Source organism: Orrella daihaiensis (assembly GCF_022811525.1).
Lineage (GTDB): Bacteria > Pseudomonadota > Gammaproteobacteria > Burkholderiales > Burkholderiaceae_B > Algicoccus > Algicoccus daihaiensis.
Window position 1 is genome coordinate 1,608,533 of sequence record NZ_CP063982.1, and the last position, 56,658, is coordinate 1,665,190.

57 protein-coding genes and 1 tRNA gene (2 of these 58 only partly in view) are annotated in these 56,658 nt (G+C 52.2%); 14 read left to right on the forward strand and 44 right to left on the reverse strand.

What is annotated here, in order from left to right; all coding sequences use genetic code 11:
* From lpxB to rpsB, 14 genes are all read right to left on the reverse strand, one after another.
* Positions 1–923: the 5' portion of a lipid-A-disaccharide synthase gene (gene lpxB / locus DHf2319_RS07365; RefSeq protein ID WP_243477522.1), read on the reverse strand. The gene continues 256 nt to the left of window position 1, outside the view; 923 of the gene's 1,179 nt are visible here — the first part of the coding sequence; the start codon lies at positions 921–923; its stop codon lies off the left edge, out of view.
* On the reverse strand, positions 920–1,714 hold the full coding sequence (lpxA, locus tag DHf2319_RS07370; protein ID WP_243477523.1) for an acyl-ACP--UDP-N-acetylglucosamine O-acyltransferase: 795 nt from the start codon (positions 1,712–1,714) through the stop codon (positions 920–922). The genes lpxB and lpxA overlap by 4 nt, the downstream gene beginning before the upstream one ends.
* The gene (gene fabZ, locus DHf2319_RS07375; protein ID WP_243477524.1) at positions 1,715–2,167 is read right to left on the reverse strand and encodes a 3-hydroxyacyl-ACP dehydratase FabZ; all 453 of its coding nucleotides are present in this window, start codon (positions 2,165–2,167) and stop codon (positions 1,715–1,717) included.
* A gap of 47 nt (positions 2,168–2,214) precedes the next feature.
* Positions 2,215–3,312 carry a UDP-3-O-(3-hydroxymyristoyl)glucosamine N-acyltransferase gene (gene lpxD, locus DHf2319_RS07380; protein ID WP_243477525.1) on the reverse strand — a complete coding sequence of 366 codons (1,098 nt, stop codon included), beginning with the start codon at positions 3,310–3,312 and terminating at the stop codon, positions 2,215–2,217.
* A 20-nt stretch (positions 3,313–3,332) separates the two neighbouring features.
* Positions 3,333–3,947 carry an OmpH/Skp family outer membrane protein gene (locus tag DHf2319_RS07385; protein WP_369810168.1) on the reverse strand — a complete coding sequence of 205 codons (615 nt, stop codon included), beginning with the start codon at positions 3,945–3,947 and terminating at the stop codon, positions 3,333–3,335.
* A 78-nt stretch (positions 3,948–4,025) separates the two neighbouring features.
* Positions 4,026–6,368, reverse strand: a complete 2,343-nt coding sequence (bamA, locus tag DHf2319_RS07390; protein ID WP_243477526.1) for an outer membrane protein assembly factor BamA — start codon at positions 6,366–6,368, stop codon at positions 4,026–4,028.
* Between the two features lie 73 nt (positions 6,369–6,441).
* The gene (gene rseP, locus DHf2319_RS07395; RefSeq protein WP_243477527.1) at positions 6,442–7,770 is read right to left on the reverse strand and encodes an RIP metalloprotease RseP; all 1,329 of its coding nucleotides are present in this window, start codon (positions 7,768–7,770) and stop codon (positions 6,442–6,444) included.
* Between the two features lie 11 nt (positions 7,771–7,781).
* Positions 7,782–8,993, reverse strand: a complete 1,212-nt coding sequence (gene ispC, locus DHf2319_RS07400; protein WP_243477528.1) for a 1-deoxy-D-xylulose-5-phosphate reductoisomerase — start codon at positions 8,991–8,993, stop codon at positions 7,782–7,784.
* The gene (locus DHf2319_RS07405) at positions 8,990–9,835 is read right to left on the reverse strand and encodes a phosphatidate cytidylyltransferase (RefSeq protein ID WP_243477529.1); all 846 of its coding nucleotides are present in this window, start codon (positions 9,833–9,835) and stop codon (positions 8,990–8,992) included. Before DHf2319_RS07405 ends, ispC begins: the two co-directional genes overlap by 4 nt.
* 2 nt (positions 9,836–9,837) lie before the next feature.
* On the reverse strand, positions 9,838–10,611 hold the full coding sequence (gene uppS, locus DHf2319_RS07410) for a polyprenyl diphosphate synthase (protein ID WP_243477530.1): 774 nt from the start codon (positions 10,609–10,611) through the stop codon (positions 9,838–9,840).
* Between the two features lie 45 nt (positions 10,612–10,656).
* On the reverse strand, positions 10,657–11,217 hold the full coding sequence (gene frr, locus DHf2319_RS07415; protein ID WP_243477531.1) for a ribosome recycling factor: 561 nt from the start codon (positions 11,215–11,217) through the stop codon (positions 10,657–10,659).
* Positions 11,218–11,236: 19 nt separating this feature from the next.
* Positions 11,237–11,953: a UMP kinase gene (gene pyrH / locus DHf2319_RS07420; protein ID WP_243477532.1), complete on the reverse strand. Its 717-nt coding sequence runs from the start codon at positions 11,951–11,953 to the stop codon at positions 11,237–11,239.
* A 194-nt stretch (positions 11,954–12,147) separates the two neighbouring features.
* Positions 12,148–13,026, reverse strand: a complete 879-nt coding sequence (gene tsf, locus DHf2319_RS07425; RefSeq protein ID WP_243477533.1) for a translation elongation factor Ts — start codon at positions 13,024–13,026, stop codon at positions 12,148–12,150.
* Positions 13,027–13,215: 189 nt separating this feature from the next.
* Positions 13,216–13,968 (reverse strand): 30S ribosomal protein S2, encoded by a 753-nt coding sequence (gene rpsB, locus DHf2319_RS07430; RefSeq protein ID WP_243477534.1) that lies wholly within the window; start codon positions 13,966–13,968, stop codon positions 13,216–13,218.
* A 241-nt stretch (positions 13,969–14,209) separates the two neighbouring features.
* On the opposite strand from rpsB, the gene map reads away from it, so the two are divergent.
* From map to DHf2319_RS07445, 3 genes are read left to right on the forward strand one after another with little or no spacing between them, the layout of a single operon-like run.
* Complete coding sequence (map, locus tag DHf2319_RS07435) at positions 14,210–15,010, forward strand: type I methionyl aminopeptidase (protein ID WP_243477535.1); 801 nt, start codon at positions 14,210–14,212, stop codon at positions 15,008–15,010.
* Between the two features lie 7 nt (positions 15,011–15,017).
* Complete coding sequence (locus tag DHf2319_RS07440; RefSeq protein ID WP_243477536.1) at positions 15,018–17,609, forward strand: [protein-PII] uridylyltransferase; 2,592 nt, start codon at positions 15,018–15,020, stop codon at positions 17,607–17,609.
* The gene (locus tag DHf2319_RS07445) at positions 17,599–18,105 is read left to right on the forward strand and encodes a disulfide bond formation protein B (RefSeq protein ID WP_243477537.1); all 507 of its coding nucleotides are present in this window, start codon (positions 17,599–17,601) and stop codon (positions 18,103–18,105) included. The genes DHf2319_RS07440 and DHf2319_RS07445 overlap by 11 nt, the downstream gene beginning before the upstream one ends.
* A gap of 60 nt (positions 18,106–18,165) precedes the next feature.
* Here the strand turns inward: DHf2319_RS07445 and purF are convergent, their stop codons facing one another.
* From purF to folC, 4 genes are read right to left on the reverse strand one after another with little or no spacing between them, the layout of a single operon-like run.
* Positions 18,166–19,677, reverse strand: a complete 1,512-nt coding sequence (gene purF / locus DHf2319_RS07450; protein ID WP_243477538.1) for an amidophosphoribosyltransferase — start codon at positions 19,675–19,677, stop codon at positions 18,166–18,168.
* A gap of 43 nt (positions 19,678–19,720) precedes the next feature.
* A complete protein-coding gene (locus DHf2319_RS07455; protein ID WP_243477539.1) occupies positions 19,721–20,212 on the reverse strand; it encodes a CvpA family protein in 492 nt (163 codons plus the stop codon).
* Positions 20,209–21,039 (reverse strand): SPOR domain-containing protein, encoded by an 831-nt coding sequence (locus tag DHf2319_RS07460; RefSeq protein ID WP_243477540.1) that lies wholly within the window; start codon positions 21,037–21,039, stop codon positions 20,209–20,211. Before DHf2319_RS07460 ends, DHf2319_RS07455 begins: the two co-directional genes overlap by 4 nt.
* A gap of 58 nt (positions 21,040–21,097) precedes the next feature.
* A complete protein-coding gene (gene folC, locus DHf2319_RS07465) occupies positions 21,098–22,321 on the reverse strand; it encodes a bifunctional tetrahydrofolate synthase/dihydrofolate synthase (RefSeq protein ID WP_243480051.1) in 1,224 nt (407 codons plus the stop codon).
* Positions 22,322–22,554: 233 nt separating this feature from the next.
* Here folC and DHf2319_RS07470 point away from each other — a divergent pair, with 233 nt between their 5' ends.
* Positions 22,555–23,454 (forward strand): DMT family transporter, encoded by a 900-nt coding sequence (locus DHf2319_RS07470; protein ID WP_243477541.1) that lies wholly within the window; start codon positions 22,555–22,557, stop codon positions 23,452–23,454.
* A gap of 9 nt (positions 23,455–23,463) precedes the next feature.
* A complete protein-coding gene (locus DHf2319_RS07475; RefSeq protein ID WP_243477542.1) occupies positions 23,464–24,285 on the forward strand; it encodes an NRDE family protein in 822 nt (273 codons plus the stop codon).
* Here DHf2319_RS07475 and pdeM read toward each other — a convergent pair.
* From pdeM to DHf2319_RS07495, 4 genes are read right to left on the reverse strand one after another with little or no spacing between them, the layout of a single operon-like run.
* The gene (pdeM, locus tag DHf2319_RS07480) at positions 24,252–24,926 is read right to left on the reverse strand and encodes a ligase-associated DNA damage response endonuclease PdeM (RefSeq protein WP_243477543.1); all 675 of its coding nucleotides are present in this window, start codon (positions 24,924–24,926) and stop codon (positions 24,252–24,254) included. The genes DHf2319_RS07475 and pdeM overlap by 34 nt on opposite strands.
* Positions 24,919–27,363, reverse strand: coding sequence for a ligase-associated DNA damage response DEXH box helicase (locus DHf2319_RS07485; RefSeq protein ID WP_243477544.1), 2,445 nt, complete (start codon positions 27,361–27,363; stop codon positions 24,919–24,921). Before DHf2319_RS07485 ends, pdeM begins: the two co-directional genes overlap by 8 nt.
* Positions 27,360–28,997 (reverse strand): ATP-dependent DNA ligase, encoded by a 1,638-nt coding sequence (locus DHf2319_RS07490; RefSeq protein ID WP_243477545.1) that lies wholly within the window; start codon positions 28,995–28,997, stop codon positions 27,360–27,362. The genes DHf2319_RS07485 and DHf2319_RS07490 overlap by 4 nt, the downstream gene beginning before the upstream one ends.
* 18 nt (positions 28,998–29,015) lie before the next feature.
* Positions 29,016–30,017 (reverse strand): ligase-associated DNA damage response exonuclease, encoded by a 1,002-nt coding sequence (locus DHf2319_RS07495; RefSeq protein WP_243477546.1) that lies wholly within the window; start codon positions 30,015–30,017, stop codon positions 29,016–29,018.
* 180 nt (positions 30,018–30,197) lie between these two features.
* On the opposite strand from DHf2319_RS07495, the gene imuA reads away from it, so the two are divergent.
* Genes imuA through DHf2319_RS07510 form a run of 3 tightly spaced genes read left to right on the forward strand, consistent with a single transcriptional unit; the run spans position 30,198 to position 35,288 of the window.
* Positions 30,198–30,908, forward strand: coding sequence for a translesion DNA synthesis-associated protein ImuA (gene imuA / locus DHf2319_RS07500; protein WP_243477547.1), 711 nt, complete (start codon positions 30,198–30,200; stop codon positions 30,906–30,908).
* On the forward strand, positions 30,877–32,160 hold the full coding sequence (locus DHf2319_RS07505; protein ID WP_243477548.1) for a DNA polymerase Y subunit UmuC family protein: 1,284 nt from the start codon (positions 30,877–30,879) through the stop codon (positions 32,158–32,160). The genes imuA and DHf2319_RS07505 overlap by 32 nt, the downstream gene beginning before the upstream one ends.
* Positions 32,160–35,288: an error-prone DNA polymerase gene (locus DHf2319_RS07510; protein ID WP_243477549.1), complete on the forward strand. Its 3,129-nt coding sequence runs from the start codon at positions 32,160–32,162 to the stop codon at positions 35,286–35,288. Before DHf2319_RS07505 ends, DHf2319_RS07510 begins: the two co-directional genes overlap by 1 nt.
* A gap of 21 nt (positions 35,289–35,309) precedes the next feature.
* Here the strand turns inward: DHf2319_RS07510 and DHf2319_RS07515 are convergent, their stop codons facing one another.
* The 3 genes from DHf2319_RS07515 to DHf2319_RS07525 form a co-directional block, all read right to left on the reverse strand.
* Positions 35,310–35,765 carry a GatB/YqeY domain-containing protein gene (locus tag DHf2319_RS07515; protein WP_243477550.1) on the reverse strand — a complete coding sequence of 152 codons (456 nt, stop codon included), beginning with the start codon at positions 35,763–35,765 and terminating at the stop codon, positions 35,310–35,312.
* Between the two features lies 1 nt (position 35,766).
* Positions 35,767–36,183 (reverse strand): PaaI family thioesterase, encoded by a 417-nt coding sequence (locus DHf2319_RS07520; RefSeq protein ID WP_243477551.1) that lies wholly within the window; start codon positions 36,181–36,183, stop codon positions 35,767–35,769.
* Positions 36,184–36,264: 81 nt separating this feature from the next.
* A complete protein-coding gene (locus DHf2319_RS07525) occupies positions 36,265–36,717 on the reverse strand; it encodes a BPTD_2524 family lipoprotein (RefSeq protein ID WP_243477552.1) in 453 nt (150 codons plus the stop codon).
* 105 nt (positions 36,718–36,822) lie between these two features.
* On the opposite strand from DHf2319_RS07525, the gene DHf2319_RS07530 reads away from it, so the two are divergent.
* Positions 36,823–37,209: a DUF423 domain-containing protein gene (locus DHf2319_RS07530; protein ID WP_243477553.1), complete on the forward strand. Its 387-nt coding sequence runs from the start codon at positions 36,823–36,825 to the stop codon at positions 37,207–37,209.
* 10 nt (positions 37,210–37,219) lie between these two features.
* On the opposite strand, the gene DHf2319_RS07535 is transcribed toward DHf2319_RS07530, so the two are convergent.
* Positions 37,220–38,443 carry a CaiB/BaiF CoA transferase family protein gene (locus DHf2319_RS07535; RefSeq protein ID WP_243477554.1) on the reverse strand — a complete coding sequence of 408 codons (1,224 nt, stop codon included), beginning with the start codon at positions 38,441–38,443 and terminating at the stop codon, positions 37,220–37,222.
* Positions 38,444–38,657: 214 nt separating this feature from the next.
* Here DHf2319_RS07535 and DHf2319_RS07540 point away from each other — a divergent pair, with 214 nt between their 5' ends.
* Positions 38,658–39,827, forward strand: coding sequence for a thiolase family protein (locus DHf2319_RS07540; RefSeq protein WP_243477555.1), 1,170 nt, complete (start codon positions 38,658–38,660; stop codon positions 39,825–39,827).
* 2 nt (positions 39,828–39,829) lie between these two features.
* The gene (locus DHf2319_RS07545; protein WP_243477556.1) at positions 39,830–40,234 is read left to right on the forward strand and encodes a Zn-ribbon domain-containing OB-fold protein; all 405 of its coding nucleotides are present in this window, start codon (positions 39,830–39,832) and stop codon (positions 40,232–40,234) included.
* 68 nt (positions 40,235–40,302) lie between these two features.
* Here the strand turns inward: DHf2319_RS07545 and DHf2319_RS07550 are convergent, their stop codons facing one another.
* Genes DHf2319_RS07550 through DHf2319_RS07565 form a run of 4 tightly spaced genes read right to left on the reverse strand, consistent with a single transcriptional unit; the run spans position 40,303 to position 43,146 of the window.
* Positions 40,303–40,716: a nitrile hydratase accessory protein gene (locus tag DHf2319_RS07550; RefSeq protein WP_243477557.1), complete on the reverse strand. Its 414-nt coding sequence runs from the start codon at positions 40,714–40,716 to the stop codon at positions 40,303–40,305.
* On the reverse strand, positions 40,703–41,371 hold the full coding sequence (gene nthB, locus DHf2319_RS07555; RefSeq protein ID WP_243477558.1) for a nitrile hydratase subunit beta: 669 nt from the start codon (positions 41,369–41,371) through the stop codon (positions 40,703–40,705). The genes DHf2319_RS07550 and nthB overlap by 14 nt, the downstream gene beginning before the upstream one ends.
* Complete coding sequence (nthA, locus tag DHf2319_RS07560) at positions 41,364–42,017, reverse strand: nitrile hydratase subunit alpha (protein WP_243477559.1); 654 nt, start codon at positions 42,015–42,017, stop codon at positions 41,364–41,366. Before nthA ends, nthB begins: the two co-directional genes overlap by 8 nt.
* A gap of 22 nt (positions 42,018–42,039) precedes the next feature.
* Entirely contained in the window at positions 42,040–43,146 is a 1,107-nt protein-coding gene (locus tag DHf2319_RS07565) for a DSD1 family PLP-dependent enzyme (protein WP_243477560.1), read from the reverse strand.
* Positions 43,147–43,275: 129 nt separating this feature from the next.
* Between DHf2319_RS07565 and DHf2319_RS07570 the strand changes: the two genes are divergently transcribed.
* Positions 43,276–43,995 (forward strand): haloacid dehalogenase type II, encoded by a 720-nt coding sequence (locus DHf2319_RS07570; protein WP_243477561.1) that lies wholly within the window; start codon positions 43,276–43,278, stop codon positions 43,993–43,995.
* Positions 43,996–44,040: 45 nt separating this feature from the next.
* Here DHf2319_RS07570 and DHf2319_RS07575 read toward each other — a convergent pair.
* The 8 genes from DHf2319_RS07575 to DHf2319_RS07610 form a co-directional block, all read right to left on the reverse strand.
* Positions 44,041–44,117: transfer RNA gene (locus DHf2319_RS07575), tRNA-Pro, on the reverse strand.
* A gap of 36 nt (positions 44,118–44,153) precedes the next feature.
* A complete protein-coding gene (locus tag DHf2319_RS07580; protein WP_243477562.1) occupies positions 44,154–44,531 on the reverse strand; it encodes a MerR family transcriptional regulator in 378 nt (125 codons plus the stop codon).
* A 30-nt stretch (positions 44,532–44,561) separates the two neighbouring features.
* Positions 44,562–44,897, reverse strand: a complete 336-nt coding sequence (locus DHf2319_RS07585; protein ID WP_243477563.1) for an integration host factor subunit alpha — start codon at positions 44,895–44,897, stop codon at positions 44,562–44,564.
* A gap of 9 nt (positions 44,898–44,906) precedes the next feature.
* Positions 44,907–47,324 (reverse strand): phenylalanine--tRNA ligase subunit beta, encoded by a 2,418-nt coding sequence (gene pheT, locus DHf2319_RS07590; RefSeq protein ID WP_243477564.1) that lies wholly within the window; start codon positions 47,322–47,324, stop codon positions 44,907–44,909.
* A gap of 50 nt (positions 47,325–47,374) precedes the next feature.
* Entirely contained in the window at positions 47,375–48,397 is a 1,023-nt protein-coding gene (gene pheS / locus DHf2319_RS07595; RefSeq protein WP_243477565.1) for a phenylalanine--tRNA ligase subunit alpha, read from the reverse strand.
* Between the two features lie 124 nt (positions 48,398–48,521).
* Positions 48,522–48,881, reverse strand: coding sequence for a 50S ribosomal protein L20 (gene rplT / locus DHf2319_RS07600; protein ID WP_243477566.1), 360 nt, complete (start codon positions 48,879–48,881; stop codon positions 48,522–48,524).
* A gap of 12 nt (positions 48,882–48,893) precedes the next feature.
* Positions 48,894–49,091: a 50S ribosomal protein L35 gene (gene rpmI / locus DHf2319_RS07605; protein WP_243477567.1), complete on the reverse strand. Its 198-nt coding sequence runs from the start codon at positions 49,089–49,091 to the stop codon at positions 48,894–48,896.
* 188 nt (positions 49,092–49,279) lie between these two features.
* Positions 49,280–49,537 carry an accessory factor UbiK family protein gene (locus DHf2319_RS07610; protein WP_243477568.1) on the reverse strand — a complete coding sequence of 86 codons (258 nt, stop codon included), beginning with the start codon at positions 49,535–49,537 and terminating at the stop codon, positions 49,280–49,282.
* 302 nt (positions 49,538–49,839) lie between these two features.
* On the opposite strand from DHf2319_RS07610, the gene DHf2319_RS07615 reads away from it, so the two are divergent.
* Together DHf2319_RS07615 and DHf2319_RS07620 are read left to right on the forward strand one after the other, a co-directional pair.
* Entirely contained in the window at positions 49,840–50,178 is a 339-nt protein-coding gene (locus DHf2319_RS07615) for a P-II family nitrogen regulator (RefSeq protein WP_243477569.1), read from the forward strand.
* Between the two features lie 17 nt (positions 50,179–50,195).
* Positions 50,196–51,440 carry an ammonium transporter gene (locus DHf2319_RS07620; protein ID WP_243477570.1) on the forward strand — a complete coding sequence of 415 codons (1,245 nt, stop codon included), beginning with the start codon at positions 50,196–50,198 and terminating at the stop codon, positions 51,438–51,440.
* Positions 51,441–51,569: 129 nt separating this feature from the next.
* Here the strand turns inward: DHf2319_RS07620 and ptsP are convergent, their stop codons facing one another.
* The 6 genes from ptsP to thrS all read right to left on the reverse strand — a co-directional run.
* Positions 51,570–53,258 carry a phosphoenolpyruvate--protein phosphotransferase gene (ptsP, locus tag DHf2319_RS07625; RefSeq protein WP_243480052.1) on the reverse strand — a complete coding sequence of 563 codons (1,689 nt, stop codon included), beginning with the start codon at positions 53,256–53,258 and terminating at the stop codon, positions 51,570–51,572.
* A 58-nt stretch (positions 53,259–53,316) separates the two neighbouring features.
* Positions 53,317–53,586 (reverse strand): HPr family phosphocarrier protein, encoded by a 270-nt coding sequence (locus DHf2319_RS07630; RefSeq protein ID WP_243477571.1) that lies wholly within the window; start codon positions 53,584–53,586, stop codon positions 53,317–53,319.
* Positions 53,587–53,651: 65 nt separating this feature from the next.
* Positions 53,652–54,062 carry a PTS sugar transporter subunit IIA gene (locus DHf2319_RS07635; protein ID WP_243477572.1) on the reverse strand — a complete coding sequence of 137 codons (411 nt, stop codon included), beginning with the start codon at positions 54,060–54,062 and terminating at the stop codon, positions 53,652–53,654.
* Positions 54,055–55,014, reverse strand: a complete 960-nt coding sequence (gene gshB / locus DHf2319_RS07640) for a glutathione synthase (protein ID WP_243480053.1) — start codon at positions 55,012–55,014, stop codon at positions 54,055–54,057. Before gshB ends, DHf2319_RS07635 begins: the two co-directional genes overlap by 8 nt.
* The gene (gene infC, locus DHf2319_RS07645; RefSeq protein ID WP_243480054.1) at positions 55,014–55,565 is read right to left on the reverse strand and encodes a translation initiation factor IF-3; all 552 of its coding nucleotides are present in this window, start codon (positions 55,563–55,565) and stop codon (positions 55,014–55,016) included. Before infC ends, gshB begins: the two co-directional genes overlap by 1 nt.
* An 18-nt stretch (positions 55,566–55,583) precedes the next feature.
* A protein-coding gene (gene thrS, locus DHf2319_RS07650; RefSeq protein ID WP_243480055.1) for a threonine--tRNA ligase crosses the window boundary here: on the reverse strand, positions 55,584–56,658 show its 3' portion. It continues 866 nt past the right edge of the window; 1,075 of the gene's 1,941 nt are visible here — the last part of the coding sequence; its start codon lies off the right edge, out of view; the stop codon is at positions 55,584–55,586.

Consider the following 56,658-nt stretch of genomic DNA (forward strand, 5'->3'; position numbering starts at 1 on the left):
TTCCACGCCATGATTCTACGCATCCACGGACTTAAAACGTAGCTAATCACCATGGGTCGCTTAAATAGAGCACATTCAAGCGTCGCTGTGCCACTGGTGACCAAGGCCATATTGCATGCTGCCATGGCTCGCCATGATGCTGGCCATTGCTCTGACGAGCTGGTCTCGATCACCTGTAAATTGGCCAATTTGAAATTGGCTGCCATTTGCTCGAATTGAGCCTTGCGAGCTTGATTGACCATTGGCACCACAAATATCAATCCTGGCGCACGCTGTTGCAACCGTTCAGCAGCAGCCAGAAACTTTGGTGTCATGAGTTCGATTTCCGATCGACGGCTACCCGGTAAGATTGCAATCACCGTAGCATCCGGATCGATTCCAAGTGCCTCACGCGTGGCCTGACGATCAGGTTCCAATGCAATCTTGTCGGCCAGCGGATGCCCGACATAGGTAGCGGGTATGCCTTCACGCTCATAGATCTCGAGCTCAAACGGAAACAGCACCAACATGTGTGAGACGGCTTGTCGGATGCGATGAATTCTCTCATAGCGCCACGCCCAAATCGATGGACTAACAAAGTGCACCGTTGGGATGCCGCGTTTTTTTAAATTATGTTCAAGACGCAAGTTAAAGTCTGGCGCATCCACACCCACAAATACCTCGGGCGGGTTAGCAAGCCAGCGCCTTTGGACATCTTTAAAGATGGCGTAAATTCTTGGTAAATTTTTTAATGCATCCACATAGCCGAAGACGGACAACATATCCATTGGATGCCAGATTTGCATGCCTGAAGCCTGTAGCGCTGGACCACCAATACCGCTTGCGACCAACTGTGGACGCGCCTCTTTCATACCAGTGAGTACTTGGGCAGCAATCAGATCGCCTGAAGGCTCGCCAGCGACCAAGCCAATGCAATCCGTCATGGACGGATAATGCCCCGTGTGCTGTTGGTGAGAAAGTCGAGCAGTATTTGTAAGGATTCAGCTGCCAATGGGTCCTGTGCCTGCCGCTCTTTTAATTGGCTTTTGGCATCTTCTAAAGACAGCCCCCGCCGGTAAATTATCTTGTAGGCATCACGCAAGGCAGCAATCGCCTCTGGCGTAAAACCACGACGCTTTAAGCCCTCACCATTGATACCCACCGGTACGCAAGGATTACCGGAACCCATCACAAATGGCGGCACATCCATATGCAACGCACTTGATCCACCTACCATGGCATGAGCGCCTATCTTGCCAAACTGATGAACGGCGGCTAGTCCTCCCACGATTGCCCAGTCGCCAACGTGAACATGTCCGCCCATCTGGACCCCGTTGGCCAGAATCGTATGGCTGCCGATTTGACAGTCATGCGCAACGTGCACATAAGCCATCACCCAGTTGTCATGGCCAATACGTGTAACACCACCATCTTGGACGGTGCCCGTGTTCAGGGTCACGTACTCGCGAAACATATTCGCGTCACCGATCTCGAGCCGAGTCGGCTCACCCGCATATTTCTTGTCTTGCGGCATACCGCCAATACTGCAAAACCGATAAAAGGTGTTGTTTTGACCGATCGATGTGACGCCATCCACAACGCAGTGAGGGCCAAATACGGTACCCCGGCCAACCGATACATTCGGTCCAATCACACAGTAAGGTCCAATTTGCACGCTTTGATCAATTTGCGCGGCGGGATCAACAATCGCTGTCGGATGAATGTTGGTGGCCATTTATGCTTCCATGGGACGAATGGCACACATCAACTTGGCTTCAGCAGCGACTTGATCATCCACTTTTGCTATGGCCGAGTATTTACAGATCGTGCGACTCAGACGTAGGGCTTCCACATGCAAATTAAGCTGATCTCCCGGCACAACGGGTCGCCTGAAGCGGGCTTCATCAATGCCAACGAAGTAATAGAGCAACTGCTCCCCTTTTGCTTTTAAGCCAGTCTCATCAGCAAATGAGAAGATCGCAGCGGCCTGAGCCAAAGCTTCTAAAATCAGCACACCAGGCATGACCGGGTGATGGGGAAAATGCCCCGGGAAAAAAGGCTCATTAATAGATACGTTCTTCAGAGCATGAATCGATTTGCCAGGCACCATGTCCACGACCCGATCTACCAATAGCATCGGGTACCGATGAGGAATGCTGTCAAGGATTGCTTTGATATCAAGTTGCATGAGAAAGTCCTTCGTGCACAAGCGCCTACCCGTGTGTTGCGCCTATTCTATTCAATTTCGTCAGGGTTGCGCTCAAGCTGGCGCACCCGTTTACGCAAGTCTGAAAGCTTACCCAGTACAGCTGCATTACGCTGCCATTGGGCGTGTGGCCCGGATGGCATCACACCGGTATATCGGCCAGGCGTTTCAATGCTAGAGGTGATTGCCGTGCCGCCGGAGATCTGTACGTCGTCGGTGATGCTGATGTGTCCAGAGAACATGGCGGCACCACCAATAATGCAGCGCTTACCAATTTTTGTCGAACCGGCCACCCCGACACATGCAGCCATGGCAGTGTGGTCTCCAATTTGGCAGTTATGTCCGACCATGATTTGGTTGTCGAGCTTAACACCGTTACCAATCACGGTGTCTTCAAGCGCGCCTCGGTCAATGGTCGTGTTGGCACCGATCTCCACATCATCGCCAATACGGACACCCCCGAGTTGGGCAATTTTGCCCCAGGCCCCTTTAGCCAGCATGGGATTAGGTGCAAACCCAAAACCATCTGCGCCAAGAACAACACCAGCGTGCAGGATGCAACGAGCGCCCATGCGGGTGTTGTCATACAAGGTCACGTTAGGATAGAGGATCGAGTTTGCTCCAATTTCACAGTTCGAACCCACAACACAACCAGCAAGAATATGTACGTGTGCACCTACGGTGGTATGAGCACCGATCACAACATGGGGACCAATCACTGCTGTCGGATCGACATTGGCTGTTTCATCGATCACGGCACTGGCGTGGCATCCGGGTTGAATCGTTGGTTGGCGTTTGACATCAAACCAACGCGCAATGAGTGCATAGAGAAGATAGGGTTGGTCGCAGACGATCTGGGCGTAAGCAGGTGCAATAGCCTGCATGCCGGGCGGCAGGATCACAGCGCAGGCGTCAGTAATCGCTAGTTCGTCTTTGAATTTGTTGGAGACGACAAATGATAGTTCGTCAGCACTTGCAGATCGCAAAGGCCCTATACCTCTAATACGTGCATCGGGGCTATGCTTGGTGCCCGCCAAAACACTTGACACAAGTGCTCTGGATTCTGCAATGTCATCGAGCAACTCTGTCAGCGTGGGCGCCTTAGTTGGCGGGAGAATGACGGGCATTGTCTCTAGGTGAAATCAAGTTAGTTCTTCGACTCTAGTGCCTTGATTACCTTGTCGGTGATATCAACACGATCGCTAACGGTGACTGCATCCTGAAGGATCAGGTCGTATTGCTCCTTATCCGCGATCTGCATGATGGCAGCGTTGGCCCTCTCGATAATGATGGCAAACTCCTCATTGCGACGGCGATTAAAATCTTCCTGTATTTCACGCTGCTTACGCTGCAAATCCGCATCTAAGTTGCCTAATTCACGTTGGCGGCGATTACGGTCACTTTCAGCGAGTACTGGCGCATCTTTCTCAAACTGCTGCACTTTCTTGCGAAATTCGGCGATTTCCTTTTGTAGGTCATCGTTACGCTTCTTGAATTCTTTTTCAATGTTCTCTTGCGCCAGTTTTGACGGGCCCGAGTCTTGCAAGATCCGTTGCGTATTGACGAACCCGATTTTGACAACGAAGGGCTGAGCAGATTCGTCCTTCTTCGGTGTCTGCGCACCGGATTGGGCCATCGCAACAGGCGAGATAAACAATGCAAGACAGACGGCTGTCAATGCCATCGCGCCAATGACTCGGCTAGTCATTGCAGGTTTAGCATTGCTGTCAGCCTTACTGGCCAAATTGCCCACTTCGATCATATTTAGTTACCACCTTTGAGTGTGTGAATGACACGCAGATGCAAAGACACCCGTCGGTCATTTTGCCATTGATTACATCTAGAAAGCCGAACCAACCTGGAACTGGAACACCTGGGTCTCATCACCCTCTTTAGCGTTCAATGCTTTGGCGTAAACGAGTTGCAAGGGCCCCATCGGGGACAGCCAAGACATACCAAAACCAGTAGAGTAACGCAGATCGCCAAAGTCCACTGTATCAGACGAATTTCCAGCACCGGTACCATAGACCTGACCGGCATCGCCAAACACGAAAAGTCTTAGTGTTTTATCGCGTCCTGACCCTGGCAGTGGGAAGAAAAACTGCACATTACCCACCACGCGCCTAGAGCCACCCAGATAAGTGCCGGTGCGAGGGTCCTTGGGACCTAAAGAATTACCCTGATAACCCCGAACAGTGCCAATACCGCCCGCAAAAACATCCTTAATTACCGGGAATGGATTATCACTGTTGTAGACATCACCATAATCAAAGAGTGCGTTAAACGCCAATGTGTAATCACGGCCGATTGGAATGAAGTGCTGGTGTTGAGCACTGAGCATATAGTATTTAAGTGACACTGTACCTACCGTGGCACTTAAACGTGTAAAAGATCCGCGGGTTGGATTGAGCACACTATCACGAGTATCTTTGGACCAGCCTGCACTGAGAATTGGTGTGTTGGTCGCGTCACCATAGGCATCGACATACTGCTCGTATGCCAGCGGCGAGTCTTCATATAACGAAATCTTGTTATGTTCAAAGTTAAGCCCGAGTGAAACACGATCAAACTCAGAGATGGGCACCCCAAAATTAAATCCACCCCCTGCAGAAATCACCTCGTAATTGCCAGGGTTGTTCAAGCTTGGCGTCACAGTCCGATAGTAGCCAGAGGTCGTTCTACTGACTCCGTCAAGGGTCCAATATGGATCCGTATGACTTAACACGAATGTTCGCGCGTCTTGACTGGTGTTGACGGAGAAATCCAACTCCGTTCCACTTCCGAAGACGTTTTTCTCGGAAATTCCCGCACTCAGGATAACGCCATCGGTCTGTCCGTAGCCGATACCCAGGTTGATTGCACCGGTTTGACGCTCAGTGACCTTGACATTAACGTCGACCTGATCAACTGAACCAGGTACTGGCTCTGTAGTGACATCAACCTCCTGAAAATAACCAAGTCGCTCGAGGCGCTCTTTGGATAATTTAATGGCACCACCGTCATACCATGCCGCCTCTAGTTGACGAATTTCACGGCGAGCCACTGTGTCTCGAGTGCGCTCATTACCCGTGATCTCCACTTTCCGTACATAGACCCTGCGACTCGGATCAACAAAAAAAGTCAGCGCAACTGTCTGTTTTTCACGATCAAGCACAGGATTGGGATTAACGTTGGCAAAGGCGTAGCCAAGGTCTCCAAGATAGCTCCTGATGGCAACCGATGTTTCGTTAGACTTGGCACCAGAAAACGTTTCTCCGGCTTTGATCGTCACGAGTGCTTCAATTTCCTGATCAAGGCTAAGCAAATTGCCCGCTAGCTGAACATCCGAGACAGTGTAAGGCTTACCTTCTGAGATCGAGATCGTAATGTAGATGTCCTGGCGATCGGGGGATATGGTGACCTGGGGAGTCTCCATAGAGAACTCCAGATATCCACGATCCAGATAAAACGACCGGATCGACTCCATATCGGCTTCAAGCTTTTCTCGTGAATACTTATCCGTATCCGTGTACCAAGTGAGATAGCCAGATGTCGTCAATTGCATCAGATCCAACAAGTCGCCCTCTGAAAAGGCTTCGTTGCCGATAATCCGGATTTCCTTGATCTTGGCAACCGACCCCTCGAAGACATCGAAGTTCACCCCCACCCGGTTACGCGGCAAGGGAGTTGTGGTAGCCGTAATTTCCACGCCATATTTAGCTTTACTCAGGTACTGCTGCTGAAGCTCAAACTCGGCTTGCTCGAGCATCGCCTGGTCAAAGATTCTTCCTTCCCCAAACCCGACTTGCTGGAAAGCTTCAATAATTTGCTTGCTTTCAAACTCGCGCATGCCCGTAAACGAGATCGAAGCGATCACGGGGCGTTCTTGGACAGTGACCACCACAATGTCATTGGCTGTCGAGATACGCACATCGCTAAAGAATCCCGTCGAATACAGTTCGCGGATGATATCGGTCGCCATCTCTTCAGTGAACGTATCGCCAACCTTCACAGGAACATAGGCAAATACGGTGCCGGCCTCTGTGCGTTGTATGCCGTCAACCCGAATATCTTTGACCTTAAATGGTGTGAACGCTGAAGCTAATGAGGGGACTGCGAGGACAACTGCGACCAGAAAAAACGCCAGTAATCCTTTCAACTTCAGTATCTTGCCTTCAGGCTGTCCCAACTGACTAGCTCGCATAAATCACAATCTCCGTTATTAGGGTGCTGCGTAATACCGACACCCCATACAAGCATTTTAAGGGACAACGACCTCAACTCAAAAGGCGGGTGAAGTCATTAAAAATCGCTAGCGTCATCAACCCAGCCAACAGTACGACCCCTACCTTGTGTCCGAGCATCATCCAACTTTCTGGGACTGGCTTACCCCGCACAATCTCAACCGTGTAATACATCAGATGCCCCCCATCAAGCATAGGGATCGGGAGCAAATTAAGCACCCCAATACTCACACTGACTAGGGCTAAAAATGCCAAATACGCCGTCAACCCAATCTGAGCCGTCTGCCCGGCGTAGTCCGCTATCGTCACCGGACCACTGATATTCTTCCATGAGACTGCACCAGAGATCATGCTTCCAAGCATCTTAAGTGAGAACCAGGCTGTTTCGTAAGTTCGAGTCACCCCTTGCCAAATGCTTTGAACCAAGCCGTGCTCGACCATGACCATCGGCACTTCATTGGCCAGTCCAACGCCAATTCGTCCAATGACAGCCCCATCTGGCCCGTCGGCCGGGCTAGGTACGACCTCAATCGTCACGGGTGAGCCCTGACGATCAACCACCAGCGTAAGCGGTCGGCCGGGGTTTGCTTGAACGGTCTGAATAAGCTGACGGGTGTCGATCACGGGACGTGCGTCAATGCTAAGAACCACATCAGCACTCGCTAGCCCGGCTTTCTGACCAGCACTGTCTGGTTGCACACTGGTGATCACTGTTTTACCCGGCTGCAGTTGCAGACCTGCCAACGCCAACGCGTCTGTGTCGGGCCCGGGGTCGGCAGCCGGCAACGTCACAACCAACTCTGACTGACGATCAAAACGGTCAACCGTGAGGTTCACATTTCCGCCATGCACCATGTCATCCAGCATTTGCCAGCGTGCTTGATTCCATGAAGTCACCGGGACACCATTGACTGCAATGACCCGATCGCCGCCAGCAACACCCGCCTGAGCAGCCGCGGAATTCGCTGGCGGCTGGGCCAGAATCGGCACCGGTTCCTCAGTACCGATCATGTTCAGTCCGGCATATAAGACTGCAGCCAATATAAAGTTGGCAATCGGCCCTGCGCTAACAATAAAAAATCGATTTTTAACGGGTTGGTTACTAAATGCCTCCCGTTTCTCGCTCTCGCTAGCACCTTGCTCTGGTTCATCTTGCATCTTGACATAGCCACCCAAGGGAATGCCTGCAAGGACCCACTCCGTACCGCGGCGATCAATTCGCTTGAGCAGGGGTTTCCCAAATCCCACCGAGAACCTGAGAACCCGCACCCCGCAGCGTCGGGCAGCCCAATAGTGACCATACTCATGAAATGTAATGATGATGCCTAGTGCGATGACGAATGCGAGTATGGTCGTTAACATAGCCAAAAGACTCAGGAAGTGATTGTGCCAATAGTTTGACTGCAATGCGTGGCGAAGGTTCGGGCAGCCGCATCATTGGCAAGGACATCATCGAGGCAAGCGATATCGTCCTGATGCGATCTGGCTTGCCAATCAAGTGTTTGGCTAACAATACGGGCAATGTCAAGATAACCGATTTTGCCCTGTAAAAATGCCTCGACTGCAACCTCATTGCTGGCATTTAGCGCGATACATGCCCCCTGCCCGGCTCTGAGCGCATCAAAGGCCAGTTCAAGGCAAGGATAGCGTTGCGGTTGCACAGCCTCAAACTCGAGCCGACCCTGCCGGGTTAGATCCAGCATATCGACGCCGGCGTCGATACGCGTCGGAAAGCCCAGCGCATGTGCGATTGGTGTGCGCATATCCGGGTTTCCAAGTTGAGCCAAGACCGAACCATCGGTGTACTGCACCATCGAATGGACGATACTCTGAGGATGAATGAGAACATCGATCTGATCGGCACTCACGTTGAACAACCAATGGGCCTCGATAACCTCAAGCCCTTTGTTTAGCATGGTGGCTGAATCAACTGAAATTTTGCGACCCATTTCCCAATTGGGATGGGCGCAGGCTTGTTCAGGTGTGACGCTAGCCAGACTTTCGAGATCGAGCGTTCTAAACGGCCCACCAGAGGCCGTCAATATCAACTTTTGAACGCCGGCTCTGCTAACCAAGTTGTTAGTTTCACTACACGACGGCAAACACTGAAATATGGCATTGTGTTCGCTGTCGATGGGCAACAAGGTCGCCCCGTGCTCAGCCACGGTTGTCATCAAAAGGCTACCTGCGGCTACCAGAGACTCTTTATTTGCCAAAAGAATCTTCTTGCCAGCTTTGGCCGCGGCAAAGATGGAGGCAAGACCCGCAATCCCCACGATGGCAGCCATGACAATATCGGTTTGGTTTTCCGCGGCGGTCTGCGCCAACGCCTGCGGACCGACACGCACGTCTGGCATCGGGGCAACATTGCTCCATGCCTTTTTGAATTGGGTCGCCGCTGCATCGTCTGGCACAACCACACAGCTAGCACGTGTATCGCAGGCGATTTGAGCTAATTCCGCCATGCGCCTATTCGCGCTCAAGGCATGAACCGTGAAGCGGTCGGGATGGCGCTTGATGACATCGATGGTGCTTTGCCCAATCGATCCAGTCGCGCCCAGAATAGTGACGGATTGCGCGCTCATGAATACCAAAAATCCGAAACCAAGAAATAAGCCACTGGAACAACGGCAACCACGGCATCCACACGATCATAGACACCACCATGACCGGGAAGCAAACGGCTCGAATCCTTCACGTTGGCCTGACGCTTCAGAAAGGACTCAAACAAGTCCCCCATCACCGCAAGCACACCAAGCAGCACGGATGCAGCAATCAACCCTACCCAACCCCATAACTGCAGTAACCAAGAAGCGTAACTGTTGTCTATGGATGCGGTCACGAGCATCCATAGAACCACCCCTGCCAGACCGAACAATGCACCCTCACGGGTCTTGCCAGGGCTAATGTGAGGAGCCAGCTTTTGCTTACCGAATTGCTTACCACCGAAATATGCCAGGATGTCAGCTATCCAAATCAGCAGTAGCAGCGACAACAGACTCCATGCCCCCGAATTGATCCACAGCAGTGCCAATACACCCCAGGTGGCAAATAGGCATACAGGTGCAAACAAACTCCATGCGATCGATTGCGGGTTGTTGTTAATCTGAGCCGTCAGCAGCTTCCAGGGGATTGCGGTAAGCCAAACCAGTACACTGACAACCACAGTCGCATGCAAGATGTCCAGTTGATCGCCATCGCCTGCGAGCCATTGGTAGGCCTGCACGCCCGTAACTACAGTTAGCACCACACCGAGAATGACGGCAAGCCAAGTGGACTGGGGAGCCGTCAACCGAAGCCATTCATATGCCGTCACACCAACCACCAGGCTAAAGAATACGAGCAACGGCCATGGATTTTCCAGGGACAGATCAACGGCCAGAATCCCAAGCAACACCACCGCGGTCACAACACGTTTCAAAAGCATGGCTAATTGACTTTCTCTGCAACAGCGTGAATCTGCGCGCTCGTACGGCCGAACCGCCGCTCGCGATGCCGGTACCACTGAACCGCAGCGTCCATGTCGCCGGCACCGAATTCCGGCCAGTATTTATCCGTGAAATAAAGTTCGGTATAGGCCAATTGCCAGATCAAAAAATTCGAGATCCGCTGCTCGCCACCAGTCCGAATAAAAAGGTCGGGTTCTGGCGCCCAGGCCATGCTCAGATGCCGAGCGAGACTATCCTCATCAATGAGCGATGGATTGTCGATGAGCGCGGGGTCCAGCGACAACATTTTTTGTGTTGCTTGCAAAATGTCCCAACGCCCACCGTAGTTGGCTGCAATGGTTAAGTGAAAGGCTTCGTTATGCGCCGTAGTATCTTGAGCCTGTTGAATCATCCTTTGTAGCTTTGGCTCGAATCGACTGACATCACCAATGACCCGCAGTCGTACGCCTTTACTAGAAAGCTCGTCCACTTCGCGCTCAAGCGCTTGAACGAACAAACCCATTAACAGGTTGACTTCTTCAGAGGGGCGGCGCCAGTTCTCAGAGCTAAATGCAAATAACGTCAGATACCGGGTGCCCAGAGCGCCAAAATACTCAAGTGCATTGCGAACAGACTGCACTCCCCGGGCATGGCCGGCTGATCGCGGGAGATGCCGCTTAGTCGCCCAACGGCCATTGCCATCCATAATGATAGCCACATGCTCAGGGATATCGGATACCTCGGGTATCCGTTTAGTCGAGCTAATGATTTTCAAATGATTATCCTAAGAGCCACGGCACTGTACTGTGAGGTTCAGTCCTTAAACCTTCATCACCTCAGCTTCTTTTTGCGTAATCAACTTATCGATTTCAGATACAAACTGATCAGTCAACTTCTGGATCACGTCCTGAGCACGACGCTCGTCATCTTCAGAAATTTCTTTGTCTTTGACTAGTTTTTTCAAGCCATCATTTGCGTCACGACGCAGGTTGCGGATAGCAACTTTGGCATCCTCGCCCTCTGCTCGAACTACTTTGGTGAGTTCACGTCGGCGCTCCTCTGTCAATGCCGGCATCGGCACACGTATCGACTCACCCATGGCCTGCGGATTCAATCCCAGATCGGAGTCACGAATGGCTTTTTCTACAACTTGAGCCATGCTTTTTTCCCAAACCTGTACGGCTAATGTGCGCGCGTCGAGCAAATTGACATTGGCAACTTGCGATAAGGGCGTCATGGCACCGTAGTATTCAACCTCGATGTGGTCAAGCAAGCCCGTATGCGCTCTTCCTGTGCGAATCTTAGACAACGTTGATTGCAACGTTTCAAGCGATTTGTTCATTTTGGTCTCTGTACTAGACCGAATATCTTGAATGCTCATAACTCGAACTCCAAAAAACTTAGACATGCACCAAGGTGCCCTCATCCTCGCCATTGACTGCCCGTGCAAGCGCGCCAGCTTTGTTGATAGAGAACACACGAATTGGTAATTTCTGATCGCGACACAGTGCAAATGCCGTCGCGTCCATCACTTCAAGGCGGCGAGCAATGACCTCATCAAAACTGATCCTGCTGTAACGCTGTGCTGAAGGATCTTTGTTCGGGTCTGCGCTGTATATCCCATCGACTTTGGTGGCCTTCAGCACGATTTCAGCACCAACTTCAGCGCCGCGTAAAGCTGCTGCTGTATCAGTGGTGAAGAAGGGGTTGCCTGTACCAGCCGCAAATATGACTACCTTGCCCTCTTCGAGATAGCGCAAAGCCTTGGGTCTTATGTAGGGCTCAACTACCTGCTCTATGTTCAAGGCCGACTGCACTCTGGCATCGACCCCACGGTGCTTGAGCGCATCTTGCAAGGCCAAGGCATTCATCACCGTCGCCATCATGCCCATGTAGTCAGCGGTGGCGCGGTCCATGCCCTGAGCACCCGGCGCTACACCGCGAAAGATATTGCCACCACCAATAACAACCGCAAGCTGCACCCCGAGGTTGGCTACGTCACTGACTTCTTCGGTCATTCTCAGTATGGTGCCTCGATTGATGCCGTAGGCGTCTTCGCCCATCAGGGCCTCACCAGACAATTTAAGCAAAACGCGTTGATGACGTTGGGCAGACATGAGGACCTCAGCGAAGACAAAGACAACAAACCAGAGATGGAGCAAGTTTAGCCGATTCGCGCTTTAACCATGGCAATTGGCAAATCTGCTGATAGACGGTATGGCATCTAACCATCGGCAACGCTTAGTCGCAAAAAAACCGGACAAACAGCCTACTGAAGGCCGTTCTGTCCGGTTGCTATCTGATTGAACGATTAGGCAGTGCCAGCCGCCGCGGCGGCAACTTCTGCCGCAAAATCAGAGACCTTCTTCTCAATACCTTCGCCGACCACAAACAGCTCAAATTGCTTGACCGATGCGCCTTTCTCCTTGAGCATCTGACCAACCGTCTGCTTGTCATTTTTTACAAATGGTTGCGATAGCAAAGCGACCTCTTTCAGATACTTTTGAACAGCGCCTTCAACCATTTTTTCAACAATCTCGGGTGGCTTACCGGATTCGGCCGCTTTCTGGCGAGCAACCGAGCGCTCGGTTTCTTTGTCTGACTCGGGTACACCGCTCTCATCAATTGCCTTTGGCTTGGTCGCAGCCACGTGCATGGCGACGTCTTTACCAACCTCTTCTGCGCCGGTGAAATCTACCAATACGCCAATCTTGCCGCCGTGCACATAGCTAGCAAGTGCACCATCGGTTTGAAAGCGTTTGAAGCGGCGTATGGTCATGTTTTCACCGATTTTGCCAACCAATGCAGTTCGGGTGGATTCAACAGTACCCTCTCCCATGGGCAATTCCGACAGCGCGGCCACATCCGCCGGTGACTTGGTGGCCACCATGTCGGCAATTTGTTGCACAAAGCCGATAAAGTCATCGTTCTTGGCAACAAAGTCAGTTTCACAGTTGACTTCTACAATGGCGCCTGTCTTGCTGTCCGCAGAGATACAGATGCCGATCAATCCCTCTGCAGTCACACGTGCTGCTGCTTTGCTCGCCTTACTGCCGAGCTTGACACGCAGCACCTCTTCAGCCTTGTCCATATCACCATTAGCTTCAGTCAGGGCTTTTTTGCACTCCATCATGGGTGCATCGGTCTTCTCACGCAATGTCTTGACCATTGCGGCGGTAATTTCAGCCATGTTCGCTCCGTCTACTTCAATGATTTGCGATCCAGATGGTATCGAGGATCCCTAAACACAACCAGACAATCAGTCTGGCGCTACTTTGGTTTTAGAAAGTCAGGTCAACGATGAGGGCGAACTCATAAATCCGCCATCACCATATTTCCCGCGAGCCCCCCACAGCAACACTACAAGGGGCCAAAGGCATTACTGCTCTGCCGTATCGTCTTCGAGCTCAACAAACTCTTCGTCTGCCGCTAGCTCCTGAACGAGACCATTGACTGCCTGCTCCTTGCCTTCGAGCACCGCATTGGCCATGCCAGTTGCATAAAGGGCAACAGCTTTGCCAGAGTCATCATTGCCCGGAATGACATAGTCAATCCCATCCGGGGAGTGGTTAGTATCAACGACGGCCACAACGGGAATACCCAAGGTGTGCGCCTCTGCCACTGCGATTTTGTGGTAACCGACGTCTATCAAGAAGATCGCGTCCGGCAAGCCAGCCATATCCTTGATGCCGCCAATCGATTTATCAAGCTTTTCCATTTCACGCTCGAACATCAGCGCTTCTTTCTTGGACATGCGCTCAAGACCACCGTCTGCAGCCATCACTTCCATGTCTTTCAAACGCTTGATTGAGCTCTTGACCGTTTTGAAGTTGGTCAACATGCCACCGAGCCAGCGATTATTGACGTATGGCATACCGGCACGGCTTGCTTGCTCGGCAATAATGTCGCGGGCGGCGCGCTTGGTACCCACAAATAGGACTGTGCCATTTTTGGCAGCAACAGAGCGAACGAACTTGGCAGCGTCAGCGTACTTGGCAACCGTATGCTCGAGGTTAATGATGTGGATTTTGTTACGATGGCCAAAAATGTAAGGGGCCATTTTGGGGTTCCAAAAACGGGTTTGGTGACCGAAGTGCACACCCGCTTCTAGCATTTCACGCATAAGTGACATGAGATTCTCCTAGGGTTTTTTCCAGTAATACGACAGCACCGATTGTTTTTAGACGGCACCCTGGCGTCGCATCACGCGATTTGGCAGTCCAAGCGAACTTGTTCTACCCGATTTCCTGCAAAGCACCCGTCGGCAAACAGCCAACACACTTAAAAACGGGGGTTTTTGAGTGACTACTTTGTAGGAAAGCCTATAATTCTACTATGTTTTTTTATGAATTGACAAAGGCGATAGACGATCCATGCGACTGGTAACCGATCCGACTGATCTGAACAAAATGCGGGCAGCCTGCCAGGATGCCGCCAAGGTCCTCGATTATCTGACCCCATTTGTTAAGGCGGGTGTAAGCACGGGAGAGCTTGATCAATTAACCATTGACTTTATTACCAATGTTTTAAAGGTCAAGTCTGCAACGATTGGCTACGCACCCACCGGATATCCCCCCTTTCCTGGCGCGATATGTACCTCAGTGAACCATCAAGTTTGCCATGGAATACCGGGGGAGAAGATCTTAAAAAATGGCGATATTGTCAACATTGATGTGACCATCATCAAAGATGGCTGGTTTGGCGACACATCCCGTATGTATTACGTGGGCGAACCCTCTATTGCGGCTAAGCGACTGACTCAGACAACCTACGAATGTATGTGGCTAGGCATTGAGCAGGTCAAGCCGGGCAACACCCTAGGCGATGTCGGCCACGCAATACAGTCATACGCTGAGGCTCAGGGTTATTCAGTTGTACGTGAGTTCTGCGGCCACGGTATTGGACAGCAGTTTCATCAAGATCCTCAAGTCTTACATTATGGTCGACCCAAAACCGGTGTCAAATTGGAACCGGGGATGATTTTTACCATCGAACCGATGATCAACGCTGGCAAACGCGAGATCCGGCAGCTTGCTGACGGATGGACGGTTGTCACACGTGACCACAGCCTGTCTGCCCAATGGGAACACACTGTTTTAGTGACCGAACAAGGGTTTGAGGTTCTCACCGTATCTGAAGGCATGCCCGAACGCCCAGCGCTAGCGTTGAACTAACCAAACAATGAACACCTCGGCGGAACTGCAAAAAATCAGGCAAACGCTTAAGCAAAAGCGCGATTTTGCGATTGCCGAATTCAGGCGTAAGCCCAACGCCGAAAGGTTTGTGCATGAGTTGCGCCGGGCCACTGATGAAGCGCTCAGACAATTGCTGCGCAATTATCCGCTGCCAAAGCAAGCTGCACTCGCTGCCGTGGGGGGATATGGTCGCGGTGAGCTCTATCCATACTCTGACGTTGACTTGCTGATTTTGCTAGACAAGCCGCCGAGTGCCGCTGACGAGGCTCGTTTAAGCGAGTTGGTAGCGGCGCTGTGGGATTTAGGTATTGAGCCAGGCTACAGTGTCAGGACAATCGATGATTGCATCAAAGAGGCCGAGTCTGACATTACGGTCCAGACTTGTTTGCTTGAAACACGGTTTATCACCGGCAGAAGAAACTTGGTAAACGCGTTTAACAAGGCGATGCTAGATCACCTCGATCCCAAAGCCTTTTATCGTGCCAAGCTAGCCGAAATGCGGCAGCGCCATGTCCGTTACCAAGAAACTCCCTATGCGCTTGAGCCCAACTGCAAGGAATCGCCCGGCGGTCTGCGCGATCTGCAAGTCATCCGATGGATGGCCAAGGCCGCTGGGTTCGGCACCAGCTGGACTCAGATCGCAAAAAGTGGTTTGCTGACCAATCAGGAAGCTAATGACTTACGTCGGGCCGAATCGGCTTTCAAACGTTTGCGAATTGAACTTCATTTGCTAGCTGGCAGACGTGAGGATCGGCTCGTCTTTGATATGCAGCACGCGCTTGCTAACGTCTATGGCTTACAGGCAACCGATACGAGGCGTGCCAGTGAAATCTTGATGCAACGTTATTACTGGGCCGCAAGATTAGTGACTCAGCTAAACACCGTCTTGGTACAAAGCATTGAAGAGAGCCTTTTCGATGTGCCTGATACTGCTGCGCGACAAATTGACGAGTGTTTTTTTGATTTAAACGGACGGCTCGATATCCACGAACCAGAATTGTTTGAGCGTCATCCAGATCAAATGCTGCGTGCGTTTCTGGTAATGCAACAGCATCCCGAGTTGACCGCCATGACGGCCCGTACCATGCGAGCACTTTGGCACGCTCGTCGCTTGATTGACGCAGAGTTTCGTCGCAAACCGTGCAATAAAGAAACTTTTTTGGCAATTTTGCAGCAGCCACAAGGCATCGTTCATGCTTTGCGCCGCATGACCATGCTCAATATATTGCCCCGCTATTTGCCCGTGTTTCGGCGTGTCGTCGGTCAAATGCAGCACGACCTATTTCATGTGTATACCGTGGATCAACACACGCTGCAGGTGATTCGCAATTTGCGGCGTTTCACCATGCCAGAACACGCTCAGGAATATCCATTGGCCTCGCGATTGATGGCTAGCCTGGAGCGGCATTGGTTGCTATACGTAGCGGCTCTATTTCACGACATTGCCAAAGGACGTGGCGGCGACCACTCCGAACTAGGTGCCGTAGAGGTGCGGCGCTTTGCCCGTGATCACGGCCTATCAAAAGACGATACCGAGTTGGTCGTCTTTCTGGTGCGCCAGCACTTGCTGATGTCGCAAGTCGCCCAAAAACAGGATCTATCCAATCCGGATGTCATCCAGTCATTTGCCAAGGCAGTTGGCACCACAAGGCGGCTAACAGCACTTTATTTGTTAACCGTGGCTGATATTCGAGGCACCAGCCCCAAAGTGTGGAATGCCTGGAAAGGTAAACTGCTAGAGGACTTATTCCATTTAGCCCAAAGTGTGCTCGGTGGCAATGCTGAGTCCGCCAACACAGTACTGCAACAACGACTGCAGGAGGCCACCCGTTTGACTCGTCTGGTTGGCTTGCGTGATGAAAGTCGGGAAGCCTTCTGGAACAAACTGGATGTTGCCTATTTTCTGCGGCATGACGCCCCTGATATTGCGTGGCACACCCGCCATCTCTACTATCAGGTCAGCCCAGACTCGGCAGTGGTTAAAGCACGACCCGTTATTGGTGGCAGTGGTTTACAGATCATGGTGTACACACACGATCAAAAGGACCTATTCGCTCGCATTTGCGACTACCTCGGGCGTAAAGGTCTTGACGTTCAAGATGCCCGGATTCACACCACTCGACATGGCTATGCACTAGACAGTTTTGTTGTGCTCCCTATCAACGCGCAGCATGATTTGCGATCGCTTGCGGATCTGATTGAACATGAGTTAGCAAACACCCTGGGTGATGATGGCTTGATATCTGCCAAGTCAGTTAACGCCTCGACCAAGCGAGCCTCTCGATTATCACGTGCGTTCCCGTTTGCTCCAGTCGTTGAGCTGCAACCGGACGAAGGGAGTCAACACTGGCGGTTGGCTGTCGTTGCAACTGACAGACCGGGTTTACTGGCTGACTTGGCGCATACCTTCACTGAATTCAACGTATCACTACAAATGGCGAAGGTGATGACGCTAGGTGAGCGCGTTGAAGACGTTTTTGTGATTAGTGGCGAGGTTTTGACACAACCGCGCCAGCAACGTCAATTTCAGCGTGCTATTTTCGAAACCTTAAGTGTTGAGTTGGCCAATGCTGCCTAGTTCAAATTATTTACAAAAAACCCTTAGTGCCATTGCTTTGCTGTCATTTGCAGCAGTGGGCGCTGCTCTGCTGAGCCAACACCTTTTAGGCATGTTGCCATGCGCCTGGTGTATTTTGCAGCGTCTGATCTTCGTTTTGATTGGCGTAGTCGCTATGCTCGGCGCGCTGATCGGCGCTCGCGTCATTAAACGTTTTGCTCTTGTATTAGTGCTGCTGATGTCCTTGATAGGCATGGCGGCAGCATGGCACCAATGGACGGTAGCCGCCCAGTCCTTTAGTTGTGATCAAACGATCGCGGATCGACTCATCGTGGGTTCTGGACTTGATGCGTCAATGCCCTGGCTTTTCGGGATTTATGCTACCTGCATGGATGCTGCTGTCAGTATTTTGGGGCTAGAGTTCGCCGTCTGGAGCCTACTGTTGTATGGAATATTTGCTGTTGCGAGTCTGCTTGCTTTGCGCGCCTCTAAACGCGCTTCCAAGTTTTCATCCTAACTTTCCTAGATCCGTTTTATGCTGCGCCTGGGGTTTATGGCCCAGTACCCAGGCTGTATCCTAGTTGTCGTTGGCTGCGAACCCCAGGTTGAACTGCAATCCGCCACCCTCACCCTCTTCCTGTCGGGGACGAGCAAGCCATTTGAGGTAGTCCGGTGTAATGTCGCCAGTGACGTACTCACCCGTGAAACAAGAACAATCAAAATTAGTCAGCTTTGGATTCAGATCCATTACTGACTTTTGCATGTCCTCGATGTCCTGATAAATCAGCGCATCAGCCCCGATTAATTTGGCAATCTCTTGCTCATCGCGCCCATTGGCTATCAATTCATCCTGTGTTGGCATATCGATGCCATACACGTTCTGATAGCGTACAGGCGGCGCAGCTGAGGCCATGAAGACCTTGTTGGCACCAGCTGCTCTCGCCATCTCAACGATCTCGCGGCTTGTCGTGCCACGAACAATTGAGTCATCGACGAGCAATACATTCTTGCCCTTGAATTCCAAGCCTATGGTGTTGAGCTTTTGTCGGACTGACTTTTTGCGCACCGCTTGTCCGGGCATAATGAACGTGCGGCCGACATACCGATTTTTAATAAGCCCTTCGCGGTATTCTAGGTTTAGCCGTGAGGCAAGCTGCATGGCAGCTGGGCGCGATGAGTCCGGTATTGGCATCACCACATCAATTTCGCCAAGCGGCATGGTGCGCGCGAGCTTATCAGCAAGATATTCCCCCATTTTTAGTCGAGCGTTATAAACCGATACGCCTTCAATCACCGAATCAGGTCTGGCGAAGTAAACGTACTCAAAAATACAGGGGGCATGTTGTGCTGGCGGGCTGCAATGTTGTTGGTGCACCTGACCATCAAGCGAGATAAAGACAGCCTCGCCTGGTTCAATATCGCGAACAAACGCAAACCCGGATCCTTCAAGTGCGACTGACTCAGAGGCTACCATCCACTCCGGACCAGCGCTTGACTCAAATCGGCCAAGGCAAAGCGGCCGAATGCCATGGGGGTCACGAAATGCCAACAGCCCATAGCCAGAAATCTGGGCCACCACTGCATATGCCCCCTTTACCCGGGAGTGCAAGCCGGTGACGGCTCGAAAGATCGCCGCCTCGTCTAACGAAATACCATTAGCGGCGCGCTGTAGTTCATGGGCTAAAACGTTGAGCAATACTTCCGAATCGGAATTGGTATTGATATGGCGTTGATCGATACGGAACAGCGACTCACGCAGTTCGTTCCAGTTGGTTAGATTGCCGTTGTGTGCAAAGGTAATACCAAAAGGCGCGTTGACATAAAACGGCTGAGCTTCCTCAGCGCTGTCGCTGGAGCCAGCCGTCGGATAACGAACCTGCCCAATGCCGCTAAATCCTGGCAATGATCGCATACTGCGCGTGCGAAAAACATCACGCACCAGCCCATGGCCTTTGAACATATTGAAGTGATTGCCTTCTGATGTTGCAATGCCGGCGGCATCTTGACCGCGGTGTTGCAACAACAGCAGACTGTCGTATATCAGCTGATTGACCGGCCCACGCCCTACTACTCCAACAATTCCGCACATGATTTTTTCCAGGAGATCGACGATTGCTATTACTGTTTGACGTTTAATACGGTAGCCATTGATCTAATGGCGCTGGCAAGCGCGCCTTCAGTTGCTGAATTACCCCAACCACCTGATCAGAAAACATTGCTTGCTCGAACCACGATTCTTGCGGCAGCGGTGTATAACCGGCAATAACAACTAAAACCAAGATCAGCAAAGCCCCACGAATTAGACCGAACATTGCGCCAAGGCCACGATCGGCAGGCGATAGACCCGTGGATTTGATCATCGCGGCCATGGCCATGTTGACCAGACCGACAGCCAATAATGTCAGCACAAACAACGCGGCATAGGAAATACCCAATCTCAAATAATCGTGGCTGACCCAGTTCAGCAGTCTCATCCCCGCAAGGCCAGGCCCCCACCAAATTGCAGCCAAGAAAGCCAGACCGAATGCAACCAGTGACAAGAGTTCCTTGATTAGCCCCCTGATGACACCTAACAGGGTTGATGCCCCAACAATCCCCAAGAGTGCAAAGTCAAATCCTGTCACTTTGTCGTGATAAAGCCGTTATCGTAACCAAGGGTACGAAGCCTCGCTTGTGCGGCCTGGGCAGCCGCGCGCGAGTCAAACGGTCCCACGCGCAAGCGGAAAGTCTGTTTGCCATTAACGGTGGCGGGCTCCACAAAGGCGTTACTAACGCCCTGGGTTTTGAGCTTGTCCAGACGCGATTTGGCTTCCGTATCACTGCCATAAGATGCCACTTGCAACACAAACGACCCAGTGGCCGAGCTAGCCGTCGCCGACGGCTGCCGCCCGGCAAGAATTGCCAGAGCCTCAGCAGTCTGATCAGGCTTGGCCACCTCACTGGCAGCAGTCGCTGCGGCAGCTTTGGGCGCAGGCGATGACTGTGCCTCTTGAGCGGCCACTGGCTTGGACTCAGGTTTGGATTCAGGCTTGGGTTGCGTCGTGGCTGCAGGCTTGCCGGCTGCTGGCGCACCGGCTGTTAAATCGGTACTCGGAACACCAACATTGCCTACGGCCTCCTTGGGCAAACCCGAGGTCTCAGGCGTTGCAGCAACACCAGCATTTGATTCGGCCGAGGGATCTGTCGTCGGTGGTGCGCTCAATTGGGGATTAAATGCAGCGTTGCGTTCAGGCACCGCAATCTCAATGCCTGCAGGCACCGGCCTGGGTTCGCCATCGAGCAACATTGGCAGGACAATAACGGCCGCGAGCACCAATGCAACTGCGCCGGCTAGCCGTCTACGCGCCCGAACGCGCAAACTGGCAGCCTGTGCTTCGCTGGATACAGATGGACGGGGGCGATGCGCTGTACGGCGCGAGGACTTGGCTTCTTTTCTGCTAAACAGACCCATGACCTAACCTTGTGCAGGAAGGGGCATCGCTGACTCCCAAGCCAAAACGACGCGGCACCTAGCGACGCCCTAAATGTTCAAGCACGCCAGCCACCGTCAAAAATGACCCAAACACCACGATTCTATCATCCGGGTTGGCCTTCTGGCGCACTATATCGAACGCCTCCGAGGCGCTACCGTAGACCTCAATCTCAACAGAGCCATCCTCAGGTGTGCGATGTGTGCTTGTTACCTCGCGCACTTTATTGGCGAGCTCTTGACCTGGCAAGGCCCGTGACCCCGGCAGGTCCACGCAGTACCAGCGGTCAATGCGTTTTGCCAGATGGCCAATCACCGAATCGACGTCCTTATCGGCCATGATGCCAAACACAGCATAGGTGTAGGGGTGATACCCCATGTTGCCGAGATTTTTTTCGAGCACAGCCGCCGCGTGTGGATTATGCGCCACATCCAGAATCACCACTGGCTGACCTGGCAGAATTTGGAACCGTCCGGGTAATGCCGCTTGAATCAGCCCTTGGCGCACGGCTTGTTGTGTGACGGGAATGCGATCGCGCACGCTCTCAAGCGCCGCTAATGCACCGGCAGCATTTAATAACTGATTCGCGCCTCGCAAAGCCGGATAGGCCAAAGCATTGCGTCTAGCGTGACGACCAGCAAACCCCCACTGCTGACGATCCCCAGAGTAGTTGAAATCGCGTCCAAATAGCCAGAGGTCAGCGCCAATTTCTGTGGCGTAGTCGATCAACGTTTGCACCGGTGCCGGATCGGCGCAGATCGCTGGACGATTTGCCCGAAAAACGTGAGCTTTTTCCCACCCGATGGCTTCCCGGGTTTCACCTAACCACGCTTGGTGATCCAGATCGATGCTGGTGACGATTGCGCAATCTGCATCCACAATATTGACAGCATCAAGCCGACCACCGAGACCTACCTCCAGGACCCAGGCATCCAATGGCTGTTTGGCAAACAACAACAGGATCGCTAGTGTTGTGAACTCGAAATAAGTGAGCGACACCCCCTCGCGAGCGGCTTCTACCAACTTGAAGGCCTCGATTAAATCTGCGTCACTAACGGTCTGTCCATTGATGCGGGCACGCTCATTGAAGTCAATTAAGTGTGGCGAGGTGTACATGCCCACGCGCCAGCCTGAGGCCAACAAAATCGCTTCGAGCATGGCACAAGTGGAGCCCTTGCCATTGGTACCAGCCACCACAAACTTAACCGCATTACTCTGGATCGGCAGACGGTCCGCCACGCGACGTATCCGTTCCAGACCCATTTCGATGGATTTCGGATGCAACGCTTCAAGATAGTGAAGCCATTGTTGCAGGGTGACGAACTCCCCAGTTGATTTGAATGGCGTCGTCGGCGAAGCAGAATCGAAGTTGGACATGGGTGTCTAACAAGCTCTAGGTTGTCACAATCAAGGTGCCAAGTGTAGCGGCTCTTACCCAGCTTGGTGCGAGGCATCCTCTGTGCCACAATGGTCTCATCCTAAATTTTGTGCCAACCATGAGTCACATCCGCCAACCCCTAGATGCCAGAGCGGTTTCTTTGATGTTACTGCTTTGCATCCTCTGGGGCGGGCAACAGTCAGTGATCAAGCTCGTCGCCGATGACATGGCGGCGACCCTGCAAATCTCGCTGCGCTCAGGCATCGGTTTGATATTGATAGCTGGTTTTATGGCGTGGCGTGGTATCTCATTTGCCATGCACAAAGGACCTTGGCGTGCTGGCATCATTGCCGGATTGCTATTTGGCTTTGAGTTTTTATTTATCGGCGAAGGTCTACGCTACACCACTGCCTCACACATGGCAGTATTTCTGTACACAGCCCCAATTTTTACGGCACTCGGACTGCACTTTCTAATACCCGAAGAACGATTATCAAAAAAGCAATGGCTTGGCATATCGCTGTGCTTTGTCGGCATTGCTGTTGCATTTTTGGGTGGTTTCGCTCAGCCAACCATCAGTAACAAGATTCTCTGGGGAGACTTCTTGGGGCTTATGGCTGGATTTCTGTGGGGATCAACTACGGTTGTCATACGGGTCACGGGTTTAAACCGAATTCCGGCAGCCCAGACAACGCTATATCAACTTGTCGCAGCTTTTGTCATCTTACTGCTGGCTGCCATGCTATCTGATCAGATGACAGTGAACTGGACACCCGAGCTCATCACCGCATTGGCAGCCCAAGGCATTGTGATTGCCTTTTTCACTTTGCTCGTGTGGTTTTGGTTATTGTCTCGATATCTTGCATCAAGACTTGCATCATTCACTTTTCTAACACCACTTTTCGGTGTCGCGTTTGGTGTATTACTGCTTGACGATCCACTAGACATCGCATTTGTACTTGGTGCGGCACTCGTCATTATTGGAGTGTCTGTTGTAAATCATCCCAAATCCCGCTAGGTGAGCCTCATGTGTCTAGCAGCGTTTGCCATCGAAGCACATCCAGACTGGCCATTGGTCGTGGTAGCCAATCGCGACGAGTTTCATGCACGCCCGACGCAACCGATGCAACCTTGGCCTGAGATGCCAGAGATTTTGGCGGGGCGCGATCTACAAGCGGGTGGCACGTGGTTAGGGATTGATACCGAGGCTCGTCTTGCGTTGCTGACCAATGTACGCGACCCTAAGAACTTAAAACATCATGCGCCGTCCCGAGGCGCGTTGACCGAGGGCTTTTTGCGCAGTGGCTGCAGCGCAAAGCGTTATCTTCAAAGCATTGCCAAAGACGCCCTGAGCTATAACGGTTTTAATTTGATTGCCATTGATACCGATCACTCTGCCTGGCATGCCTCAAACTATCAACAACCATTTGCAAAGCCTATCGGTAAAGGAATTCATGGATTATCCAATGCACTTTTGGATACGCCTTGGCCTAAAACGACACGCACGGCACAGGCGCTATCGGAATGCTTATCTTTAGGGTCAGCACTTGATGTGGACTTGCTTTGCAACATCATGCTCGACATGACGCCGGTCGATGACCATCTCTTGCCCGACACGGGCTTGAGTTTGCCACGCGAGCGCTTGCTCTCTACTCCTTTTATCGTCAGCCCAGATTATGGCACCCGTTGCATGACAGTCGTGTTGCGGCATATTTCGGGGGCTTGCTGGGTACAGGAAGACACATACGACCCACTAGGACAGCGGACACACCGTCTACGCTGGCACCTCATGCCGGGTGGCCGGTGGCAAGCGACTCAACTTGACCTAGGTAATTTCATCACAACCTGATCAGCAATCACATACAGTGATTCATTGGGTGATGGATTGTATGCATGTCCACCGGTAAAAGCCCCATAAGCAGGCAATATTAAGTGTTTCTCGCCCACCACAAAACATGCCAGTCTTAATCGCTCACGCGCCCTGCCCTGTAGCACAACCACGGGATGAATATGCCCTGACATCACAAAGCCTGAGTCAGTAGCGCAAGCCCCCATTTCATGACGGCAGACGACCGAGGCAAATATAAAAGGCTCGTCCACGACGTCAATGTCAAGTGCAGCAGGCGGATCACCAGCTCGGTCATCGTGATTGCCACGAATCAGGGTTATTTGCATGGCCAGATGGTCTGTGCGCCAGCGTGCGATCGCTTCAAGCGTTGAGCTTGATTTATGCACCAGCGGACCATGCAAGAGATCCCCGAGAACGACCAAATGCTTGACCTTGCAGTTGTCGATATCGTTTGATAACTGCTGCAATGTCTGTGTCGTAGTGCCCTGAGGTACTGGCTGCCCGAGGCGCCGGTAGCTAGCTGCTTTGCCCAAGTGCACATCAGCAACAAAAAGCGTCCGATGATCATGACTGAAAGCCGCGCCTGAGGGTAGTAGTGACAGAAACAGCTCGCCAAACTTAATGTCAGTTTGCTCAGGCATCAACGGCTTTCTCCAGGTCTCTAACCAAACGTGCGACACGATCAGACAGTTGTTCAGAGCTAAGTCTCTCACGCAATCGATCAACAATTAGCGGAAATGCAAATGGCGCTGGTCTGGCAAGCACCTTGATATTTAATGGCATGGCTTGAATTTGATTCAATGTTTGAGCAAGACGATTATGTTCAAGTTCGTGGCTTAAGACCTCATCGTAAGCTTGTCGAAGCAGTTGATTTTCAGGATCATGCTGACGAAACACCTCAAAAAACAACCCAGAGGATGCCTGAATTTGTTTCGCGGTTTTTTTGGCGCCTGGATATCCCTGAAACACCAGGCCCGCCACCCGCGCAATCTCCCGAAAACGGCGTTGCGAGAGCTCGCTCGCATTTAGGCTCGCCAAAATGTCGGCAGTTAACGTTTGCTTGTCAAACAGTTGCCTGTCCATGACCTCGTTGATATCAAGCGGCTGGACACAGAGCAACTCAAAACCGTAATCATTGACTGCCATGGTAAATGTTCGCGGGGTTCGTTGTGACAACCGCCAGGCCAAGAGCGTGGCCAACCCCAGGTGCACGTGACGCCCGGCAAACGGATAAAAAAATAAATGGCTACCTTCGCGTGATTGCCACTGCTCAACTAGTAAATAATTTTTACTCGGTAGCGCCGACCAGCGCTCTTGGATAGCCAGCAATGGCTTGATCGCCAACCATGCAGGCTCGCAATCGTTGTGCGCGCCGTCCAGACGCGCAAGCATAGAATCGGCCAGCTCGGATGACAACGGCATATTACCGCCAAGCCAGCGCGGCACAACAGCGCGCTTATCGCTTGCCCGTTTGACGTAAGCAGTCATTTCTCGTACTCGGACAAGCTCGACCAAACGACCAGCAAAATAGAAGGTATCACCTACTTTCAACCGGGCAATAAAGCTCTCTTCGACTTGTCCCAACCGTGAGCCACCACCGCCCTTGCGCCAGAAACGAACTTGCATCATGGCGTCACTAACGATCGTGCCGATACTCATTCGATGGCGTCTACCCAATTGGCGATCAGCCACACGCCAGATACCCTGGGTATCGGGCTGAACCCGTCGATAATCAGGATAAGCCGCTAGCGCTTTACCACCGCCCGCCACAAAATCAAGCGCCCATTGCCATGCCGACGCGTCAAGGTTTCGATATGCATAGGCTTTGCGTACTTCGGTATAGAGTGCATGCGGTGTAAAGCCGCCACCCAAGGCAATCGTCACCAAGTGCTGCACCAGCACATCCATCGGTGCTGTCAGACTGTGTCGTGCTTCAATCGCTTTTTGTGCGACCGCATCCTGTGCAGCAACTGCCTCAAGAATTTCCAGACTATGGGTGGGCACCAAGCCCAATTTGGCAATCCTGCCAGGCGCATGCCCGGCGCGGCCGGCACGTTGCATTAAACGCGCCACACCTTTGGCTGAGCCAATTTGCAAGACTTGCTCAACCGGCAAAAAATCCACCCCCAGATCCAGACTAGAGGTGCAAACCACAGCGCGTAAGCTACCCGTCTTCAGCCCAGCCTCTACCCATTGCCTGACCGCTGGATCGAGCGAGCCGTGATGCAACCCCAACACACCCGCTAAGTTGACATCGTGTTCAAGCAAGGCCTGATACCATCGTTCAGCCTGTGCCCGGGTGTTGACAAACACCAGTGTGCTGCTTGCTTGCCAGAGCCGCTTGGCTACATCATCGATTAAAGACAGTCCCATGTGACCAGCCCAGGCAAACCGCTCGACTTTGGGCGGCAGCACCACATCGATGGCAATCTGTTTAGGCGTTTCATCTGAGATCAACAAGCCCGTCTGATCTGATGCCCAGGTCAATGTCTTTAAAGCCTCATCAAGATTACCCAGCGTTGCAGACATCCCCCAGCACACCAGGTTGGGCTGCCAGTGTGCAAGGCGCGCCATGGCCAGCTGCACTTGCACTCCGCGTTTGTTGGCGAGCAGTTCATGCCATTCATCAACGATGACCACTTGAACACTGCGCAAGCGAACCTGGGCATCGGTGTTTGCAAGCAACAGGCTCAAGCTCTCTGGCGTGGTGACCAGCACTTCAGGCAAGTTCTTACCTTGGCGAGCTCGAACGGCGGCGCTGGTGTCAGCTGTGCGCATTTCCACCCGCCAGTCTGGCATCAATTCCTTGGCCGTTGCTGCCAACGTTGCAGTGGTATCAGCGGCCAGGGCTCTCATGGGTGTGACCCAAAGAATTTTTAAACTGCCTGCCTTTAGCTCATCTCGTCGCTCACACGCCAACAAGCCACCGAGCCAAGTGGCAAGCGTTTTACCGCTTCCGGTACTGGCATGCAACAAACCCCATCGGCCCTCTTGCATCGCTCGCCAGACCCTGGCCTGGAACGCAAACGGCTGCCAGCCTTGTCGCTCAAACCAGCGATGAATAGCTGATTCGATCATAGTAAAGCCTTTAATTGATCAAGCGTGTCAGCTTCTTGCACAGGCTTGTCTGTGCGCCAACGAAGCATCCTCGGAAACCGCAATGCCACGCCACTCTTGTGACGAGTGCTAGGCATAATTCCCTCAAATCCGATTTCAAATACAAGCCTTGGCTCAACGCGGCGAACTGGCCCAAACGATTCGAGCGTAGATTTTTTAATGATCGCGTCAACCTGACGAAACTCCTCATCAGTCAGTCCGGAATAGGCTTTTGCCACGGGCACCAAGATCGCTGGTGCATGAGCGTGCGGTCGATGCCAAACTGCAAAGGTGTAATCGGTATAAAGATTGGCGCGCCGTCCATGGCCTTTCTGCGCGTATATCAAAACCGCATCAATAGACAATGGCTCGAGTTTGTATTTAAACCAAAGACCCGAGGCGCGTGTACGACCAATCCCATAGTGTGAGTCGCGCGCCTTGATCATCAGCCCTTCGGTACGACAATCGCGAGCCGATTGCTGTAACGCTACTGCCTCATCCCAATGATCGACATCTAGGCGTGCAGACAAGCGAAGCTGCGTACTGAGATTTGGCAGCAATTGCTCTTGAAGTTGTGCGCGTCGGCTGGCAAGCGATTGATGACGGCAATCTTGACCATGCACTTCCAGCAGATCGTATGCCATAAAAATTACCGGATGATCCGCGAGCACCCTGGCAGTGACTTGCTTGCGCCCGAGACGCTTTTGTAGTTGAGCAAACGGCGCTGGCACAGCTGAATCTTTCTGCCAGACAAGCACCTCACCATCAAGCACAATGCCGTCAGGCAGCAACTGCGCCGCTTCGATTAATTCCGGGAATTGTTCACTAATAAGCTCTTCGCCGCGTGACCAAAGCCAAATTTGACCGGCACGCTTGACCAGTTGCCCACGAATACCATCATATTTGTATTCGATTTGCCAATCATCCACGTCCCCGAGTTCAGCTTGTAAGCCGGCTGCGTTTGCCTGAATTGACTGCGCCAAAAAAAATGGATAAGGCTGCCCTGGCGAGACGATTGCATCTGCGCTGGTATTGGTCAGAGCCGCAAAGGCATCTGCATCAGGCTGGGATTGGGCGGCTAGATACCCTACGAGTCTTTGCGCCATCAGGGTGACTGGCAAACCGGTCGCTTGCGCTAATGCACGGGTGACCAGCAGGCGAGACACCCCCACCCTGAAGCCGCCGGTTAACAGCTTCAGGCAAACAAACCGAGTATCACTATCCCAGCCATCAAGCGCATCTGCAAGCGCACTCACACGATCCTCTGGCTTAACGTTTCGTAACGGCAACAGCACATTCACTACCCAGTCATGCAGGCTTTCATGGCGTGTGCATTGAATCGGCGGCAAGATGAGCGTAATCGTTTCCGCAAGATCCCCTACACTTTGATAGCTAGCCTCAAACAACCACTCGGGCATCTGGGTTTGGGTTTGCGCGTAATGTCGCAAATCCTGGGTAGGAATCAGCCTTTTTAATTTACCACCCGCCAGAAAGTAGACTGCCCAGGCTGCGTCAGCGGGTTTAGCCGCAGAAAAATACGCCGCCATGAGATCTGTCTTGGATCGACTTGAGGTCGTACGGTCTAGCGCCTGATAGAGCTCAGCAAACTGTCTCATCAATCGAGAACCTCAAGGTTATTCGTCATGCGCATCACCCTCATGGCCATAGTCGGTTTCGAACGCCTGGGCATCGAGTCCTTGCTCTTGCAACCAACGAATCAAAACCGCTGTGTTGCCGTGAGTGACGATCACACGGCTAGCACCTGTGGCATCAATAGCACGCAGCAGGCTTGGCCAGTCCGCATGGTCTGACATGACAAACCCGCGATCGACGCCTCTGCGTCGACGCGCACCGCGTACACGCATCCAGCCACTGGCCATGGCGTCTGAGGTCTGGCCAAACCGACGCATCCAGCTGCTGCCCGCAGCTGCAGGCGGTGCCAGGACTAGTGCCCGCTGACGGTCAGCGGCTTGAACATCGCTAGCAGTCTGTGTTGCAGGCAGGTTTACGCCAGCGGCGCGGTAGACATCATTTAGGGCGTTTAAAGAGCCATGCGTGATAATTGGACCAATCGAGGTGTCGATACTTGCCAGCACACGTTGACCCTTACCTAATGAATAAGCATAGAGAACACTGGCGCGATTGTTGCTGGCGTTGTCAGCCCACCAGGCGTTAATTTGCTGACTCACAGTGGCAGGAGATGGCCAACGATAGACTGGTAAGCCAAATGTCGATTCGGTAATAAAGGTGTCACAGGCCACTGGTTCAAATGGATCACAGGTTGGGTCAGCATCTAGCTTGTAGTCACCAGACACTACCCAGACCGCATCGCGCCATTGCAGGCGAACCTGAACCGATCCAAGCACATGGCCAGCCGGATGCAGGCTTATCTGTACGCCATTGTGCTCAATGGTCTCACCATAGGCCAAAGTCTGTAGATTGATCTCACCGAGGCGTGTGCGTATTACCTGTTCACCAGCGGCACTCGCTAGGTAATGTCGATGTCCAATCCGTGCATGGTCGGCATGCGCGTGCGTGATGATTGCCCGGTCGACCGCACGCCATGGATCGATATAGAAATCGCCTGGCGGACAGTAAAGCCCTTGTGGGCGCCTGATGACTAAATCCTCGCGCATGTACTGAGACCGTGTAATTGGCAGAAGTTAATTGGTTGACTTATATTTTTACTGTATATTTATACAGTAAATAAGTTCGAAAATGGGTGTCTGTCGTTACCCGTGAGTCGTTGTTATCTGTCAGTCCTTGCATATCAGTCATCACGTGACTGATTTGAATTGAGTGTGTTGGTATTACCCATGGATCGTGATCCTTTTAATGAGTCTTCAAACAATATCGTGGCACACAGCGTGCTACCGGCAGGTGTCTGGCGCGCCAGCGAACAAGCCATCGCTGCAGTGCGCACCTGCAGCAGCACTCATTCTGAGCTTGACACCTGGCTGCCAGGTGGTGGCTGGCCGCGAGGCAGCTTGATCGAAATTCTGACCGATGCCCCGGGTTCTGGTGAAATTGCCCTCATCGCTCCAAGCTTGGCTGCCTTACCAACGCAACGCCCTATCGTACTGCTCAAGCCGCCCGCTGTCCCTAATGTTCTAGCTTGGCAGCAGTGGCAAATTTCAAGCCATCGGCTGTGGTGGCTGCACCCTAAAACCTTGCCTGATGCTTGGTGGAGCGCTGAAACCGTGCTGCGAGGACATGGTTTTGCAGCACTGATGGCCTGGCTGGATCCGATTGACGAGAAGGCATTACGGCGCCTGCATGCCTGTGTCCAAGAAACGGATACCTTGATGTTTTTGTTTCGCCCTAAAAGGGCGGCGCAACAATTCTCACCAAGTCCGTTGCGTCTGATGCTCACACCCAGCACGGCAAGGACCATGAGCATTGAAATTATCAAATGCAAAGGCAGCAAACCTGGCGTACCGATTGTGCTGACGTTCAAGCCAGATGAAAAAACAGCTGCTGGAGTTGGTAATGTGGATGGCCATCGCACCGTCTGCCTGGTCCCCTAAATGGCAAGCGCCCCTGATTGGGATTGCCGCGGCCATGACGCCGACCATGGTCTGGCACCACCAAGCCTTATTGCTTGATGTTCAAGCCAGCTTGCAGTGGCTCGGTGGCGTGCGCGGCCTAAAGCGGCGAACGCAGACTGAATTACGGATGTTAAGCATCAGCGCTCGCATCGCCATTGCAACCACTGCGCCAGGGGCCTGGCTGTTGGCCATGGATTTACAAGCACAAACACATGATGGCCTAGCTTGGCGTTATGCCTTAACGCCCAAACGTCTGGCGCAGCGTCTTGATTCGCTGAACATCGATTGGTTACCCGCGGCTAACCGTCATGCGGCTTGGCTGCACCGCGTGGGTTGCCACACACTCGGACAGCTACGTGCGCTAGACCGAGCAGAGCTGATAGCACGCACCGATCTTGCGTTGGTGAAGTCTCTTGATCAAGCTTATGGGCAGGCTATTTTTACGTATGCGCCGTTGAAACTGCCGCTTAAGTTCGACGATCATTTGCAGCTACCATACCTTATCGAAGATACCCCGGCGCTAGGGGTCTTCATCAAACGTTTGTTACAGGAGCTCTGTAACTGGCTAGGCACACATCACTTGGCATTATCGCGGCTCGAGTGTCGCCTGTATCACCGTGATCGTCGGCGTGCCTGGCAACCCACCATACTGATGCTAGCGATCAGTAATCCAACTGATTCACTTGCAGTTTTATGGCGTTGGTTACAGATACGCCTTGAACAAACCCGTTTACCTGCGCCGGTATCGGATATAGGCCTTCAGACCCGGGAGCTTGCGCCTAAAAGTCAACACAACGAGTCGTTGTTTCCCCATGATTTATGGGATAACGAGTCCGCATCTGAGACATTGGATCTTTTGCGAGCCCGACTGGGCCAGACTCGTGTGCAACAAGCTTTGGTATCGGCTGATTACCGTGCGGAGCTTGCCAGTGCCTGGCAAGGCCAGCCAACACGGCAATCCATACCGACTGTATTGAACTGGGGGGCACATTGTCCGGCTTGGCTAGTCTTAGAGCCCAAGCCCCTGACAGTGCGACAAGAGCAACCCTGTTTGCAGGGGCCACTCAAACTGTTGCAAGGTCCTTATCGCATTGAAACGGGTTGGTGGGACAACCGTTTGGCATTACGCGATTATTTTGTAGCAACAGACCATTCATGTAGAAGGTACTGGATATTTCGTGAACGTGATCAGCTGACTGCACGCTGGTTTTTACATGGGCTATTCGGGTGATGACAACATTGCCAGATTATGCCGAGCTTTGTTGTCAAAGCGAGTTGTCATTCTTGCAAGGTGCCAGCGCACCTGAGGCACTGGTGCAGCAAGCCGCCGCACAGGGTTATCAAGCACTGGCCATCACTGACGAATGTTCAGTGGCAGGTGTAGTGCGCGCATGGCGTGAAGCACACAACCACAATCTGAAGATCATCATTGGCAGCCTGTTTCGGGTAAGGCACCCTAAAGAACCAAGCTGGGCGGTTGTGATCCTTGCCAAATCACGTCAAGGCTATGGGTCGCTTTGCCAAGCCATCACCACAGCATGTGCACGATCCTCGAAGGGTAATTACTTATTTATTCCTGAGGATTTGGCCAATCTGCAAGACTGCATGGCCATTTTGTTGCCACCACCAGCGAGTCTGCTCAACGCGCTAGAGGCGGGCGTGAGCGCATTGAACACACACTTTAAAGGCAGCTGGTGGCTTGGCGACACCGCATTGCTGCACGCCAATGAGGCGGCTGTACGCCAACATGTCCATGAGCTAGCCATCAAACATCGGGTAAGGCGTGTGGCCGTTGGCCAGGTTCATATGGCTAAGCGCTCGGATAAGCCGCTGCAGGATGTAATGATCGCGATTCGCAAGCAAACGCCAGTGCATGCATGTGGCTGGGATTTGGCTCCAAACGCCGAACAACACCTGCGTAGCCGCTTGAGGTTGACTCAACTCTACGACGCCCAGAGCTTGAACGAAACTCTGATTGTTGCTCGCGAGTGTGAGTTTGACTTAGGGAGTCTGCGCTATGAATACCCTACCGAAATCGTGCCCACTGGATATACAGAACAAATCTACTTGCGTGAACAAACCTGGATAGGCGCACAAGCGCGCTACCCTGACGGGATTCCTGCCACAGTCACAAAACAACTCCATCATGAGCTTGATTTAATTGGGGAGCTTGGCTACGCGGCTTACTTTCTGACAGTCTATGACATGGTGAGGTTTGCCCGCAGCCGTGGAATTTTGTGTCAGGGGCGAGGCTCGGCCGCCAACTCCGCCGTTTGTTACTGCCTGGGCATTACCGAGGTTGACCCACAGCATGGCAATACTTTGTTTGAACGATTTATCAGCCGTGAGCGCAATGAACCCCCCGATATTGATGTTGACTTCGAACATCAACGTCGCGAAGAGGTGATTCAATATCTTTATCAGCGCTATGGCCATGATCGGGCTGCATTGACCGCTGTACAGATCACTTATCGGCCACGCAGTGCTTTGCGTGACGTTGGCAAGGCCTTAGGCATTGACAGTCACATCATTGATCGAGTCGCCAAGTCACAAGCGTGGTGGGATGGCACACCGAACTGGTCTGACAGCATGATTACAAACGCCCCTGGCCTTGATCAACACAAGATTGAACAGTGGATTTATTTGGCACGAGCTTTGATTGGCAAGCCACGCCACCGCTCACAGCACCCGGGAGGGTTTGTGCTCTCACGCGGGCCCTTAAGCCAGCTTGTACCCATTGAGCCAGCCACCATGATCAATCGTTATGTGGTGCAGTGGGACAAAGATGACCTCGATGCATTGGGTTTACTAAAGGTCGATGTGCTGGCACTCGGCATGCTCACGGTGATCCGTCGAGCCTTGAGTTTGACGGCCAAGCGTCGCAAACAAATGGTATTTCAAATCCAGGACATTCCAAGGCATGACACCGCGACTTTCGAGATGATTAGCCGGGCCGACACGGTTGGAGTGTTTCAGATCGAGTCCCGTGCACAGATGAATATGTTGCCACGGTTAAAGCCACGCGAGTTTTACGATTTGGTCATTGAAGTGGCGATTGTGCGTCCTGGACCCATTCAAGGTGGAATGGTCCACCCTTACTTACGTCGTCGCCAGGGCATGGAACCTATCACCTATCCTAGCGCGGCCGTCAAATCGGTGCTTGAGCGAACACTCGGTGTTCCGATATTTCAGGAACAGGTCATGAAGCTAGCCATGGTAGCTGCAGGTTTTAGTGCAGACCAAGCTGATAGCCTGCGCCGTGCCATGGCCGCCTGGCGTCGTCGCGGTGGACTAGAGAAGTTTCAGCAGCAATTAATTGATGGGCTGATGAGAAACGGTTATTCCCCCGAGTTTGCTCAGGCCGTGTTCAAGCAAATTCAAGGATTTGGCGAATATGGGTTTCCAGAAAGCCATGCCGCGAGTTTTGCGTGGCTGGCCTACGTGAGTGCCTGGCTGAAATGTCACGAACCCGAAAGTTTTTTAGTGGCATTACTGAACTCACAACCCATGGGTTTTTATAGTCCATCACAATTAATTCAAGATGCTCAGCGCCATGCGGTCAAAGTGCTGCCGGTAGATGTACAGACCAGCGAATGGGAGTGCATATTAGAGCCCTGTGATTCACACCGCCCCGCTGTGCGCCTGGGGTTTAATCAAATCAAGCATCTCTCCGAAACAGCGGTCAAGCGGATCATCAACGCACGCTCGACGGGACTATTTAGTAACGTTGATGATTTAGCCAGGCGTGCTGGTCTAAACCCCGCCACCTTGTCTTTACTTGCAAACTCAGGGGCCTTCTCCAGTATGACTGCACATCGACGTCAGGCCCTATGGCAAGCTGCCGCGGCACGACACGACGCTGACTTACTGAGCGAACTTTCCGCCAATCAGGTCGTACGCAGTCAATTGTCGTTGGCCTCAGAAGCTCAAGAGATGTGTCTGGACTTTCAAAGTCTGGGTTTTACGCTGGGTCGCCACCCCTTAAGCCTAATTCGAGCTGAATTGGCAACCCAGCGGTATCGCGTTAGTGATGAACTGCTTGGTTGCCGGCACGGACAACTGGTTCGGGCCTGTGGAATCGTCACATTACGGCAACGACCACACACGGCGCGCGGCGTGATGTTTGTCACGCTCGAAGATGAAGCCGGCCAAATCAACGTGATTATCCAGCCACACCTCATTGAACGGGAGCGATCCGTTTTATTGCATGCCGTACTGCTAGGTGTCATAGGTACTTGGCAAACCGATGGCCATGTACATCATCTGCTAGCCGGTCGCCTGATGGATGAAACGAGCAGACTTCAGCATTTAGGCTCCATACCTAGCCGCATGGGCCCCCATCGAGTATTGATGGGGTAAAGAAATAGTCCTGGTAAGTTTTTATGAGCTCAACGCTTGCTTAACGAGCTGTGAGACCTGACTCATATCGGCACGTCCAGCAAGCGACTGCTTCAGCGTCGCCATTACTTTGCCCATCACCGCCGGGCCTTGAGCCCCACTGGCTTGGGCTTGCTCAATGGCTGCAGTGATTGCAGCCTTGATCTCGACTTCCGTTGCAGCCTGCGGCAAGAACTCCTGTAGAACAACGATTTCCGCACGTTCCTGATCGGCGGTCTGCGTCCGTCCGGCCTGCTCATAGGCAGCAATGGATTCACGACGCTGTTTAACCTGCTTTTCTATGATGGCGGTGACTTCGGTATCTGACAGCTCCTTTTGCTCATCGACTTCGCGCTGCTTGATAGCCGCTTGCAGGAAACGCAACGTGGATAGCCGTGCACTATCTTTGGCACGCATGGCGTTCTTAACTTCATCCGAGATGGTTTGTTTTAAAGACATCTTATCGATTCACTTTAAGCATTTTGAAGGACGCAGTGGCTTTGGCCACTAACTTATTGTCTGCATCACGAATTTCACCCTCACAGAAACAAATGGAACCGCCTCTGTGAATGCAAGTCGCTTTGATGGTGAGATCAGTTGCGCCAGGCGCCATAAAACTGGTTGACATATCGATGGTGGCCATGCTGACACCAGTCAGGTCATGGGAGCGGCCAGCTGCTGACAACGTGAAATCAAGCACACTCATCAACGCGCCACCGTGCACATGCCCCCGACTGTTAACCAAATGCGGCTTGATTGGCATGCGTGTGATGGCCGTGTCGTTCTCACACTTTACTGGCACGACACCGAGATGTTCAAGATAAGGAATGTGATATCCAAAAAAGCTGACTTGGTCAGCAGATGCGAGTATGGCCATGAATAATTTTACTGCGTTCAGTAGTGGTTAATTTAAAAAGGATGTAGTAATTGGCTTTTTGCAGCCTTTGCTTGAATATCTTTACTGACGACTCTTCACAGCCTCAGTCGGAAAATAATTGATACAACTTGGGACACCAAACTCGATGGCTGCCTGCATGGCATCAACAGCTGTCATGTCCCAAGGGGCCACTCCCCACATCTGGACAGTCACTCGAGACTTGCTGGTAGACTCAGCAACTATCCGAACGTTTGACAATAGTGTATCGGTCATGGACATGTTCACCCGTACCAATGCAAACTTGTTGTCTGGATCTAGCTGCGATGTCAAAGGGAATCTATCTTCAGTGACCAGACACATTTCGCTTTGCGCGATTGCCCGCTCATAAGCTGTCTTCACAGGCACACTCACTTGAAAGGTTTTTGCGGGGGATTTACCCGGATCGATACCCTTGCAGGCAACCAGACCGAGTGCGATCGCAACCACGGTTAACCGGCTAAAAAAACGAAACCTGCACCCCTGTATGGTTCTCATTTGAAATACCTCTCTGCTACCCCGCCGATGATCCCTTCGATTTGCATCAATCAAAGCCTTGTTAGCCCGTGATACGCTAGGGACAACTCCACGGTTGCTGTTGCCATGAACTTTAACGCTAAATCTCCATGGGTGCTTGTCTGCGGACTGCTCGGTGCCACAGGTGTCGCACTTGGGGCGCTCGCCGCGCATGCGCTAAGCGATCCACAAGCTGCGATCTCGGTCGAACGAGCCTCGAATTACCAGCTACTACACACCGTTGTTATTCTAGTGCTGCTTGGGTATCCGGGTTGGACCATGCTGCTTGCCCGGTTGATTATGTTTGCTGGCATCGTCGGCTTTAGCGGCGCGATTTACGCCAAGTATCTACTGGGCCTACCCGCCCTAGGTGCCTTGGCGCCCGTGGGGGGCAGCCTCTTGATCTTGTCATGGTTTACAGTGGCAGCGGCCTGGTTAGCCAGCTTTACCGCCAGATCAAGAGACGACCGATAATTCAATCCATCTAGATAATCCCCTTCTGTTTCAACCCTTTGATCTGATCATCGGTTAACCCGAGGTCGTGCTTCAGTATCTGTTCGGTGGCTGCACCAAGCGACGGTGCTGAATGAGTCAGATTCACCGGCGTATCAGAAAGCCGGATCGGACTGTCGACGCTTGGGACCTGAGCGCCAGATTCATGCGCCAGGGTTGTTTTCATGCCGCGATGTTTGACCTGCACATCCTCAAACACTTGATCTAGTGTGTAGATCGGGCCACAAGGCACATTGTGCTTCTCAAAAATCTCCACCCACTCAAGCATGGACTTTTGTTTTAGCGGCACTTCCAGAATTTTCTCAAGCTCGGTGCGGTGCCGTACACGATCGAAGTTACGGGCAAACCGTTCGTCTTGCGCGAGCTCTGGCATGCCGATGGCCTGGCACATATCGGCAAACTGACTATCGTTGCCCACTGCCATGATGACATCACCCTCTTTGCAGCGAAACACCTGGTAAGGAACAATATTCGAATGCACATTGCCCATACGCTGAGGCACTTTGCCTGACATGAAGTAATTCATGGACATATAAGACGTCAATGACACGGCGCAATCAAGCAAGGATAAATCGATGTGCTGGCCACGACCACTGACGTGACGGTGTTCGATCGCAGCAAGAATGGCAAAACTGGCATACATGCCCGTGGTCAGATCCGTAATGGCTACCCCGTATTTCATAGGGCCACCACCAGGTTCGCTGTCTGATTTGCCAGTCAGACTCATCAATCCGCTCATCCCCTGGAACACAAAGTCATATCCAGGCAAAGGCGCATAAGGTCCGGTTTGTCCAAACCCCGTGATTGAGCAATACACCAACCGCGGATTAATGGCGCTTAGGCTTTCATAATCGAGCCCGTATCGTTTTAGGGTCCCGACCTTGTAGTTTTCAACCAGAACATCCACTGTCTTGACGAGCTCACGGATGATTTCCTGCCCCTCGGCTGTTGCAATATCAATCGTGATGGAGTGCTTACCCCGATTGACGGCCATGAAATATGAGGAGTTATTGGTGTCATTGCCCTGAGCATCCTGCAAGAACGGTGGCCCCCAGGCTCGGGTATCGTCGCCCCGGCCAGGGCGCTCAACCTTGATCACGTGCGCCCCAAGGTCAGCAAGATTTTGTGAAGCCCAAGGGCCTGCAAAAATACGGGAGAGATCTAGTACACGAAGGTGCTCGAGGGCTTTGGTCATGGTTAAAAGCTCACGGTTGGTCAGACAGGTAAACGATTGCTCCGAATTTACATTAAGAAACGACTTCTCTGGTTGGCGATGATCATCGCGATGCCAAACATAGCCTTTGGCAAACCAGAAATCCAGACGGGGCGCCAAAATGCTAAAACCGTCAGAAATGCACTTTTTAAGCGCACATGATTAACTCAAAACTAATGGCCGGTTGACTGACAATATGACAATACGAGACAAAGCCTACATTGTGGGTGCCTACGAGCACCCTACCCGTAAAGCACCTGATCGATCCGTAGCGCAACTGCACGCCGAATGCGCCAAAGGGGCGCTGGAAGATGCCGGACTATCGCTTAGCGACGTCGATGGTTATTTTTGTGCCGGCGATGCACCGGGTCTCGGCATGTTGAGCATGGTTGATTACATGGGCCTGCGTAACTTGCGGCACATCGACTCAACCGAAACTGGCGGATCATCCTATCTTGTTCACGTATCACATGCCGCCCAGGCGATTGCGATGGGCAAATGCGACATCGCGCTGATCACGTTGGCTGGACGACCCAGATCAGCCGGTTCATCGGGGCTCAAGCCTCGTAATTGGGGCACGGACTTGCCCGATGCACCGTTTGAAACGCCGTTTGGATCAGTCACCGTCAACAGCTACGCCATGGTTGCGCAGCGTCACATGTATGAATTCGGTACGACGCTTGAACAACTAGCCTGGGTCAAAGTGGCAGCATCACACCACGCACAACACAACCCAAACGCCATGCTCAAGGATGTTGTGACGGTCGAGGAAGTGATGAACTCACCGGTGGTTGCTTCACCCCTCAGACGCTTTGATTGCTGCGTGGTCAGTGACGGCGGTGGAGCTTTGATTGTGGCCAGACCTGAGATTGCTCGCCAACTCAAGCGGCCTTTGGTCAACATTCGAGGTGCGGGCGAGGCAGTCAAGGGTCAGCTTGGCGGCGAGGTAGACCTCACGTACTCTGCAGCCCGTTTTTCCGGGCCGAGGGCTTTTGAAGAGGCTGGTGTTACCCAGGCCGATATTAAGTATGCATCGATCTATGACAGCTTCACCATCACCGTGATCATGCAACTCGAAGACCTCGGCTTTTGTAAAAAAGGTGAAGGCGGAAAGTTTGTGGCTGATGGCAATTTGATCTCCGGTGTGGGCAAATTACCGTTTAATACCGATGGCGGCGGTCTGTGCAACAACCATCCAGCCAACCGCGGTGGTATTACCAAGGTAATTGAAGCTGTGCGCCAATTACGTGGTGAGGCACACCCAGCTGTGCAAGTTCCAAACTGCGACATCGCACTGGCCCACGGCACAGGCGGCTTTCTGGGCTCACGCCACGGCAGCGCAACCCTAATTCTGGAGCGACTCTGATCATGAGTAAACCCTACCAACCCAATGCTATTACCCCACCAGTTATCGAGCCTGGTACGGAACACTTCTGGGATCAAGCCAGAGCAGGACTGCTAACGATCAAAAGCTGCAAGTCGTGTGGCAAGGTGCACTGGTATCCACGCACGCTATGCCCCTTTTGTATGGGCGAGACTGAATGGAAGCAGTCCTCTGGCAAGGGCAAGATCTACAGTTATAGCGTTATGCAGCGAGGCGACCCAAATCCCTACTGTATTGCGTATGTCACGCTTGAAGAAGGTGTCACGATGATGACCCAGATTGTCGATTGCGATCTTGATGATGTCAGAATTGGCCAGGCAGTTGAGGTGGTTTTTAAACCCACTGATGGCGACGACACACCGCCAGTGCCCATGTTTATACCCACGTAGCGCTATAAACGATTCATCTAGCGCCTGTGGTTGCATAGATACTGCCTGAAACCATGGCCGATTAACGGCTAGCTTTCAGGCAGTGCTTTTTCTGCTGCTGACAATTCAATCGGCAGTCCATGTGGCGTTCGTGCCGTTGCATGCCGCCATCCGGCCTGTCGAACGCTTAATTGCTCTGCAGAAAATACCTTGGCATCAAGCGCTACCTTTTCAAGGGCCGATAGCCAATGATGATAGTAAGTGCGTCCGAGGTCGGGATCCCCATGAGTTTGGGCGGCTTTGATAGACTCTGATAGCGTGCGGGCCCATTGTTCCCAGCTAAAAAGCCCTCGCTCATACAAGACTAACGTCATCGCGAACGCTTGTGCCTGCCACGGCTCATGAAATGCCGGGCCATCATCATGCAACAAGGGTAAGTCAATCCCAGATTGACTTAATGCATCCTGACATTGACGAGCCGCTTTCCAATCAATTTCCGGCATCGATGACCTCCAAGAGATAAGGCTCCCAGCAATTAAGACTGACCGAGCTTGCGGAGGTCTCTGCACCCCAGATTTCCCTGGCAGCAAATTCAACCGTATAGAGCCACTGTGGCTCATCAGGGCCTATCGCACTTTTATCAGGAAATACGTGCATCCCATGTAATGCTGTGATGACACCTTGCTTGTCACGACAGTAGCCTGGCAGGCGTGTGTGTGTTCTGGGATTGGATTGAATGGTACGCACGTGCTGTCCAATCGCAAATCTTGCTGGTGCGGTGGTAGGCCGCTGACTTGGCCAACCTTTGTTCAATGCCGCCGGCAACTGATGGGCATCGAGGGCTTTAACACCAGGCAATCCAGGACCCTTGGCCTGGCCACTTTCAAGCTCATCCCTACTTAACATGCCTGTCTTGAGCAATTGTGTCTCCAGCGCATCCAACCAAATCTGATAGTAGGTATTGGATAGATACTTCAAAGGTGGCAGACTCTCCCGTATCGAACGCGAGCGGTCAATATTCCATTGGCCAGCTGTATTGGTTACCACTGTCAACGCGAACGCACGTCTTTCCCAGTCGTGATGAAAAACAATCGAGGAATCATCAATTTGAATCGGACCATAGCCCTGCATACCACCCATATCGTGCACATTATTCATGACTGGCATCCGTCTTCATCGCTGGAGAAGACACAATATTCGTCCCGATCATGGCATCGCGGGTCACGATCGCAGCAAGCTCGGTTTCGGACCAGCCTGTGGTTCCTTCTGGGCGCATGGGCAAGACCAGGTAACGTAATTCGGAATTTGAATCCCATACCTTGATTTGCACATGCTCGGGTAATTGGCAGCCAAATTCAGCTAGAACGCTACGAGGATCAATGACCACTCGTGATCGGTATGGTGCCGACTTGTACCAAACCGGAGGCAAACCCAGTACTGGCCATGGATAGCAGGAACACAGCGTGCAGACCACTACATTGTGCACTTCCGGGGTGTTTTCAAGAACGATCATGTGTTCACCCCCTCTTCCAGAAAACCCCATGGAAGCAATTGCAGCGGTGGCATCAGTAAGCAACCACGCCTTGAACTTTGGATCGCACCATGCGCGAGCCACGACCTTGGCACCGTTGTGCGGCCCGATTTTGGTCTCGTATGTCTCGATTAAAAAATCCAGGGCAGCGGGATCGACATAACCTTTGTCAACGAGCAATGATTCCAGCGCTCTGACTCTAATGTCTTCAGCTGACAAATGGCTCATCTCATGATCGTGACCATGTTCATGGTGATGTTCGTGTCTGCTCATACTTATCCCCCTGTAGTGATACCTAAAGGCTAGCACCCCGGGCGGCTATCGACCAGATGTCAACCACCTTATCCCCGCGCACCACGACAAGCTCGTCATACAGATTGACGGTCGGATCACAATGCCCCGGTATCAGGCGCAATACATCACCAAGCTGTGGCCGTGGACCTTCGATGACATCGATGACGCCATGCTCGTCTGACGCTTTGAGATAAGAAAGATTTGGTTGTCCGTCCACTCGGGGCATCCCACTATCCACACTCATTGACTTAAGGCCAGCATCTACCACCACAAAACCGTCGTGCGATGCGCTCATTACGGTGGTCTGAATAAAAAGTGCGTGCTCGAACCTAACGTCATCAGCGGCTGCCAGATTGTCGGCATAATCCCGGTCCATAAATACATAGGATCCAGGCTGAATCTCCGTATACACGCCCGAATCGCGCTCGAGCCAGAACGTGCCGGTACCGGCACCTGTGACGCACGGCACATCGATACCCGCCTTGGTTATCAGATCAACCGCCTGGCGCGCGATCTGGGCTGCCTGTGTGATCGCGGTCTGCCTTTGGTTTGCCTGCCTTAAATGTTGCGCTCGGCCTTGATAGCAGTGTAATCCTGCAAATCGACAGCCCGGCGTGGATACGATTTGCTTGGCCAGCTCAAGCGCTGACTCAGGATCAACTCCACAGCGCTGACCACCCACCTCGATTTCGATGTAAACATCCATCGACTTTGCCTGACCGGCCATCGCTGCTGCCAGATCAGCCAATTGTTGCTGATCATCCACCAAAACCCCCAATTGAATCGTTTGGGCTAACTGCGCAAGCCTTGCTAGCTTGCCTATGCCAACCACCTGGTTGGTCAGCAAAATATCCGTAATGCCAGCTTGCGCAAAAATCACGGCCTCACTTAGCTTCTGACAACAAACACCGACCGCACCCTTGGCAATCTGACGACGAGCAATCTCAGGACATTTGTGACTTTTGGCGTGGGGACGAACCCTCATCTGCTTGGCGCAATGCATCAGACGATCCAGATTGCGATCAAACACATCTAGGTCGAGTATGAGCGACGGTGTCTGAACGAGCGAAACGGTATCACCGATCTGACAGGGCTTCCAGGGCAGCAATAGAGTCTCCCATTTATCATTAAGCTTGGCGAACAATTTACGCAGGGTTATAGAACCGAGTATAAGTGGGAAGATCTTAAGTTTGAATCAATAAGTAATCTCTACATTTCTGAGGCGGGCATTGCAATCATGAGCAGTATCCTCGGCGTACGCGCACTATTATTCGATGTATTTGGGTCGGTTGTCGATTGGCGCACGAGCATTGCACGCGATTTGTCGCAATGGGGACATGACAAAGGCATCGGCATTGATTGGGAGGCGTTTGCGCGCGCCTGGCGCAGGCAGTATCAACCCAAGATGCAGGAGGTTCGAAGTGGCAAACGCGGATTTACCCTGCTCGATGACTTGCATCGCGAAGCGTTGGAAACGTTGTTGCCAGAGTTTGGGCTTAGCCACCTAAGCGAAGCCGAGAAGAGTCATATCAATCAAGTATGGCATCGCCTCGACGCTTGGCCCGACAGTATTGCGGGGCTCTGGCGACTTAAGTCGAAATTCATCATCGCCCCGCTGTCAAATGGTAACGTTGCTTTACTAAGTAATATGGCCAAACATGCCGGCTTACCCTGGGATTTAAACTTGTCAACCCAATGGTTCAATGCTTATAAGCCTCAGCCCCAAACTTATTTAGGTTGCGCACGGGTGCTCGGTTTAAAACCAGAGCAAGTCATGATGTGTGCTTCGCACAATGACGATTTAAATGCAGCTAGGCAATGCGGCTTGAAAACGGCATTTTGGCCCAGGCCGACCGAGTACGGGATCGAGCAGACGATAGACTTTGAAGCTGAACAAGCTTGGGATATCGTGGCTAAAGATATAAGAGACCTTGCCCAACAACTCTTGGACAGATAGCTCATGACAAAAAGGCCACAGCGTACAGCTGTGGCCTTTTTTAATTGGTCGGGACGGAGGGATTTGAACTCTCGACCCCTTGCACCCCATGCAAGTGCGCTACCAGGCTGCGCTACGCCCCGAAGCAGGAGATTGTATCAGAACAGAAACTTCAATGCTCAGACGCTACCGAGCAGCCTCGAGATATCCGCTAATTCGGACCTTAAAGCCTGAATTTCCTTTGCCGACAAGCGTACAGCTGCGTCTGGATCGACCTGAGCGTCTCGCCCGTCAGCAAGACGATTGCGTGCACCACTGATGGTAAAGCCCTGTTCGTACAACAGTTCACGAATTTTACGAATCAACAACACCTCATGGTGCTGATAGTAACGGCGATTCCCACGGCGCTTGATTGGCTTTAGCTGAGTAAATTCCTGTTCCCAGTAGCGCAGCACGTGCGGCTTCACTGCACAAAGCTCACTAACTTCACCGATGGTGAAATAACGTTTGGCAGGAATTGAGGGCAAAGCGATGGATGGCGTTTCAGTCTGGTTCATAGTCAATTCGAACACTTAACGCAGTCGATTCTAGCCTAAATGTTCTTGTCCGTTGCCGACTTGTTGATCTCGAGTCTCGATAGCGAGCTTTAGCTTCTGACTTGAATGAAAAGTCACCACTCGACGCGCGGAAATTGGAATCACTTCACCGGTTTTGGGGTTTCGCCCAGGCCGAGCGGGTTTATCCCTTATCTGAAAATTACCAAACCCCGATAACTTTACGTTGTTGCCACTTTCGAGCGCTTGACGAATTTCATCAAAAAATGTCTCCACAATATCCTTGGACTCGCGCTTGTTTAGCCCAACCCTTTCGAACAAAGCCTCCGCAAGCTCAGCTTTGGTCAGCGTATTGGTATCTGACAACATTCATGCCTCCTAGCGCTGGCGAGCGCCATGGGTAGTTTCTATTGCCTGCCTGATGATCGATAGGCAGTGTTCAACTCGCTCGTCTTCAAGCGTGACTTCAGGGTCTTGCAACTTGAAACGAAATGCCAAACTAACCTCACCGGCTTGGCCCTCCGGTGTATCTGCTTTGGGGTGCCAAACATCAAACAATTCTGAATTGATCACGACAGCTAAGTCTGCGTTACCTGCAATTGCGGTTCCAATGGTATCAAGGATCTGCTGCACTGAAACATCCGAGTTAACCCATAGAGCCATGTCGCGCTGCACCACAGGTTGCTTCGATAAAGCGTGAGGCATTGGCAATCCGAGATTACTGAGTGTGGCCACGTCAATCTCAAATAACACTGGGGCGCCTTGAAGGTCATCAGCACGCACCCACTTGGGGTGTAGCTCACCGATAAGGCCACATGGCTTGCCATCGATAGATATTTGCGCGCTACGCCCAGGATGCAACAGTGGGTGTTCGAATGCAACAAATCGAGCTTTGGAAATTTGTTTACCCAGCAATACTTCCACGTCTCGTTTAACATCAAAAAAATCAACCAGGCGTGTCTGTAGGCCCCATTGCTCGTTGGCAACGGGACCCCAGGCAGCACCTGCGAGTTTGACTGGCTGCGCAATACCTGCAACCGTCATTTCAGCTGACTTGATAGTCCCATCGCGCAGGAAGACGCGACCAATTTCAAATACCCGAACGCGCGATTGGCGTCGATTGGCGTTGTACACAACGTTGGCCACTAGTGATGGCAATAGTGAGGAACGCATCACCGACATCTGGCTCGCAATGGGGTTAGCCAACTCAATGGGATTAGGCTGTCCAAGACGCTGAGTTTCCCATTGACGTTCTACAAAAGAAAAATTAATCACTTCCTGATAGTCGCGATTAACCATCACCTGACGCAGCGCATGTACGCCGCGTTTAGACTCAGGCTTCACATGCATCTTGGCGCTAGCCACTGGTGGCCGCACCGGGATATTGTCAAACCCAATCATGCGGGCGACTTCCTCGATCAGATCCTCTTCAATATGCAAATCAAAGCGATACGATGGCGGGCTGACGGTGAAGATGTCACCCTCATTTGTAAATTCAAATCCCAAACGGCTAAAGACGTCGACCACCTGCGTTTCAGCCACAGGCATTCCCAGTACTTTCTGACACCTTGTCAGACGCATGCGCACAGGAGCACGTTCGGGTAAAGCAATGGTCTGATCGTCGATCGGTCCCGCCTGTCCCCCACAAATCTCAATAACCAATGCTGTCAAGCGCTCGAGGTCATCGCAAATACTGGTGAAATCAACGCCACGCTCAAACCGGTGTGCAGCCTCAGACGTCAGCTTGAGCTGACGAGTACGCCCAGCAATGGCATCGGGCCACCAAAACGCAGCCTCCAGATACACGTTCTGTGTGTTTAAGCTAACGGCAGTCTCATCACCACCCATGATGCCAGCCAGACTCTCGATGCGGTCACCAGCCGTAATCACACCCATCTCCGGACTAAGCGTGATCGTCTCGCCATTTAAAAGTTTGAGCGATTCGTCATCTTTAGCCCAGCGCACGGTCAGCTCAGACGCAGTCATTTTGTCGAGATCGAATACATGCGTCGGCCGACCTCTCTCGAGCATCAGATAATTGGAAATATCAACCAGTGCGCTGACGCTTCTTTGCCCTGCTCTCTCAAGCCTTCGAACCATCCAATCGGGGGTTTGGGCGTGTGCATTCACATCACGCACGACACGCCCTGCAAATCGGCCACAAAGATCCGGCGCCAGTACAGTGACAGTCAGACGATCATCAATGGTTACTGGCACACTCGGCACAGTTGAATCATGTAATGTGCAATTATTAAGCGCAGCCACCTCACGGGCCACACCAAAAATCGACAAACAATCTGCACGGTTGGGCGTGAGTTTAAGTGTGAGGATCGACTCGTCGAGTGAGAGGATCTGCCGCAAATCCGAACCAGTAGGCAAGGACTCGGGCAACGCCATCAGCCCACTATGGTCTTGTGACAACCCAAGTTCTTTGGCAGAGCACAGCATCCCAGCTGACTCAATCCCGCGCATTTTCGCGGAACCGATCTTAAAGCCACCCGGCAATACGGCTCCAACTTTGGCTAAGGGTGCCAGCATGCCAGCAGCAGCATTGGGCGCCCCGCACACAATTTGGAGCGTCTCGCTGCCTGTACTCACCTGACAAACTTTAAGCTTGTCAGCGTTTGGATGGGGTTGCACCGATTCGATACGAGCAATCACTACACCAGAAAAAGCTGGTGCCGCTGGCTCAACCTCTTCTACCTCGAGACCTGCCATGGTGAGCTGTTCAGCTAGCTCGTCGGTTGACACAGGTGGATCAACAAAAGCTCTTAGCCAGGATTCAGGAAATTGCATAATTGAACTCGGTAAATTCGATGTAATGTCGGGACGATCAAGTCAGAGGCTTATTCCGCAAACTGTGCCAAAAATCGCAGGTCACCCTCAAAAAACTGTCTTAAATCATGCACGCCATACCGAAGCATGGTCAGTCTTTCGAGACCCGAACCAAATGCAAAACCGATATAGCGATCAGGATCTAGCCCAAAGTTGCGCACCACGTCAGGATGGACTTGACCGGCGCCCGAGATTTCGAGCCAACGACCTTTGTTGGGGCCGCTGGTAAACATCATGTCGATTTCGGCTGAAGGCTCGGTAAATGGAAAAAAAGATGGCCTGAAACGAATCTTTAAATCGTCCGTTTCAAAAAAACAGCGCATGAAGTCTGTATAGACGCCTTTAAGATCCGCAAACGAGATGTTCTCGTCAATCCACAAGCCCTCTACCTGATGAAACATCGGCGAATGAGTTGCATCGCTGTCAACACGGTATGTTCGACCCGGTGCAATCACCTTGATGGGCGGCTTGTGCATTCGAGCGTAGCGAACCTGCATAGGACTGGTGTGCGTACGTAAAAGCAAGGGCAAGCCATCGTCGTCCTTCATATCGACATAGAACGTATCCTGCATGGAACGCGCCGGGTGATTCAAAGGGTTGTTTAACGCTGTGAAGTTAGTCCAGTCATTCTCAATTTCAGGCCCGTCAGCAACATCAAACCCAATCGATCCAAATATCGCCTCGACTCTTTGCCAAGTACGAATAACGGGGTGCACGGCTGCAGCACCCACGCCTCGTCCGGGTAATGTGACATCAACAGTCTGCTGAGCCAACTCTTTGGCCAAAGCAGCGTCAGCCAACGCCTGACGCCTAGCGTTAAGTAAAGCTTCTATTGACTGTTTAGCGGCGTTGATGCGCGCACCTTCAGCTTTCTTTTGCTCGACATCAAGTTTGGACAAACCCTTCATCAGCTCAGTCAGCGCGCCCTGCTTGCCGAGATATTTGGCTTTGGCATTTTCGAGGCTAGCTGCATCTGCCGCAGCTTCAAAAGCTGCACTTGCCTGGGAAACGAGTTGTTGTAGTGTGTCGGACATGACAGTAATCGCTTATTACTGGGCAGCGCTCGCGCGCTATTTCCACAAAAACGAACGGAGCCATGAAGGCTCCGTTCGCAAGGTCAAAACACCTAGGTTTCAGAAGTAACTCTGAAACCTCGTCTTACGACGCTAGCGCAGACTTGGCCTGATTGACAATAGCCGCAAAACCGGCCTTGTCGTTGACTGCCATGTCTGCCAACACCTTGCGATCGAGCTCAATCGCTGCTTTTTTCAGACCAGCGATAAAGGTGCTGTAGGTAACGCCATGCTCACGCGTCGCAGCGTTGATACGCGTGATCCACAAAGCACGGAAAGTACGCTTTTTGTTACGACGGTCACGGTAGGCGTACTGACCAGCACGCATGACAGCCTGTTTGGCAACACGAAACACATTACCGCGGCGCCCACGATAACCTTTGGCGGCGGCAATGACTTTTTTGTGACGGGCACGTGCGGTTACACCGCGTTTAACTCGAGGCATCTCTCTCTCCTATCAGGCAAACGGCATCATGGCGCGCACGGATGCGACGTCAGACGCGTGAACAGCAGTAGAGCCACGGAGGTGGCGCTTGTTCTTGGTCGTTTTTTTGGTCAGGATGTGACGCTTAAAAGCCTGACCGCGCTTGATGGAGCCGCTGCCCCGCACAGAAAAACGCTTGGCAGCGCCTTTCTTGGTTTTCATCTTCGGCATGATGTTTCCAGTTATGACATGTCGCCTAGGTGCCTTGCCGCCGTTGGCAAGTACTTTTTGACCCGGCCACACTTCTTATCCTGTCTAGCCCACACAAAGTGCCAGCAAATTCAGGAAAGCCTTTGATTATATAGCAAAAAATCAAACTTTGTTTTACCAGTCACCGCCAGAGGGCACCATTAAAGAACTCAGCCCTTAGCGTTTTCAAGTGCCGTGATTCTTTGCTCTAAGGCCTGTATTTGTCGCTCTAGACCCTCAACCTTGGCGACAGCCTGCCTCAGCAGATCAGACTGAATGTCAAACTCCTCTCGAGTCACCAAATCGAGCTTACTGAAGGCCTGACTCATGAACGCCCTTACATTCCGTTCTACATCGGCAGCTGGGCTACGGCTAATCAGGTCAGAAACATTCTTTTGGAAGGCATCTAGCCAGGGATTTGGTTGCATGTCTGGCACTCCTTGTCATGACTAAAAAACTAACTAAGTTGAGTGTATCGCCACATAACCAATAAGACCATCCCGTCCCTGTTGGCCCGCACCCATTCGAATTTGTGCCTACAGACTCTGTGACCAATCCACTCGGGTCTGCTCGTCAATGTTGCAGCGCAACCCACTTTTGCACCAGATCAGTGCTTCAAGTCAGCTAGGTGCAAGGCCTTGCACCAAACTCAGGCAAATTCTTTTGTTTTAAAGCTGGCACGGCATTTGCTTTGTGGTGTGTACCTGTTCCCTGACTAAAAGGAAAACCCATGAAACTAGTGATTGCGATTATCAAGCCATTCAAGCTTGACGAAGTCCGGATCGCTCTGTCGGCACTCGGCGTACAGGGCCTGACTGTAACGGAAGTCAAAGGATTTGGCCGACAAAAGGGTCACACCGAGCTCTATCGTGGCGCTGAATACGCCGTTGATTTTCTGCCCAAGCTTCGTATTGAAGCTGCAGTGAATGACGACATCGTTGAGCGTGTACTGGAGACCATCCAAGAATCCGCCAAGACCGGCAAGATCGGTGACGGCAAGATTTTTGTGGCGCCACTCGAAGAAGTCATTCGGATTCGTACTGGCGAATCTGGTCCTGATGCCCTGTAACCAAAAGGAAAATCACGATGAATACCGAAATTATTGACGTGCCAGCACAGTTTTTTCAGCTTCAGTACGCTCTAGACACGTTCTATTTCTTGGTCTGCGGGGCTTTGGTGATGTGGATGGCTGCAGGCTTTTCCATGCTCGAGGCTGGGTTGGTCCGAGCCAAGAACACCACTGAAATACTCACCAAAAATATTCTGCTCTATGCGATTGCCTGCACCATGTACATGGTGGTCGGCTACAGCATTATGTATGACGGCGGATTCCTTCTAGCTGGCATTACAGGTGATGGTGTATCTGATGAAGCGACCTATGCACCGTCAGCGGACTTTTTCTTCCAGGTGGTGTTTGTGGCAACTGCCATGTCCATCGTATCTGGCGCCGTTGCTGAACGCATGAAGCTCTGGGCATTTGCACTGTTTGCCGTGGTGATGACTGGCTTTATTTACCCGATGGAAGGTTCCTGGACCTGGGGTGGCCAATCCGTATTTGGCATGTACAGCCTTGGTGATCTGGGTTTTCTGGACTTTGCAGGGTCTGGCATCGTTCACATGGCTGGTGCTGCTGCTGCCTTGGCGGGCGTTATCTTGCTTGGCGCCCGTAAAGGCAAATATGGTGACAAAGGCGAGGTGCGCGCTATCCCTGGCGCCAATCTCCCGCTTGCCACGCTTGGAACATTCGTGTTGTGGCTCGGTTGGTTTGGCTTTAACGGTGGCTCGGTATTGGCAACGGCCTCAGTAGAGTCGGCCAATAGTGTGGCGGTGGTCTTCATGAACACCAACGCAGCGGCAGCTGGCGGCGTGATCGCTGCCCTGATTGTGGCCAAGATCATGTTCGGCAAGGCTGACCTCACCATGATTCTGAACGGTGCTCTGGCTGGGCTGGTTGCCATCACTGCCGGGCCAGACACACCATCACCGCTTGCGGCAACCCTGATTGGCGCGGTCGGCGGCGTATTGGTTGTTTTCTCGATCATCGCCCTCGACAAAATGAAAATAGACGATCCTGTCGGAGCGATATCGGTGCATGGCGTGGTTGGTATCTGGGGTTTGCTCGCAGTGCCAATCACCAACGCTGATGCAACCTTTACCGCTCAGATCATCGGTGCATTGACAATCTTTGTATGGGTCTTTGTCGCTAGTTTGATCGTTTGGGGAATCATCAAGGCCATCATGGGTATCCGTGTGAGCGAAGAAGAGGAGTATCAGGGCGTAGACATTGCAGAGTGCGGCATGGAAGCCTACCCCGAGTTCACCATGAAGTAACACCAAACGCGGCCACTGAAATACCGTGGCTACTGCTGGACTTAACGAGAGGCGGCTTCACCGCCTCTCGTTATTTATGTCTTCATCATTAATGCAAGGTGTCCATGCAGTTAGGATGATCGAATCACCCTAATTCAGGTCATCTGGATGAATTGACTGCGCACGGTTTAATGCGGCAGCGACTTTTGTGCGCAGCGCATTAGAGTGGGCTCGAAGAATCTGCTGCTTGACATCTAGCAATTGCCTAGGATGCATAGAAAACTGCTGCAAACCCATACCCAACAATAGGCGTGTCAGATTTGCATCGCCCGCCATTTCTCCGCAAACAGAGACTGGCTTGCGAAACCGCTCACCGGCGTTAATCGTACCGGCGATTAAGCGTAAAACGGCTGGATGTAGCGGATCGTAGAGTGGTGACACCTCGGAATCAGCTCTATCGATACCCAGCGTGTATTGAATCAAATCGTTTGTTCCGATCGACAAGAAATCGAAAGCATCAGCAAACGGTTCAATCGCGATCGCCATTGCGGGCACTTCAACCATCGCGCCGATCGGTACGGTGGGGTCGAAAGCGATACCTTGCGCACTCAATGATCGTTTGACTGACTCGATCATTTCATACGTTGCCCTCACCTCTGCGAGGCTGGTGATCATTGGTATTAACACCCTCACCGAACCAAACGCCGAAGCTCGCAGTATTGCGCGCAATTGAGCCGCAAACAGCTCGGGACGGGCAAGACAGTAGCGAATCGCTCTCTGGCCCAAAGCAGGGTTAGTGGCAACCGTTGCTTCACCGTCGAGCGATTTGTCTGCACCAATGTCCAATGTTCGAATGGTCACGGGGCGGTTACCCATTTGCTGCACCACAGACTGATAGGCGTGAAACTGTTCCTCTTCACTTGGCAAGTTTTCACGGCCCATGAATAAAAACTCACTGCGAAACAGTCCAATACCCTCTGCTCCCTGGCTTAATGCCAAGCCGACCTCATCAGGCAGTTCAATGTTTGCCTGTAATCCAATTCGAACTCCATCGAGTGTTTGACAGGCAATATCCTTGATACTGAGCAATGCCCGACGCGAGTCGGCATATTGATTCGCCAAAGCCTGATAGCTTGCGATTTGGGCAGGCGTCGGATTGATCAGAACCGCACCACTTTGCCCATCAAGGATCAGATAATCACCATCGCGCGCAACCTGCCGAACGTTACCCAAAGCGACCACTGCCGGCACGCCCATACTGCGCGCCACGATCGCCGTGTGCGATGTTGGGCCACCCAAATCAGTCACGAACCCAGCAAATCGGGCACCTCGCAAACGAATCATGTCAGCCGGGGCAATATCGTGAGCAACCACAATCAAAGGGTCACCGCTATCACTGACCCCTTCGAGCGCGGAAATTACCTTCGTACCCCGAAGCGTGTGCAACACTCGTTCAACCACTTGCCTGACATCAGCCCCACGCTCGCGCAAATACTCATCGTCCATCGCCGAGAACTGCTCACCTAGCAATTGTCCCTGAGTGGTCAAAGCCCACTCGGCGTTGTATTGACGCTCCCTGATCAATGCCAAACTTTCTTCAGCCAACAAAGGGTCTTCGAGCAAGAGTTGATGCACGCTCAATATCGCAGCGAGTTCACGCGGCGCGTCAGCCGGCAACGTGCTAGCCAGCTCGGTCAGCTCTTCGTGTGTAACCTTGAGCGCTCGTTGCAAGCGCTCAGTTTCTTGCTCGACGGATTCTGGTGCGACGCGATAATGCTCAACCTCGAGTGCTGCTGCGCCCAGCACAACGGCTCGGCCCATGGCATAACCACTTGCCACCGCTCGCCCGTAAAGGCAAATCATGGCGCCTGGATTATCCGCCGAATGATGTAGATGACTATTCGCCTTCGCCAAACTTGTCATCAAATAACCCCTTGATGGCATCCAGTGCTTGTTGCGCATCGCCACCTTCGGCTTCGATCTGTACCGTCGTACCCTTGCCAGCGGCTAGCATCATGACGCCCATAATACTTTTAGCATTAACACGCCTGGCGTCCTTTGCAATAAAGACGTCACTCGCGAACTGTCCGGCAAGCTTGGTTAGTTTCGCTGCAGCGCGGGCATGCAAGCCAAGTTTATTGGAGACCACCAAATCGATTTGCGGCATAACGCAAGTTCCAAATGTGAATCACTATCGTTAATCGAGTCACAGCCCACTGGCCGTTATTAGATTTAAGAGTCTACACGCTTGATGGTTTGTCGAGCACCTTCGAGGGCGACTTGCACAATCTCGTTCAGATCACTCGTAGCGTAATTGATCACCCGCAAGACCATCGAGGCGTTCACCCCAGCCACGACTTCACAACGCATACCGGCTTGATTGGCCAACGTACAAGCCCGCACACAAATGTTCGCTGGAGAAGCGCCCGGCAAGTCGGTCAACAGCAACACGCCAGCACCCGTGTCTAGTTTGCGCAGTCGCTTCAATAAACTCTCGGTCGAGTCGTCAGCACATGCGCCTGGTAATACATCAATCACGGTTAAGCCCGGATGCTCACCGAAGATATGCTCTGCGATTGACTTTAAAGCCGATCCCAAGGGCGCATGGGTCACCACCGCTACTGCAACATGTGATTCAGCCATGCACAGCGGCCTCTAGGGCAACGGCAAAACGCTCGCCTACATCAAAATCAGTTTGCTCTGTTATTTCCACAAAACAAGTGGGACTTGTCACATTAATTTCAGTCACAAAACTGCCAATGACATCCAGACCGACCAATAACAACCCTCTGGAGTACAACACCGGTGCGAGCGCGTTAGCGATTTGCCAATCACGTTCGGTCAGCGGCTGTGCCACACCGCGACCACCGGCAGCTAAATTACCGCGCGTCTCTCCTGCTAGCGGTATACGTGCCAGTGCGTATGGCACGGGTTCACCGCCGATTAACAAAATTCTCTTGTCACCATCAACGATTTCAGGAATGTAGCGTTGGGCCATGATGGTACGTTGCCCATCATCAGTTAGCGTTTCAAGAATCGCGCTACGGTTGGCATCATCGGCCTTTAGACGAAATACGCCGGTGCCCCCCATGCCATCAAGTGGTTTGACGATGATGTCGCCATGTTGCGCATGAAATGCTTTGATTCGAGCGATATTACGAGTCACAAGCGTGGGCGCAGTGAATTGGGCAAACTCGGTAATCGCCAGTTTTTCTGGATGGTTACGAATTGCAGCCCCGTGGTTGTAAACCTTCGCACCAAGTGCTTGAGCGTACTCGAGCAAATGGGTTGAATAGACGTACTCCATGTCAAAGGGAGGATCCTTGCGCATCAATACGCAGGCGAACTGCGTTAAATCATGATCTTCGAAGTCGCTGGTGTAGTCCCACCAAACATGACCATGCAGATCGCCATGCGGATGCAAGGCGATCGAGCGCGAGCTGGCTTTCACCACGCCAGCGTCGATAAAAAGATCACCTTGGTGTACGACGCTGATCGAGTGGCCTCGAGCCACTAGCGCTCTCATCATCGCAACCGAAGAGTCCTTGTAGGCTTTTAAGCCTTCAAGCGGGTCGATGACAAACAATACATGCATCATGACGCTTTGACATCACCCTTGCCTGGCACCGCTTTTTTCTTCGGTGCAAGCACCATCACCATTTGGCGACCCTCAAGTTTGGGCATAGCCTCGACGACAGCCATTTCGAGCAAGTCATCACGCACGCGCTCAAGCACTCTCATGCCGAGCTCCTGGTGAGCCATCTCACGGCCACGAAACCTTAATGTGACTTTAGCCTTATCGCCTTCGTCTAAGAAGCGCTTCAGGTTACGCAGTTTGACCTGGTAATCACCTTCATCGGTACCAGGGCGAAACTTGACCTCTTTGACCTGTATGACCTTTTGCTTGGCACGAGCCTCAGCTTGTCGCTTTTGTTCCTGATACTTGAACTTACCGTAGTCCATCAAGCGGCATACTGGCGGATCCGCGTTGGGGGCAATTTCTACCAAATCCACGTCTTCTTGCTCGGCCATGCGCTGGGCTTCGAGCGTTTTAACGATGCCAAGCTGCTCACCGTCTATTCCTATCAGTCGCACTTCTGGCACGCGGATTTCACCATTAATGCGATGGGGCTTATCTGTTGCGATGTCTAAAACTCCTAAAAATTAATCTTGTGGCACTGATACTTGGCGGTGGTTATCGATGTCCTCGGCCAATAACGTGGTGAAGGCCTCAAATGGCATCACACCATGATTGACACCACCTCGGGCACGAACAGCCACCGAGCCTTCATCGCGTTCTTTTTCTCCGACTACCAGGATGTAAGGAACCTTTTGAAGGCTGTGTTCTCGGATTTTATAGTTGATTTTCTCGCCCCGCAAATCGGAGTCAGCTCTAAAGCCTTGTTTTTTCAAGCTTTGTGTGATTTGCGCCGCATAATGCGCTGATGACTCAGAAATACAGCAGACAACCACCTGCACGGGGGCGAGCCAAGGGGGCATCGCACCAGCGTAGTTTTCAATCAACATCCCAATAAAACGCTCCAACGAGCCCAAAATGGCGCGATGAAGCATAACGGGTGTGCGGCGCTGGTCACGCTCATCCACAAATTCAGCACCCAGACGCTCGGGCATGGAGAAGTCAACTTGAATAGTCCCGCATTGCCAGTGGCGACCAATAGCATCTTTCAAGGTGTACTCGATTTTGGGGCCATAAAAGGCGCCCTCGCCGGGTGAGACTTCAAACGCACAGCCAGTGCGCTTTAGGCTCTCCATCAAGGCCTCTTCAGCCTTGTCCCAGCTATCGTCGCTGCCGATGCGCTTCTCTGGACGGGTAGCTACCTTGTATAGAACTTCGTTAAACCCAAAATCAGCATAAACTTTTTGCAGCAAGGCAGTAAACGCGGCGCATTCATCCTGCAATTGATCTTCAGTGCAAAAGATATGTCCGTCGTCTTGTGTGAAGCCACGCACCCGCATCATTCCATGCAATGACCCCGACGGCTCATTGCGATGACATTGTCCGAACTCACCATAACGCAACGGCAATTCGCGATAGGAGTGCAAATTGGCGTTAAAGATCTGCACATGCCCGGGACAGTTCATTGGCTTTAGCCCGTAGACACGGTTTTCGGACTCAGTTGTAAACATGTTTTCGCGGTAGTTATCCCAGTGTCCTGTCTTCTTCCAAAGCGACAGATCCAGAATTTGCGGCGCTTTCACTTCCTGATAGCCATTGTCC

What these genes read in the sequence shown, in the direction of transcription:
- lpxD (WP_243477525.1), bottom strand. Translation starts at nt 3,312, where the DNA reads ATGCCCGTCATTCTCCCGCCAACTAAGGCGCCCACGCTGACAGAGTTG.
- DHf2319_RS07505 (WP_243477548.1), top strand. Translation starts at nt 30,877, where the DNA reads ATGGCCATCGCACCGTCTGCCTGGTCCCCTAAATGGCAAGCGCCCCTG.
- imuA (WP_243477547.1), top strand. Translation starts at nt 30,198, where the DNA reads ATGGATCGTGATCCTTTTAATGAGTCTTCAAACAATATCGTGGCACAC.
- folC (WP_243480051.1), bottom strand. Translation starts at nt 22,321, where the DNA reads ATGGGTCTGGAACGGATACGTCGCGTGGCGGACCGTCTGCCGATCCAG.
- DHf2319_RS07570 (WP_243477561.1), top strand. Translation starts at nt 43,276, where the DNA reads ATGAGCAGTATCCTCGGCGTACGCGCACTATTATTCGATGTATTTGGG.
- DHf2319_RS07620 (WP_243477570.1), top strand. Translation starts at nt 50,196, where the DNA reads ATGAATACCGAAATTATTGACGTGCCAGCACAGTTTTTTCAGCTTCAG.
- pheT (WP_243477564.1), bottom strand. Translation starts at nt 47,324, where the DNA reads ATGCAATTTCCTGAATCCTGGCTAAGAGCTTTTGTTGATCCACCTGTG.
- rplT (WP_243477566.1), bottom strand. Translation starts at nt 48,881, where the DNA reads ATGCCTCGAGTTAAACGCGGTGTAACCGCACGTGCCCGTCACAAAAAA.
- DHf2319_RS07610 (WP_243477568.1), bottom strand. Translation starts at nt 49,537, where the DNA reads ATGCAACCAAATCCCTGGCTAGATGCCTTCCAAAAGAATGTTTCTGAC.
- bamA (WP_243477526.1), bottom strand. Translation starts at nt 6,368, where the DNA reads ATGCGAGCTAGTCAGTTGGGACAGCCTGAAGGCAAGATACTGAAGTTG.
- pyrH (WP_243477532.1), bottom strand. Translation starts at nt 11,953, where the DNA reads ATGTCTGCCCAACGTCATCAACGCGTTTTGCTTAAATTGTCTGGTGAG.
- DHf2319_RS07585 (WP_243477563.1), bottom strand. Translation starts at nt 44,897, where the DNA reads ATGTTGTCAGATACCAATACGCTGACCAAAGCTGAGCTTGCGGAGGCT.
- ispC (WP_243477528.1), bottom strand. Translation starts at nt 8,993, where the DNA reads ATGAGCGCGCAATCCGTCACTATTCTGGGCGCGACTGGATCGATTGGG.
- DHf2319_RS07385 (WP_369810168.1), bottom strand. Translation starts at nt 3,947, where the DNA reads ATGATCGAAGTGGGCAATTTGGCCAGTAAGGCTGACAGCAATGCTAAA.
- DHf2319_RS07405 (WP_243477529.1), bottom strand. Translation starts at nt 9,835, where the DNA reads ATGCTTTTGAAACGTGTTGTGACCGCGGTGGTGTTGCTTGGGATTCTG.
- tsf (WP_243477533.1), bottom strand. Translation starts at nt 13,026, where the DNA reads ATGGCTGAAATTACCGCCGCAATGGTCAAGACATTGCGTGAGAAGACC.
- DHf2319_RS07460 (WP_243477540.1), bottom strand. Translation starts at nt 21,039, where the DNA reads ATGGGTCTGTTTAGCAGAAAAGAAGCCAAGTCCTCGCGCCGTACAGCG.
- nthB (WP_243477558.1), bottom strand. Translation starts at nt 41,371, where the DNA reads ATGAATAATGTGCACGATATGGGTGGTATGCAGGGCTATGGTCCGATT.
- DHf2319_RS07525 (WP_243477552.1), bottom strand. Translation starts at nt 36,717, where the DNA reads ATGAGAACCATACAGGGGTGCAGGTTTCGTTTTTTTAGCCGGTTAACC.
- pheS (WP_243477565.1), bottom strand. Translation starts at nt 48,397, where the DNA reads ATGTCCGACACACTACAACAACTCGTTTCCCAGGCAAGTGCAGCTTTT.
- DHf2319_RS07630 (WP_243477571.1), bottom strand. Translation starts at nt 53,586, where the DNA reads ATGCCGCAAATCGATTTGGTGGTCTCCAATAAACTTGGCTTGCATGCC.
- DHf2319_RS07440 (WP_243477536.1), top strand. Translation starts at nt 15,018, where the DNA reads ATGAACACCTCGGCGGAACTGCAAAAAATCAGGCAAACGCTTAAGCAA.
- DHf2319_RS07545 (WP_243477556.1), top strand. Translation starts at nt 39,830, where the DNA reads ATGAGTAAACCCTACCAACCCAATGCTATTACCCCACCAGTTATCGAG.
- DHf2319_RS07510 (WP_243477549.1), top strand. Translation starts at nt 32,160, where the DNA reads ATGACAACATTGCCAGATTATGCCGAGCTTTGTTGTCAAAGCGAGTTG.
- gshB (WP_243480053.1), bottom strand. Translation starts at nt 55,014, where the DNA reads ATGCATGTATTGTTTGTCATCGACCCGCTTGAAGGCTTAAAAGCCTAC.
- rpsB (WP_243477534.1), bottom strand. Translation starts at nt 13,968, where the DNA reads ATGTCACTTATGCGTGAAATGCTAGAAGCGGGTGTGCACTTCGGTCAC.
- DHf2319_RS07535 (WP_243477554.1), bottom strand. Translation starts at nt 38,443, where the DNA reads ATGACCAAAGCCCTCGAGCACCTTCGTGTACTAGATCTCTCCCGTATT.
- purF (WP_243477538.1), bottom strand. Translation starts at nt 19,677, where the DNA reads ATGTGCGGAATTGTTGGAGTAGTAGGGCGTGGGCCGGTCAATCAGCTG.
- DHf2319_RS07495 (WP_243477546.1), bottom strand. Translation starts at nt 30,017, where the DNA reads ATGCGCGAGGATTTAGTCATCAGGCGCCCACAAGGGCTTTACTGTCCG.
- DHf2319_RS07540 (WP_243477555.1), top strand. Translation starts at nt 38,658, where the DNA reads ATGACAATACGAGACAAAGCCTACATTGTGGGTGCCTACGAGCACCCT.
- DHf2319_RS07550 (WP_243477557.1), bottom strand. Translation starts at nt 40,716, where the DNA reads ATGCCGGAAATTGATTGGAAAGCGGCTCGTCAATGTCAGGATGCATTA.
- DHf2319_RS07475 (WP_243477542.1), top strand. Translation starts at nt 23,464, where the DNA reads ATGTGTCTAGCAGCGTTTGCCATCGAAGCACATCCAGACTGGCCATTG.
- rseP (WP_243477527.1), bottom strand. Translation starts at nt 7,770, where the DNA reads ATGTTAACGACCATACTCGCATTCGTCATCGCACTAGGCATCATCATT.
- DHf2319_RS07515 (WP_243477550.1), bottom strand. Translation starts at nt 35,765, where the DNA reads ATGTCTTTAAAACAAACCATCTCGGATGAAGTTAAGAACGCCATGCGT.
- fabZ (WP_243477524.1), bottom strand. Translation starts at nt 2,167, where the DNA reads ATGCAACTTGATATCAAAGCAATCCTTGACAGCATTCCTCATCGGTAC.
- map (WP_243477535.1), top strand. Translation starts at nt 14,210, where the DNA reads ATGCGACTGGTAACCGATCCGACTGATCTGAACAAAATGCGGGCAGCC.
- DHf2319_RS07615 (WP_243477569.1), top strand. Translation starts at nt 49,840, where the DNA reads ATGAAACTAGTGATTGCGATTATCAAGCCATTCAAGCTTGACGAAGTC.
- DHf2319_RS07580 (WP_243477562.1), bottom strand. Translation starts at nt 44,531, where the DNA reads ATGAACCAGACTGAAACGCCATCCATCGCTTTGCCCTCAATTCCTGCC.
- DHf2319_RS07470 (WP_243477541.1), top strand. Translation starts at nt 22,555, where the DNA reads ATGAGTCACATCCGCCAACCCCTAGATGCCAGAGCGGTTTCTTTGATG.
- DHf2319_RS07485 (WP_243477544.1), bottom strand. Translation starts at nt 27,363, where the DNA reads ATGATCGAATCAGCTATTCATCGCTGGTTTGAGCGACAAGGCTGGCAG.
- frr (WP_243477531.1), bottom strand. Translation starts at nt 11,217, where the DNA reads ATGAGCATTCAAGATATTCGGTCTAGTACAGAGACCAAAATGAACAAA.
- DHf2319_RS07520 (WP_243477551.1), bottom strand. Translation starts at nt 36,183, where the DNA reads ATGGCCATACTCGCATCTGCTGACCAAGTCAGCTTTTTTGGATATCAC.
- DHf2319_RS07635 (WP_243477572.1), bottom strand. Translation starts at nt 54,062, where the DNA reads ATGGCTGAATCACATGTTGCAGTAGCGGTGGTGACCCATGCGCCCTTG.
- DHf2319_RS07490 (WP_243477545.1), bottom strand. Translation starts at nt 28,997, where the DNA reads ATGAGACAGTTTGCTGAGCTCTATCAGGCGCTAGACCGTACGACCTCA.
- nthA (WP_243477559.1), bottom strand. Translation starts at nt 42,017, where the DNA reads ATGAGCAGACACGAACATCACCATGAACATGGTCACGATCATGAGATG.
- DHf2319_RS07445 (WP_243477537.1), top strand. Translation starts at nt 17,599, where the DNA reads ATGCTGCCTAGTTCAAATTATTTACAAAAAACCCTTAGTGCCATTGCT.
- pdeM (WP_243477543.1), bottom strand. Translation starts at nt 24,926, where the DNA reads ATGCCTGAGCAAACTGACATTAAGTTTGGCGAGCTGTTTCTGTCACTA.
- DHf2319_RS07530 (WP_243477553.1), top strand. Translation starts at nt 36,823, where the DNA reads ATGAACTTTAACGCTAAATCTCCATGGGTGCTTGTCTGCGGACTGCTC.
- rpmI (WP_243477567.1), bottom strand. Translation starts at nt 49,091, where the DNA reads ATGCCGAAGATGAAAACCAAGAAAGGCGCTGCCAAGCGTTTTTCTGTG.
- lpxA (WP_243477523.1), bottom strand. Translation starts at nt 1,714, where the DNA reads ATGGCCACCAACATTCATCCGACAGCGATTGTTGATCCCGCCGCGCAA.